Annotated in this window: 48 protein-coding genes and 1 riboswitch (2 of these 49 only partly in view); of the genes, 11 read left to right on the top strand and 37 right to left on the bottom strand. The window is 72.1% G+C overall.

What is annotated here, in order from left to right:
* Positions 1-1186, bottom strand: partial view of an MBL fold metallo-hydrolase gene (locus tag AOQ37_RS13055; RefSeq protein WP_062644393.1) — the 5' portion only. Its footprint begins 41 nt before the window's first position; only the first 1186 of its 1227 coding nucleotides appear in the window; the start codon lies at positions 1184-1186; its stop codon lies off the left edge, out of view.
* A gap of 197 nt (positions 1187-1383) precedes the next feature.
* Here AOQ37_RS13055 and AOQ37_RS13050 point away from each other — a divergent pair, with 197 nt between their 5' ends.
* Positions 1384-2571 carry a glutamate dehydrogenase gene (locus AOQ37_RS13050; RefSeq protein WP_062644391.1) on the top strand — a complete coding sequence of 396 codons (1188 nt, stop codon included), beginning with the start codon at positions 1384-1386 and terminating at the stop codon, positions 2569-2571.
* 58 nt (positions 2572-2629) lie between these two features.
* Positions 2630-3250 carry a TetR/AcrR family transcriptional regulator gene (locus AOQ37_RS13045; protein ID WP_078890144.1) on the top strand — a complete coding sequence of 207 codons (621 nt, stop codon included), beginning with the start codon at positions 2630-2632 and terminating at the stop codon, positions 3248-3250.
* A gap of 375 nt (positions 3251-3625) precedes the next feature.
* Here AOQ37_RS13045 and AOQ37_RS13040 read toward each other — a convergent pair whose 3' ends face one another.
* The 6 genes from AOQ37_RS13040 to AOQ37_RS13015 form a co-directional block, all read right to left on the bottom strand.
* On the bottom strand, positions 3626-4447 hold the full coding sequence (locus AOQ37_RS13040) for an SIMPL domain-containing protein (RefSeq protein ID WP_234436886.1): 822 nt from the start codon (positions 4445-4447) through the stop codon (positions 3626-3628).
* A 76-nt stretch (positions 4448-4523) separates the two neighbouring features.
* Positions 4524-5309, bottom strand: coding sequence for an SGNH/GDSL hydrolase family protein (locus AOQ37_RS13035; protein ID WP_062644387.1), 786 nt, complete (start codon positions 5307-5309; stop codon positions 4524-4526).
* Between the two features lie 126 nt (positions 5310-5435).
* Positions 5436-6143: a DUF6250 domain-containing protein gene (locus AOQ37_RS13030; RefSeq protein WP_062644385.1), complete on the bottom strand. Its 708-nt coding sequence runs from the start codon at positions 6141-6143 to the stop codon at positions 5436-5438.
* Positions 6144-6157: 14 nt separating this feature from the next.
* Positions 6158-8053 carry a rhamnogalacturonan lyase family protein gene (locus AOQ37_RS13025; RefSeq protein ID WP_062644383.1) on the bottom strand — a complete coding sequence of 632 codons (1896 nt, stop codon included), beginning with the start codon at positions 8051-8053 and terminating at the stop codon, positions 6158-6160.
* 313 nt (positions 8054-8366) lie between these two features.
* On the bottom strand, positions 8367-9341 hold the full coding sequence (locus tag AOQ37_RS13020) for a M23 family metallopeptidase (protein WP_062644381.1): 975 nt from the start codon (positions 9339-9341) through the stop codon (positions 8367-8369).
* Between the two features lie 4 nt (positions 9342-9345).
* A riboswitch (cyclic di-AMP (ydaO/yuaA leader) is annotated at positions 9346-9505 on the bottom strand.
* A gap of 304 nt (positions 9506-9809) precedes the next feature.
* On the bottom strand, positions 9810-11885 hold the full coding sequence (locus tag AOQ37_RS13015; protein WP_062644379.1) for an alpha-galactosidase: 2076 nt from the start codon (positions 11883-11885) through the stop codon (positions 9810-9812).
* Between the two features lie 220 nt (positions 11886-12105).
* Between AOQ37_RS13015 and AOQ37_RS13010 the strand changes: the two genes are divergently transcribed.
* Positions 12106-12903: a tyrosine-protein phosphatase gene (locus AOQ37_RS13010; RefSeq protein ID WP_062644378.1), complete on the top strand. Its 798-nt coding sequence runs from the start codon at positions 12106-12108 to the stop codon at positions 12901-12903.
* 35 nt (positions 12904-12938) lie between these two features.
* Here AOQ37_RS13010 and AOQ37_RS13005 read toward each other — a convergent pair whose 3' ends face one another.
* The 20 genes from AOQ37_RS13005 to AOQ37_RS12915 form a co-directional block, all read right to left on the bottom strand.
* Complete coding sequence (locus AOQ37_RS13005; RefSeq protein ID WP_020129477.1) at positions 12939-13061, bottom strand: DUF6126 family protein; 123 nt, start codon at positions 13059-13061, stop codon at positions 12939-12941.
* On the bottom strand, positions 13058-13690 hold the full coding sequence (locus tag AOQ37_RS13000) for a helix-turn-helix domain-containing protein (protein WP_062644376.1): 633 nt from the start codon (positions 13688-13690) through the stop codon (positions 13058-13060). The genes AOQ37_RS13005 and AOQ37_RS13000 overlap by 4 nt, the downstream gene beginning before the upstream one ends.
* Positions 13691-13896: 206 nt before the next feature.
* Positions 13897-15282, bottom strand: a complete 1386-nt coding sequence (locus AOQ37_RS12995) for an aspartate aminotransferase family protein (RefSeq protein WP_062644374.1) — start codon at positions 15280-15282, stop codon at positions 13897-13899.
* Positions 15279-17201, bottom strand: coding sequence for a 1-deoxy-D-xylulose-5-phosphate synthase (dxs, locus tag AOQ37_RS12990; RefSeq protein WP_062644373.1), 1923 nt, complete (start codon positions 17199-17201; stop codon positions 15279-15281). Before dxs ends, AOQ37_RS12995 begins: the two co-directional genes overlap by 4 nt.
* Before the next feature lie 26 nt (positions 17202-17227).
* Positions 17228-18385 carry a flavodoxin-dependent (E)-4-hydroxy-3-methylbut-2-enyl-diphosphate synthase gene (ispG, locus tag AOQ37_RS12985; protein WP_062644371.1) on the bottom strand — a complete coding sequence of 386 codons (1158 nt, stop codon included), beginning with the start codon at positions 18383-18385 and terminating at the stop codon, positions 17228-17230.
* A gap of 4 nt (positions 18386-18389) precedes the next feature.
* Positions 18390-19412 (bottom strand): adenosyl-hopene transferase HpnH, encoded by a 1023-nt coding sequence (gene hpnH / locus AOQ37_RS12980; RefSeq protein ID WP_062644369.1) that lies wholly within the window; start codon positions 19410-19412, stop codon positions 18390-18392.
* Between the two features lie 5 nt (positions 19413-19417).
* Positions 19418-20059 (bottom strand): phosphorylase family protein, encoded by a 642-nt coding sequence (locus AOQ37_RS12975; protein ID WP_062644367.1) that lies wholly within the window; start codon positions 20057-20059, stop codon positions 19418-19420.
* Positions 20059-22080 carry a squalene--hopene cyclase gene (gene shc, locus AOQ37_RS12970; protein WP_062644365.1) on the bottom strand — a complete coding sequence of 674 codons (2022 nt, stop codon included), beginning with the start codon at positions 22078-22080 and terminating at the stop codon, positions 20059-20061. The genes AOQ37_RS12975 and shc overlap by 1 nt, the downstream gene beginning before the upstream one ends.
* A 117-nt stretch (positions 22081-22197) precedes the next feature.
* On the bottom strand, positions 22198-23226 hold the full coding sequence (locus tag AOQ37_RS12965) for a polyprenyl synthetase family protein (protein ID WP_062644363.1): 1029 nt from the start codon (positions 23224-23226) through the stop codon (positions 22198-22200).
* Positions 23227-23336: 110 nt separating this feature from the next.
* Positions 23337-24758 (bottom strand): hydroxysqualene dehydroxylase HpnE, encoded by a 1422-nt coding sequence (gene hpnE, locus AOQ37_RS12960; protein WP_062644361.1) that lies wholly within the window; start codon positions 24756-24758, stop codon positions 23337-23339.
* The gene (locus AOQ37_RS42125) at positions 24755-24907 is read right to left on the bottom strand and encodes a DUF6380 family protein (protein ID WP_374701493.1); all 153 of its coding nucleotides are present in this window, start codon (positions 24905-24907) and stop codon (positions 24755-24757) included. The genes hpnE and AOQ37_RS42125 overlap by 4 nt, the downstream gene beginning before the upstream one ends.
* Positions 24907-25857, bottom strand: coding sequence for a presqualene diphosphate synthase HpnD (gene hpnD / locus AOQ37_RS12955; RefSeq protein ID WP_062644359.1), 951 nt, complete (start codon positions 25855-25857; stop codon positions 24907-24909). Before hpnD ends, AOQ37_RS42125 begins: the two co-directional genes overlap by 1 nt.
* On the bottom strand, positions 25854-26765 hold the full coding sequence (gene hpnC, locus AOQ37_RS12950; protein ID WP_062644357.1) for a squalene synthase HpnC: 912 nt from the start codon (positions 26763-26765) through the stop codon (positions 25854-25856). Before hpnC ends, hpnD begins: the two co-directional genes overlap by 4 nt.
* Positions 26766-27125: 360 nt before the next feature.
* Positions 27126-27917: an ABC transporter ATP-binding protein gene (locus tag AOQ37_RS12945; protein ID WP_062644355.1), complete on the bottom strand. Its 792-nt coding sequence runs from the start codon at positions 27915-27917 to the stop codon at positions 27126-27128.
* Entirely contained in the window at positions 27910-28839 is a 930-nt protein-coding gene (locus tag AOQ37_RS12940; protein ID WP_062644353.1) for an ABC transporter permease, read from the bottom strand. Before AOQ37_RS12940 ends, AOQ37_RS12945 begins: the two co-directional genes overlap by 8 nt.
* A gap of 100 nt (positions 28840-28939) precedes the next feature.
* Positions 28940-29824, bottom strand: coding sequence for a glycosyltransferase family 2 protein (locus AOQ37_RS12935; protein ID WP_062644352.1), 885 nt, complete (start codon positions 29822-29824; stop codon positions 28940-28942).
* Positions 29821-30600 (bottom strand): CDP-alcohol phosphatidyltransferase family protein, encoded by a 780-nt coding sequence (locus AOQ37_RS12930; protein ID WP_078890154.1) that lies wholly within the window; start codon positions 30598-30600, stop codon positions 29821-29823. The genes AOQ37_RS12935 and AOQ37_RS12930 overlap by 4 nt, the downstream gene beginning before the upstream one ends.
* The gene (locus AOQ37_RS12925) at positions 30578-31639 is read right to left on the bottom strand and encodes an iron-containing alcohol dehydrogenase family protein (RefSeq protein WP_062644350.1); all 1062 of its coding nucleotides are present in this window, start codon (positions 31637-31639) and stop codon (positions 30578-30580) included. The genes AOQ37_RS12930 and AOQ37_RS12925 overlap by 23 nt, the downstream gene beginning before the upstream one ends.
* A complete protein-coding gene (locus tag AOQ37_RS12920) occupies positions 31627-32379 on the bottom strand; it encodes a phosphocholine cytidylyltransferase family protein (RefSeq protein WP_062644348.1) in 753 nt (250 codons plus the stop codon). Before AOQ37_RS12920 ends, AOQ37_RS12925 begins: the two co-directional genes overlap by 13 nt.
* A complete protein-coding gene (locus tag AOQ37_RS12915) occupies positions 32376-34220 on the bottom strand; it encodes a DUF5941 domain-containing protein (RefSeq protein WP_062644346.1) in 1845 nt (614 codons plus the stop codon). The genes AOQ37_RS12920 and AOQ37_RS12915 overlap by 4 nt, the downstream gene beginning before the upstream one ends.
* A 711-nt stretch (positions 34221-34931) precedes the next feature.
* Between AOQ37_RS12915 and AOQ37_RS12910 the strand changes: the two genes are divergently transcribed.
* Together AOQ37_RS12910 and idi are read left to right on the top strand one after the other, a co-directional pair.
* On the top strand, positions 34932-35873 hold the full coding sequence (locus AOQ37_RS12910; RefSeq protein WP_062644345.1) for a cation diffusion facilitator family transporter: 942 nt from the start codon (positions 34932-34934) through the stop codon (positions 35871-35873).
* Positions 35874-36104: 231 nt separating this feature from the next.
* Positions 36105-36698: an isopentenyl-diphosphate Delta-isomerase gene (idi, locus tag AOQ37_RS12905; RefSeq protein WP_062644343.1), complete on the top strand. Its 594-nt coding sequence runs from the start codon at positions 36105-36107 to the stop codon at positions 36696-36698.
* A 3-nt stretch (positions 36699-36701) separates the two neighbouring features.
* Here the strand turns inward: idi and AOQ37_RS12900 are convergent, their stop codons facing one another.
* Complete coding sequence (locus AOQ37_RS12900) at positions 36702-37220, bottom strand: ATP-binding protein (protein ID WP_062644532.1); 519 nt, start codon at positions 37218-37220, stop codon at positions 36702-36704.
* A 327-nt stretch (positions 37221-37547) separates the two neighbouring features.
* On the opposite strand from AOQ37_RS12900, the gene AOQ37_RS12895 reads away from it, so the two are divergent.
* Complete coding sequence (locus AOQ37_RS12895) at positions 37548-38297, top strand: enoyl-CoA hydratase/isomerase family protein (protein ID WP_062644341.1); 750 nt, start codon at positions 37548-37550, stop codon at positions 38295-38297.
* Here the strand turns inward: AOQ37_RS12895 and AOQ37_RS12890 are convergent.
* The gene (locus tag AOQ37_RS12890; RefSeq protein ID WP_062644339.1) at positions 38284-38919 is read right to left on the bottom strand and encodes a DJ-1/PfpI family protein; all 636 of its coding nucleotides are present in this window, start codon (positions 38917-38919) and stop codon (positions 38284-38286) included. The genes AOQ37_RS12895 and AOQ37_RS12890 overlap by 14 nt on opposite strands.
* A 73-nt stretch (positions 38920-38992) precedes the next feature.
* Positions 38993-39964, bottom strand: coding sequence for a GlxA family transcriptional regulator (locus AOQ37_RS12885; protein ID WP_062644337.1), 972 nt, complete (start codon positions 39962-39964; stop codon positions 38993-38995).
* Positions 39965-40115: 151 nt separating this feature from the next.
* On the opposite strand from AOQ37_RS12885, the gene AOQ37_RS41800 reads away from it, so the two are divergent.
* A complete protein-coding gene (locus AOQ37_RS41800; protein ID WP_020129452.1) occupies positions 40116-40247 on the top strand; it encodes an LPFR motif small protein in 132 nt (43 codons plus the stop codon).
* An 81-nt stretch (positions 40248-40328) separates the two neighbouring features.
* Positions 40329-42743: a Tex family protein gene (locus AOQ37_RS12880; RefSeq protein WP_062644335.1), complete on the top strand. Its 2415-nt coding sequence runs from the start codon at positions 40329-40331 to the stop codon at positions 42741-42743.
* 124 nt (positions 42744-42867) lie between these two features.
* Here the strand turns inward: AOQ37_RS12880 and AOQ37_RS12875 are convergent, their stop codons facing one another.
* Positions 42868-44508, bottom strand: a complete 1641-nt coding sequence (locus tag AOQ37_RS12875; protein ID WP_062644333.1) for an ABC-F family ATP-binding cassette domain-containing protein — start codon at positions 44506-44508, stop codon at positions 42868-42870.
* Positions 44509-44602: 94 nt separating this feature from the next.
* Here AOQ37_RS12875 and AOQ37_RS12870 point away from each other — a divergent pair, with 94 nt between their 5' ends.
* Positions 44603-45565, top strand: coding sequence for an NAD(P)/FAD-dependent oxidoreductase (locus AOQ37_RS12870; protein WP_062644531.1), 963 nt, complete (start codon positions 44603-44605; stop codon positions 45563-45565).
* A 25-nt stretch (positions 45566-45590) separates the two neighbouring features.
* Here the strand turns inward: AOQ37_RS12870 and AOQ37_RS12865 are convergent, their stop codons facing one another.
* On the bottom strand, positions 45591-47534 hold the full coding sequence (locus AOQ37_RS12865) for a Xaa-Pro dipeptidyl-peptidase (protein ID WP_062644331.1): 1944 nt from the start codon (positions 47532-47534) through the stop codon (positions 45591-45593).
* A 201-nt stretch (positions 47535-47735) separates the two neighbouring features.
* Here AOQ37_RS12865 and AOQ37_RS12860 point away from each other — a divergent pair, with 201 nt between their 5' ends.
* On the top strand, positions 47736-49229 hold the full coding sequence (locus tag AOQ37_RS12860; protein ID WP_062644329.1) for a M1 family metallopeptidase: 1494 nt from the start codon (positions 47736-47738) through the stop codon (positions 49227-49229).
* An 83-nt stretch (positions 49230-49312) separates the two neighbouring features.
* Here AOQ37_RS12860 and AOQ37_RS12855 read toward each other — a convergent pair whose 3' ends face one another.
* The gene (locus tag AOQ37_RS12855) at positions 49313-50263 is read right to left on the bottom strand and encodes an adenosine kinase (protein WP_062644327.1); all 951 of its coding nucleotides are present in this window, start codon (positions 50261-50263) and stop codon (positions 49313-49315) included.
* A 196-nt stretch (positions 50264-50459) separates the two neighbouring features.
* The gene (locus AOQ37_RS12850; protein ID WP_062644325.1) at positions 50460-51935 is read right to left on the bottom strand and encodes an amino acid permease; all 1476 of its coding nucleotides are present in this window, start codon (positions 51933-51935) and stop codon (positions 50460-50462) included.
* Positions 51936-52154: 219 nt separating this feature from the next.
* On the opposite strand from AOQ37_RS12850, the gene AOQ37_RS12845 reads away from it, so the two are divergent.
* Entirely contained in the window at positions 52155-52886 is a 732-nt protein-coding gene (locus tag AOQ37_RS12845) for a MerR family transcriptional regulator (RefSeq protein ID WP_062644529.1), read from the top strand.
* A gap of 12 nt (positions 52887-52898) precedes the next feature.
* Here AOQ37_RS12845 and AOQ37_RS12840 read toward each other — a convergent pair whose 3' ends face one another.
* The 3 genes in view from AOQ37_RS12840 to AOQ37_RS12830 are tightly spaced (at most 41 nt apart) and all read right to left on the bottom strand, a layout consistent with a single transcriptional unit that may run on beyond the window.
* Positions 52899-55094, bottom strand: a complete 2196-nt coding sequence (locus AOQ37_RS12840) for a 3-hydroxyacyl-CoA dehydrogenase NAD-binding domain-containing protein (RefSeq protein ID WP_062644324.1) — start codon at positions 55092-55094, stop codon at positions 52899-52901.
* A 41-nt stretch (positions 55095-55135) separates the two neighbouring features.
* Positions 55136-56350, bottom strand: a complete 1215-nt coding sequence (locus AOQ37_RS12835; RefSeq protein ID WP_062644322.1) for an acetyl-CoA C-acetyltransferase — start codon at positions 56348-56350, stop codon at positions 55136-55138.
* 39 nt (positions 56351-56389) lie between these two features.
* Positions 56390-56647, bottom strand: the 3' end of a protein-coding gene (locus AOQ37_RS12830; protein WP_062644320.1) for a CaiB/BaiF CoA transferase family protein. The gene runs 1035 nt beyond the window's last position; 258 of the gene's 1293 nt are visible here — the last part of the coding sequence; its start codon lies off the right edge, out of view; it ends in the stop codon at positions 56390-56392.

Below are 56647 nucleotides of genomic sequence, written 5' to 3'. Positions count from 1 at the left end.
TCGACGCGAGCGCGGGGACGGGCCACTCGTGGTCGGGCACGTACCCCACACCCCGCCACCACGGCTCGACCGGCAGCACCCCGGCCGGCTCGAACGGCTGCCCCGGAACAGGAAGCGCAACCGCCTGCCCCACCCCATCCGCAGCCGCCTTGGTCCACTCACCGGGCTCGGCCCACGGATGGAACGCCAGGTTGAAGGTCCCCCAGTGGATCGGCAGCAGCACACCGCTAGGCTCGCCTTGCTGCAGGTCAAGGTGCGATTGAACGCCCTGCACAGGGCTCATGTGAATGTCCGGCCACGCACCCGGCACCGGCGTAGAATCCGTGTGGTTCTTGGGCCAGAAGTCGGAGTACGCCCCGATCTGGATCATCGTCGCGTCGAACGGACCGTGCTGCGCGCCGATGTCCTTGAAGCCGTCGAAGTAGCCCGTGTCGCCGCTGTGGTAGATCCGGTGCTCCTCGCCCGCGACCACCCAGGAGGCCCACAGGGTGTGCTGGGTGTTGCGCAGACCGCGGCCGCAGAAGTGCCGGGCGGGGGTGGCGGTCAGGGTGAGTCCGCCGACCTTCGTCGCCTCGTGCCAGTCCAGCTCGCGCAGCCGGTCGGCGGACACGCCCCAGTGTTCGAGGTGGGCGCCGACCCCGAGCGGCACGGCGAACAGGGTGTCGGTGTCCGCGAGCGCCTTGATCGTGGGCAGGTCCAGATGGTCGTAGTGGTCGTGCGAGATGACGACGACGTCGACCGGGCCCAGCGCGGCCAGCGGCAGCGGCACCGGGTGCAGCCGCTTGGGCCCCGCGAAGGCGAACGGCGAGCAGCGCTCGCCCCAGACGGGGTCGAACAGGACCCGCTGTCCGTCGATCTCCGCGAGCACGCTGGAGTGGCCCATCCAGGTCAGCCGCAGCCCGGTGGCCGGCGGCTCGGCGAGGTCGGCGAGGGTGGTGGGGTGCACCGGGACGGCGCCCGAGGGGGCGCGGCGGGGCCGCTGCTCCTTGTCGAAGAAGACCTTGGCGAAGTCGAGCGCGGAGCCCGAAGGGCGGGTCCGCGCCGTGCCGCCGGGGTTCTGGAAGACCCCGTCCTTGAAGTGGGGCGATCTGCGGATGCGCGCCAGGCGCTCACCGCTCGGATCCGCGCCGAAGGCCGCGGGCTGTAGAGCGCGGAGCCCGGAGCTCAGGGAACGGAAACCGGACACGGTACCTCCAGGGAGTCGCTGAGGCATTCCATTATGGTCGCCCGCTCCGACAACGCCCCGGTCACCCCGGTCATTCCTGCGCGTACCCGCGTTCCTCCGCGAACCTGCTTTGACACCGCGTACCCGCGTTCCGATACTGACCCACTGTTCAGTACCCACCGTTTCGGCCGTACCGGTCCGCCGGTCGAGGAGTCCGTATGACCACCCCCTTCCTGTCGCTCACCTGGACCGACCACGTCACCGGGCGGCAGGGCCACCTCGTCGTCGACCGGCTCGTGCGCGGGGTGTGCAGCGGCGGACTGCGGATGCGGGCGGGCTGCACCCTGGAGGAGGTGACCGGACTCGCCCGCGGCATGAGCCTCAAGGAGGCACTGCACTACGACCCCGAGGCGCGCTACGTCCCCCTGGGCGGGGCCAAGGGCGGCATCGACTGCGATCCCCGCGATCCGGAGGCGTACGGGCTGCTGGTGCGCTACCTGCGGGCGGTCCGGCCGTACCTGGAGAGCTGCTGGACCACCGGCGAGGACCTGGGGCTCACCCAGGATCTGGTGGACCGGGCGGCCGCCGAGGCGGGGCTGGTGTCGTCCGTGCAGGCGGTCTACCCGCTGCTGGAGGACGAGGGCACCGCCCGCGAGCGGCTGGCCGCGGCCTTCGCCGTCGAGGTGGACGGCATCGGCCTGGACGAGCTGGTCGGCGGCTGCGGGGTCGCCGAGTCCGTGCTCACCGCCCTGGACCGGGCCGGGGTGCCGCACGCGGGGACGCGGGTCGCCGTGCAGGGGTTCGGCACCATGGGCGGGGCCACCGCGCGCTTCCTCGCGCGCGCGGGGCTGACGGTCGTGGCCGTCGCCGACGTCAAGGGAACGATCGCCCACCCGGCCGGCCTCGACGTGGAGGCGCTGCTCGCCGCGCGGGACGCCCACGGCACCGTGGACCGCGCCGCACTGCGCCCCGGAGACCTGGAACTGCCGGGCGACGCCTGGCTGTCGGTGGCGGCCGAGGTGCTGGTGCCGGCCGCCGTGTCGTACGCCATCGGGGTCGAGGAGCAGGAGCGGATCGGCGCCCGGTGGATCGCCGAGGCCGCCAACATGCCCGTCCTGCCCGAGGCGGAGCGGCTGCTGCACGCGCGCGGGGTGCGCGTCCTGCCGGACGTCGTCGTCAACTCCGGTACGAACGCCTGGTGGTGGTGGACGCTGTTCGGTGACATCGGCGCGGACCCGGCGGAGGCCTTCGCGTACACCCGCCGTTCGATGCGCGCCCTGGTGGAACTGGTGCTGGCCCGCGCCGAGGCGGACGGCACGACGCCCCGGGCCGCCGCGCACGCGATCGCCGAGCAGCGGCTGCCGGTGATCGCCGAACGCTTCGGGCGCTACCGGCCCGCTCCCTGAGCGTCCGCCGCCGCGGACCGGTCCGGCGGCGCCGACGCCGACGGATTAGGGTGACGGCGTGGTGAGGGTCCGGTTGAGTGTGGCCGAGCGGCGCGAGGAGCTGCTGCGGGCGGCCATCGAGCAGATCGAGGCGCGGGGCGTGGCGGCGGTCAGGATCGCCGACGTGGCCGCGTCGCTCGGCGTGAGCAACGCGCTGGTGCTCTACCACTTCTCGACGAAGGAGAGGCTCGTCGCCGACGCGTTCGCCTACGCGGCGGAGGGAGACCTGGCACGGCTGCGCAAGCTGGTCGGCCGCCGTACGACCGCGCTGCGCCGGCTGCGGTCGGCGGTGCGCTGGTACGCGCCCACGGGTCAGGCCAAGGGCTGGCGGCTGTGGATCGAGGGCTGGGCCGTGTCGCTGCGCGAGCCCGCGTTGCGGGAGGTCGCGCGCGATCTCGACCGCAAGTGGAAGGCGGCGCTCGCCGAGGTGATAGCCGAGGGCGTGGCCGCGGGCGAGTTCCGCTGCCCGGACCCGGCCGGCACGGCCCTGCGCCTGACGGCCCTGCTCGACGGACTGGCCGTACAACTGACGTCCTACGCGGGCACGGTGTCCCGGACCCGGGCCCAGGAGTGGGTCGACGAGGCGCTGGCCCGGGAACTCGGACTGGTCCCCGGGACGTCGAGCGCCCAGGAGCGCTGACGGCTCCACCGCCCGGCCGGCTCCCGCACCGACCCGGCACCCGCCGGACCGGTGCCCCCTTCCAGCCGACGCTCGGTACGGCTCGTGCCTCACCCGGCCCGGCCCGTACATCAGCGTCACCGATCGCCGGTCGCCGCCGAGTCGCAGTCGCAATCGCAATCGCTGCGGCTGCGGCTGCGGCTGCGGCTGCGGCTGCGGCTGTCGTACGCATCTCACCGGGCGCGACCCGCACCCCCGCCGGGAGCGGCCCCGAAGTGCTCGGCGGCCGACGACGCCGGGTGCCTCGCCCCCGACCCCACTGGACCACCGCCCGGCTGACCCGCCGGTTCGCCGGCCTGCTGACCCGTCGGCCCGACTGCCCGCTTCGGCGACGCGTCAGTCCAGTTCGTACACCGCCGTCACCGTCGCCGTCGCGCGGATCTCGCCGGGGGCGACCGGCACTCCGCCGAGGCCGGCGCCGGGGGTGTCCGCGGCCGAGGGCGCCGGGCGCGGGGAGCTGGAGGCGTCCTCGCTGAGCGAGACGAGCCGGCCGAGGCGACGGCCGCTGAGGCGGGCGTACTGCTCGGCCTTGGTGCGGGCGTCGGCGTGCGCGGCCTCGCGCGCACCGGACCGCAGCGGGGCGGGGTCGGCGACGTCGAAGGCCACGAAGCCGATCCGCCCGGCGTCACCGGTGGCGTCGGTGACCGCCTGCACGACCGCGCCGACCTTCGCCACCTCCCGCACCTTCACGGAGAACGACTGCGCGGCCTGGTAGCCCGTCAGACGGGCGGTGCCGCCCGTGTGGTCGTAGACGGCGTCGAGGGAGACGCGCTCCGTCCGGATGTCCCGGTCGGCGACGCCCTGGGCGCGGACGGCGGCCAGCAGCGCGGCGGCCGCCTTGTTCTGCGCGTCCAGGGCGGACTGCGAGGTCTTTGCGGAGGTCTCCACACCGGCCCCGACGACCGCGAGGTCGGGCGGTGCGCTCGCGCTGCCCTCCCCGGTCACCGTGACGGTGGCGGGGCTGTCCGGCGCGAGTGGACGGGCCGCCGCCGGGTGGTCGGGCAGCGCGCCGGCCGTGGGCGCGGTGAGTGCGGTGACCCCCAGGGCGAGCAACGAGACGAGGGCCGCGGCGACGGGCGTACGGGGGAAGGGCATACGGGACCGGTCCTCGGAGGTGTCGGGCGGTGCCCGGACGGCGCCGGGCGCGGGTGCGGTCATCCCAGCACCCGGGCCCGGCCCCGCCCGGACACCACTCCCGTACGATCACCTCACTGGTGGAGCGTGCGGACGGGGTTCAGGCCACGGCCGCGATCCGCATCCTGATGTCGTCCGGCGACAGCGTGCCCTTGGCGGTCACATGGTCGCCGGAGGACTGCCCGCGCAGCCTGCGTCCGATCCACGGCACCAGGTACTCGCGCGCCCAGTGGACGTCGTCGCGCCGCACGTCCAGGGTGCCGCGCGGCGGGAGCAGCGGCCACGGCTGCTCCGGGTCGGCCGGTACCTCGAGGCCGAGCACCTGGCCCCCGCGCAGCGCCACGCGCGTGTGCCCCTCCGGGGAGAGGTGGAGCCGGTCGCCGTCCCAGGCCCTGCGGTCCTGGATGGACTTCAGGGACCACAGGTCGAGGACCGGGCAGCCGTAGCGGTCGGCCACGGCACGGACGTGCCCGTTGTAGGTGGCGATCTTGCCGCGCAGATGTTTGAGCACGGGGACGCCACGGGTGTCGAAGCCGGTCGTCACCATGACGGTGCCGGCCGCTGCGCTCAGGGCCGAGATCGCGCGCTCGAAGCGCTCGGCGACCTCGTCCGGGTCGGTACCGGGCCGAAGGATGTCGTTGCCGCCCGCACAGAAGGAGACCAGGTCCGGGGCGAGTTCCACCGCCCTGGGGAGCTGGTCCTCCACGATCTGGTCGAGAAGCTTCCCGCGGACCGCGAGGTTGGTGTAGTCGAAGTCGCCCTCGGGGCGCCGGTCGGCGAGGAGTACCGCGAAGCGGTCCGCCCAGCCGACGAACGCCCCGTCGGGGCCCGGGTCGCCGACGCCCTCGGTGAAGCTGTCCCCCACCGCCACGTACGACCTGATCACTGATCTGTCGTCACTCTTCGAATCGTCTGCCACAGCAGTTCATCATTCACCTTCGAATGTGACCTACGCGATCGTAGGAAGGGGTTGACGGGCGGTGAGATAAGACACCCTTAAAGAGTTTGCCAATCAGGGAATAAGGGACCAGGCACGGAAGTCGTTGATCCGGAAATGGCTCCAGGTGGTGCGGAAGGCGAAGTGCCCGCCGGTGTACGGCTCCGGGTCGCTGTGGTCGAAGACGAGCCGGCCGTTGTTCCACCAGCGGACCGTAGAGCCGTCGGAGACGATACGGACGTGGTTCGGCTCGTTCGCGACCAGCAGCGGCTCGGTGTAGTCGAAGATCAGCGGACGGACGCCCGGCTCGCCGACGTAGCGCCGCAGCCTGGTCGTGGTGTTGGTGTTGGCGCCGTAGCCGACGTAGTACGTCTTGAGGTAGTCGTACTCGGCGAGGGCTCCGCCGCGCGGGGTGGCGAAGAGGTTCTCCGGGGAGCGGACGTCGACGGCGTTCCAGAAGTTGTTGAGGTCGGAGACGCGGTCGTTGACCCCGCCCGCGGAGACGGGCGTGGCGGTGTACTCGATGACGTACGGCCCCTGGAGCGGCCGCTTGAACCAGATCGTGGCCCCGGCGGGCACGTCGACCTCCAGGGTCCCGCGGGAGGCGGTGACCGTCCCGCCCTTCTCCAGTTCGACGGCCCACTGGCGCAGGCCCTGGCGGAAGTCGTCGTGGGCGATCAGGCGGCGGTGGCGGGGCCCGGCGCTCGCGGCGGTCGCGGGGGCGAGGGCGGCCAGCGCGGCGCCGGCGGCGAGGGCTCCGAACGCCCTGCGGGTGGTCGTCATGATGGTCGGCTCCTTCAGTGGGCGGGGGTGGTCAGGTGCGGCTCGGGAACGCGGCGGGTCTCGGTGCCGAGGTAGTAGTCGGTGTACGTGGACTGGAGGTAGCCGCGGACGGTCCAGCCGAGGCGGTACGCGGGGTTCTGGGCGAGCGTGTAGACGCGGGTGCCGGTCGGCACGGTGCTGGTGTAGAGGCGCAGGGCGGTGTGGTCGGCGGTCTCGGCGAGGATCTCCTCGCGCCAGTCGCCGAGGAGGTCGCCGTAGAACGGGGTGGCGTTGCGGGCGCCGGAGACGACGCCGGCCGGGTCGAAGACCGTGGCGCTGCTCTCGGTAGCCGGGTCCCACTTCTCGACACGGGTGAAGTCGAGCAGTTCTGACGCCTTGTCACCGTCCCACCAGATACGGAAGTTGACGCTGGGGGTGGTGGTGGAGACCTTGCCGTCCCGGACGTTGAAGACGCCCGCGCCGGGCCGGGTGACGTCGGCGGTGGAGGTCCAGTACTCGTAGCCGCGGTGATTCGGGTCGATGTCCGCGGCGTTCCCGCGGCCGGTGTCGAGGTCGGCGTCGCTCACCGGGCTCGTCGGGTGCGAGCCGGTCACCAGCCGCTCGCCGGTGTCGGCGTCGTAGTAGTACCAGGGGAAGGCGGACACGATGCCCAGCTCGGACTGCTGGATGGCGAAGCCCTCCAGGCCGGGCCGGTCGGGGTCGAGGTCGGCGATGTCGAAGCGGTCGCCGTGGATGGCCCCGTCGACGACGTAGCGCAGCGTGCCGTCGCTGTTCACGACGTAGTTGCCGTCGGCGATCTCGTCCCTGCCGTCGCCGTCGACGTCGACGGTGCGGATCTGGTGGAAGCTGGTCGCGCCGGTCGTCGGGTCCACGAGGTGCTTCCAACGGCGGGTGAGATCGGTGCCGTCGAAGTCCCAGGTCTGGAACAGGACCCGGAACGAGCCGCGTCTGGCGCCGACCCGGGTGACCAGCTTGGTGACCAGGCTGGGATGCACGCCGTCGAGGTAGGCGACGCCGAAGTGGCCGCCGGAGGGGCCGTCGGCCGTGAGGTCGTCGGGGACGGGTTGCCGGGTCCGTTCGGTACCCCTCGCGCCATCGATCACCGACACGAACTGGTTCGCGGGCGAGTCGGCGGTGACCTGTGCGCCGTCGGCGAAGGTGGTCCCGGCGGCGGTGTGCGCGAGCACCTCGGCGCGGCCGTCGGAGTCGAGGTCGTAGACGGTGACGTTGTCGTCGTTGCGGTAGCCGCCGATCGCCGTGGAACCGCTGATCGCGGCGGGCGCCGGGTCGTTGGCGCCGTTCCCGCCGACCTGGGTGTAGGAGCCGGGGCCGAGATCGACCCGCCACAGCCGCTCGCCGGTGAGCGTGTAGGCCTCCAGCAGGTCGGGCCGGTCCCGGGTCCCGGAGAGCCGGCTGACGACGAGTTCGTAGCGTCCGTCGCCGTCGAGGTCGCCCGGCCAGGCGTGCTGCACGGTGTAGCCGTCGGCGGCGGCCAGCGGGATCTCGGCGTAGCCGTCGGTGAAGCGCAGGGCCGCCGGACTCGGCCTCCGCTCATGCCCGTCGACCACGGCCCGGACGGTGTAGGTCCCCGTGCCCCGGGTGTCGTCCTGGTAGGTCGTCGATCTCCGCACCGGCTCCCGGTTGAGGCGGTGGCCGTTCTTGTAGACGTTGAAGGCGATGGCGTCGCCGTACCGCGCGTATTCGGTGCCGAGCAGCCGCCAGCTGAGGAAGGTCCCCGCGCCGGACGGGGTGGCGACCAGGCCGCGGTCGAGGTTCTCGACGATCCGGCGCGGGGTCTCGGTGGTGTGCCCGGCGGGCACGGGGGTGAACCCGGCCAGCAGGGCCACGGCGGTGACGGCGGCCGCGGTCGCGGCACCCTTGATGACGATGCGTCGGTCGACGCCGGACACAGGACCTCCGGAGAGCGGTAGAAAGCGCTTGCTCGCTGACGGAGATCACTGTGTCCCCACCCTGTCCCGCCTGTCGACGGGGCAGGAAGGGCTGCCACAAGAACGCAATAGAACGATCATGAACGCGCAAAGTCCGACACGGTCCGACGCGACCCGAGGGCACCCCTCCCCCGCCCCGCCGACTTCCGATCGCACATCTCCCCGCCCTGCGGCTTCCGGGCGCCCGCGTGCGGACATGCCGAAGGCCGGACCCGGGGATCGGGGTCCGGCCTTCGGCAGCGTGTCAGGCGAGAGGTCGTCGGGGTCGGTGGGGTCAGCCGACCGAGACGCCGTGTGCGCGGAGGTAGGCGATCGGGTCCACGTCGGAGCCGTAGTCCGGCGTGGTGCGGATCTCGAAGTGCAGGTGCGGGCCGGTCACGTTGCCGGTCGCCCCGGAGAGGCCGACCTGCTGGCCCGCGGTCACGGCCTGGCCGGCCGAGACGGAGAGCTGGGACAGGTGGGCGTACTGGGCGTAGTAGCCGTCGGCGAGCTTGATGACGACCTGGTTGCCGTAGGCGCCGCCCCAGCCCGCGGAGACGACGGTGCCCGCGCCCACGGCCTTGAGGGTCGTGCCGGTCGGGACGACGAAGTCGGTACCCGTGTGGTAGCCGCTGGACCACATGCTGCCGGCCGTGTGGTACGCGGTTCCGACGGTCGCGCCCGCCACCGGCAGCGTGTAACCGCTGGAGGTACCGCTGTCGCTCTCGGCGGCCTGGGTGACCGTCTTCGAGGAGGACGAACCGGACGAAGAGGACGACGAGGACGACGACTTGGACGCCTTCGACTTCGACGCGGAGGACGAAGGGGAAGAAGAGGATGAACCGGACTTCGAGCCGGACGACGAACCGGTGTCGCCGGTCGCGGCCTTCTTGCCGATCGAGAGCTTCAGCCCGGGGTGGATCAGCGACGGATCACTGCCGACGGCCTGCCGGTTGTCCTGGTACAGCTTCCGCCAGCCGCCGCTGACGTTCTGCTCGTCGGCGATCTTCGACAGATAGTCGCCGGAGCGCACGGTGTAGGACGTGGCCGTGGTGGCGGCGGCCGCCTTCCGCGCCACCGGAACGGCCTGCACGGCCTTTTCCGGAGCGGCCTGGGAGGCGGACTGCGCGACGGACTGGCCGGGGGCCGCGTGGGCGCCGGCGGCACCGATGAGCGGAAGGGCGAGCGCTGCGCCACCCGTTCCGGCGACGGCGATGGAACGAGCGAAGCGCTGGGTCTTCGGACGGCGGTGCTTACCCTTCGCGGGCATGGCGAATTCCTCTCCGGCGCCTGCGAGGTGAGCTGTCGGGTGCGGACTGGAGATGCCCGGCCGCGCCGAGGCGCGGCTTTACCCCAAAGCCTGTTCCGGAGACCGGAACAGGCGGTTCTGCCTGTGGGTCCCCCGCTCCTGCCAGATACGGGTGAGTGTGCGGATTCCGGGCGGTGGCAGGATTCGGCGTCCGTCCGGATTGGTGTGGAACGTAAGCGACCAGGACGCACAGGGACAAGCAGAGGTTGCGCTGTTCACACCTTTCTCTTGATCCGCTGTGAGAATCCCCGGTCACACTCCGTGAACCGAAGAGCCCGCGCACCGGCAAGCCCCCTGGAAAAGCATGCGAATTACGTGAACATGACGGGCGACATACGGTCACGGATATGACGCTGCTCACGTGACGGCTTTCCAGGTTCCTTTATTCCAGAGCGAGTTGGAACTAAGGAGCCAATTCGGACAGAAACCTCAGATACGACGCAGTCGGATAACCGTCGCATCAAGGTCACCTCGAAGCCCCAGGCGCAGTCCGTGGTGCAGCAGCACCGCCCCGCGATACACTTCGCCCGTTTCGCGGCATTCGTACGATGCCGCGGGGTCGAGCCCGCGCAGCCGCAGCGCCGGTACGGGCTCACCGAACCGCTGCGCCTGGAGCCAGGCGAGGACGACGCTCTCGTCGCCGCGCACGTACTGGACGGCGCTCGATCCCGCCGCCGGGGGGCGCAGCCGGTAGAGATCGCCCTGCTGCACCAGAGGCCGGATCTCCTTGTAGAGGTCCACCCAACGGCGCGCCTCGGCGAGCTCCTCGTCACTCCACTCGGAGAGGTCTCCGCCGACGCCGAGCACACCGGCCATGGCGCTGACGAACCGGAAGCGCAGCGAGCTGACCCGGCCGTTGAGCTGGGTGTTGGGACTGTCGGTGACCCATGCGGCCATGACCCGGGCGGGATGGATCTGGCTGAAGCCGTGCTGGATGTCCAGCCGGTCGAGCGGATCGGTGTTGTCGGAGGTCCACACCTGGTCGGTGCGGCTGATGATCCCGAGGTCGATGCGACCGCCACCGCCGGAGCAGGACTCGAAGGCGACCTGGGGATGGGCCGCCCGCAGCCGGTCCAGGAGCGCGTACAGGGCCCGGACGTGGTCGACCCAGAGGCGCTGCGGGTAGGGGTCGTCCGGCCAGCCGGCGTCGGTGAAGCAGCGGTTGAAGTCCCACTTCACATAGTCCACGGGCGCGCTGGACAGGAGCCCGTGGAGGTGCTCCCAGAGGTACTCCTGGACGTCCTCGCGGGCGAGGTTCAGTACGAGTTGATTGCGGAACTCCGTCCGCTTTCGTCCTGATTGGAACTGCACCCAGTCGGGGTGGGCGCGGTACAGATCGCTGTCCGGGTTGACCATCTCGGGCTCGACCCAGATGCCGAACTGCATGCCGAGGTCGTGGACCGTGTCGGCCAGGGGCTTCAGGCCGTTCGGGAAGCGATCCGGGTTGGGCCCCCAGTCGCCGAGCCCGGCGTGGTCGCCGGTGCGCGCCCCGAACCAGCCGTCGTCGACGACGAAGAGCTCCACGCCGATCGCCGCGGCCCGCCGGGCGAGCGTGGCCTGCTGCTCCTCGGAGATGTCGAAGTAGGTGGCCTCCCAGGAGTTGAACAGCACCGGCCGGTCCTGTTCGGCGTCCGGGACGACGTAGGCGCGCTGGTAGGCGTGCCAGGTGCGGCTCGCCCCGCCGAAGCCGGCGTCGCTCCACAGGCCGGCGAAGACGGGCGTGGTGAAGGACTCCCCCGCGGCCAGCAGCAGCAGACCGGAGTCGTCGTATCCGGCGCCCCCGGTGATCTGCACGCGCGCGTCGGGGAGTTGGGCGACGGCGATCCGCCAGGAGCCCGACCAGCCGAGGGCGCAGCCGTAGACCTCGCCGCGCTCCTCGGTCGCGTCGGTGTCCAGGGCGACCCACGGCAGGTGCTGGTGCCCGGTGTGGCCGCGGCGGCTGCCGATGACCTTCTCGCCGTAGGTGAGCGGGGACCGGGTGAGCCGGGACTCGGCGGCCCAACGGCCGTGCAGCTGCGACAGCCGCCAGTCGTCCCGCTCGGGCAGGGTCCAGGTCGCGGAGTCGGCGCGGAGCAGCTCCAGCGGCCGCTCGCCCTCGTTGCGCAGGGTCGTCCAGCGCTCGACGACATCGCCCCGCATCCGGTAGTGGAGGGTGACGGCCAGGCCGGCGTCCCGGAAGCGCAGCCGCAGCTCGTCGCCGTCGGCCTCGAAGTCCTGGTAGGACCACTCGGTACCGCGCCGCTCGTCGGTGCGCACGGACAGGGCGGGCCGCACGAAGCGGGGGCCACCCTCGACCGGGTACTCCTCGCGGCCGTCGAGCGGCGACTCGAAGGACGCCCCGCGCTCCGACAGCGGGAGGGCGGCGAGCGCCTCGGCGTCCGCGAGCGCGATGCCCGGGCCCCAGTGCAGGTGGATCAGCTCGTCGGCCTCGGTGAGGTGGAGGGCGTAGCTGCTCGTGGGCCCCGAAAGGATCCAGGTGCGGCCGTTGTCGGCGATCTCGGGCATCAAACCCCCACTAATTCGAACAGGTGCGATCAAGCGCCAACATCATCGAATGCGGTCGGCCCGCCGGGCAACTTTCCGTGGACACTCTTCACCTGGGCAGACGTCCGCGGTACCGCCCTGTGGACAACCCGTTGCCCGGGGAATCCATGTCGTATCGTCGAGGAGATGTCCCGTCGGCCACACGAGCCGCGCCCGCGGGACCGACAGGGAGGCAGGCCCCGTGACGCAGCAGATCCCGTCGACCGAGCCCGAGCTGGCCGGCGTCCGCAACTTCCGGGATGTGGGCGGTCTGCCGACCGCGGACGGCCGACGGGTGCGGCACGGCGTGCTGTTCCGCAGCGGCCATCTCGCGCACGCGACCGACGAGGACGCCGCGTTCCTCTCCGCCCTGGGCCTGCACACGGTCTTCGACTTCCGCAACGCCGCGGACCAGAAGCTGGAGGGCCCGGACGTCGAGCTGCCGGGCGTGCGCAACGTGAACCTGCCGCTGTCGGACCCGGCGGACGGCTCCGAGTTCTGGAAGATGGTCCGCGACGGCGATATCGACCAGCTGCGCGGGATCCTCGGCGACGGCAAGGCAGCCGGCCGCATGATCGCGTCCTACCGCTCGATCATCAGGGAACGGACGGCCGAGCACGCGCAGGTGCTGCACTCCCTCGCCGAGGACAGCGTCCCGGCCCTGATGCACTGCGCGGCGGGCAAGGACCGCGCGGGCCTGTCCATCGCGGTGACACTGCTCGCCCTGGGCGTGGAGCGCGAGGCGATCCTCGCCGACTATCTGGAGTCCAACGCCAAGCACCGCCGCTACCGGGTGCGCCGCAGCGCCGGCTCCGCCGAGGCCTACTCCCCCGAGGTCATGGAGCTGCTCAGCCCCCTCTTCGACGCGCGCGCGGAGTACCTCGCGGCGGCCTTCGAGACCATCGAGGAGACCTGGGGCGGCGTGGACGCCTACCTGGAGCAGGGGCTCGGGCTGTCCCCCGTGACCCGCGAGCGCCTGCGGGACCGGCTGCTCGACTGACACCCCGCCCCGCTGGTGGCGACGGCCAGGGCGCCCTACTGGTTGGCCCCGACCTCGAACAGCAGCCAGAGGAACGCCGCGAAGACGTGTCCCACCGCGATGTAGATGATCAGCCGGATCCAGAGGGTGCGGGGGAACTTCTCCTCGATGTCCTTCATGGCGTCTCTCCGATGTCCGAGGGGGTCGGGCCCAGGCACAGCGTCGCCGTGGGGCTCTGGAGCAGGGTGTGGACGAAGAGCAGGTCGACCCCGTCGTCGTCCCGGGCCGCGATGCGGTGCGGGGTCAGCGAGTCGAAGTGCGCGCTGTCACCGGGCCCGAGCAGCTCGGTGGTGTCCCCGAGGCGCAGCCGCAGACGTCCGCGCAGGACGTGCAGCCACTCCTCCCCGGGATGCACGCGCACCACGTCTCCCTGGGAGCCGTACGGCACATGGACGCGCAGGGCCTGCATCCCGCGCCCGGAGGCGCCCGCCTGCCAGTAGGTCCAGCCGCCCGCGCGGGTCGGCTCCATGTCCGCGGCTCGGACGACGGCGTCCCGGTCGGCGGACGTCTCGCCGAGCAGTTCGGAGACCGTCGTACCGTAGACGCGGGCGAGCGCGAGCAGCATCGGCAGCGAGGGCTGGCGCTGTCCGGTCTCCAGACGGGAGAGGTGGGCGGGCGACAGCCCGGCGGCGCGGGCCGCGGCCTCCAGGGTGAGGGCGGCCCGGCGGCGCAGGGCGCGCAGCTGCGGGGCGACTGCGGGGAGAGCCCTGGCCTCTTCGGCCGGGTCCTCGGACTCGGGCGAGTTCATGGTTCCATTGCACGCCGGAATTGCCTCTGCGGCAAATTTCTTGCCTCAGAGGCAAAAACGCTCGGAAGCCCACGCGACACCGGCCGGACGACCACGCGACACCGCCCGGAAGCCCGCCGACCGTACGCGCCGAAGGCCCGGACGGACGGACGCGGCGCAGACCGGGGCGGCACCGCCGGAGAACCGGACGGCCCGCTCCCGCCCGCTCAGCGGTTGGCCACCGCCTGCTTCACCAGCGTCCTGCCGAAGTCCCACATCAGCCCGCCGCCGCTGTGCGCGTCGTCCATCACGGCGGTGAAGGCGTCGACGAACCGGTCCACCTCCCGCTCACCGATGATCAGCGGCGGGATCAGCTTGATCACCTCGAGGTGATCGCCGGAGACCTGGGTGAGGATCCGGTGCCGCTGGAGCAGCGGTACCACGACCATCTGCGCGAAGAGTCCCTTGCGGGCCGCCTGGAGCATGGCCCAGCGGCCGCGCAGCTTCAGCGACCTGGGCCTGCCGAACTCGATGCCGATCATCAGACCCCGGCCGCGGACGTCGGCCAGCAGCTCGTACTTGTCGACCAGGGCCGCCAGCCGTGACCTGAGCAGATCGCCGGTGGCCCGCGCGTTGGCCACGATCTGCTCGTTCTCCAGCACGGACAGCACCGCGAGCCCGGCCGCCATGGCCTGCGCGTTGGACCCGAAGCTCGCCGAGTGCACCAGCACCCGGTCCATCGACGAGTAGACCTTCTTGAAGATCCAGTCCTTGCCGAGCGTGGCGCCGACCGGCACATAGCCCCCGGACAGCGCCTTGGCCACGCACACCAGGTCCGGCTCCACGCCGTCCTCGTGCTGGTAGGCGTAGAAGTCGCCGGTCCGGCCGAGGCCCGTCTGCACCTCGTCGGCGATCAGCAGCGCCTTGTGCCGGTGCAACAGCTCCTGTGCCCCGCGCAGCCAGCCGGGCGGCGCCTCGTACACCCCCTTGCCCTGGATCGGCTCGACGATCAGGGCGGCGACGTCCTTCTTGCGCAGCTCGGCGGCGAGTGCGTCGAGATCGCCGAGCGGGACCGCGGTGTCGGCCAGCAGGGGCGCGAACCCGTCCCGGAACCCCGACTCGCCGTTCACCGACAGCGAGCCCGTGGTGAGCCCGTGGAAGGCGTGGTCGCAGTACAGGACCCGCGGCCTGCCGGTGGCGTACCGGGCGAACTTCAGCGCCGTCTCCACCGCCTCGGTGCCGCTGTTGCCGAAGAACACCCGGTCCAGGTGCGGGCTGTGGGCGAGCAGCTTCTCGGCCAGCAGCCCGGGCAGCGGCTGGCAGTCGAAGCGGGTCAGGTCGGCGAGCTGGGCGTCGAGGACGTCGTGCAGCGCCCTGCGGACGACGGGGTGGTGCCGGCCCAGGCCCATCACCCCGAACCCGGCGAGCATGTCCAGGTAGTCGTTCCCCTCCGCGTCCCAGAAGTACGCGCCCTCGCCGCGCTCGTAGACCTTGTCGAAGCCGATGGTGTGCAGCATGCGCGGCAGCTGGTGGTTGAGGTATCTGCCGTGCAGCTCGTAGCGCTCGGCTCCGCGCTCGGCGAGGAGGGCGCCGAGGTCGAACTCCGTGGTCATTCAGCTTTCTCCTTGACTGGGCCGGACTGCGCGGAGCCGGCCGACCGGACGTCCCGGGCGGCCAGGCTCGCGCTGATCCGGCCGGCCACCTCGACGGGGGTGAGGCCGATGTCGGCGAGCACCTCGCCGCGCTTGGCGTGCGCGAGGAACTGCTCCGGGATCCCGAACCGCCGTACGGGCACGTCGACCTCGGCGTCGCCCAGGGCCAGCGCCACCGCCGAGCCGACGCCTGCGGCACGGCTGTTGTCCTCGACGACGGCCACCAGCCGGTGCTCGGCGGCGAGGCCGGGCAGGGCCTGATCGACGGGTTTCACCCACCGGGGATCGACGACCGTGCAGGCGACGCCCCTGGCCTCGAGCAGCTCGGCGGCCTGGAGACACACCGGCGCCATGACGCCGACGGCCACCAGCAGCACCTCCGCGCCGTCGGCGCGGTGCAGCACGTCCATGCCGCCCACCCGGCCGACGGCCGGCACCTGCGGTCCGACCGACTCCTTCGGGAAGCGGACCAGGGTCGGCGCGTCGTCCACCGCGACCGCCTCCCGCAGCTGTGCGCGCAGCTGCTCGGCGTCGCGGGGGGCCGCGATGCGCAGTCCGGGGACGACCTGGAGCACGGACATGTCCCACATGCCGTTGTGGGACGCCCCGTCCACGCCGGTGACACCGGCCCGGTCCAGCACGAACGTGACCCCGCAGCGGTGCAGGGCGACGTCCATCAGCAGTTGGTCGAAGGCCCGGTTGAGGAAGGTGGCGTAGACGGCGACGACGGGGTGCAGGCCCCCGGTCGCCATCCCGGCCGCGCTCACGGCCGCGTGCTGCTCGGCGATGCCGACGTCCCACACCCGGTCCGGGAAGCGTTCGGCGAACCGCGCGAGCCCCACCGGATGCAGCATCGCCGCGGTGATCGCCACCACGTCGTCGCGTTCCTCGCCGATCCGCACGATCTCGTCGCCGAAGACGGACGTCCAGGACGGCCCGCCCGCGGGCGTGAGCGGCACGCAGGTGAGGGGGTCCATCGCGCCGACGGTGTGGAAGTGGTCCTCCTCGTGCGCGAGGGCGGGCTCGTAGCCGCGGCCCTTCTCGGTCAGGCAGTGCACCAGGACCGGTCCGTGGAAGCGCTTGGCCCGCCGCAGCGCGGACTCGACGGCCTTGATGTCGTGCCCGTCGATGGGACCGACGTACTTCAGGCCGAGGTCCTCGAACATGCCCTGCGGCGCGAAGGCGTCCTTGAAGCCCTTCTTCGCCCCGTGCAGCGACTCGTAGACCGTGTGGCCGACCACCGGGGTGCGCAGCAGTACGTCCTTCCCCCAGGCCAGCACCTTCTCGTAGCCGTCGGTCGTGCGCAGGGTGGCCAGGTGGTTGGCGAGCCCGCCGATGGTCGGCGCGTACGAGCGCTCGTTGTCGTTGACGACGATGATCAGCGGCCGGTCCTTGGCGGCCGCGATGTTGTTCAGCGCCTCCCAGGCCATGCCGCCGGTGAGCGCGCCGTCGCCGATGACGGCGACCACATGGCCCTTCTCGCCCTGCACCTGACGGGCCTTGGCGAGGCCGTCGGCCCAGCCGAGGGCGGTGGAGGCGTGGCTGTTCTCGATGATGTCGTGCTCGGACTCCTCGCGGGAGGGGTAACCGGACAGGCCGCCCTTGCCGCGCAGTTTGGAGAAGTCCTGACGGCCGGTCAGAAGCTTGTGCACATAGCTCTGGTGGCCGGTGTCCCACAGGACGCGGTCGACCGGCGACTCGAAGACCCGGTGGAGCGCGACGGTCAGTTCGACCACGCCCAGGTTGGGTCCCAGGTGTCCGCCGGTCCTGGCGACCGCGTGCACCAGGAACTCCCTGATCTCTTCGGACAGTTCACCGAGTTCCGCCTCGGACAGCGCCTTCAGGTCGCGTGGTTGCCGGATGTTCTCCAGGATCGTCACGTCGGGCCCCCTTCGGTCCGTGCTGTTCAGCTCACGGTGACGGCCGGCTCCCCCGCCGCGACGCCGTCCTGTTCCATCTGCTCGGCGATCTTCATCGCCTCCTCGATGAGGGTCTCCACGATCTTCGACTCGGGGACGGTCTTGATGACCTCGCCCTTCACGAAGATCTGCCCCTTGCCGTTGCCGGAGGCGACCCCCAGATCCGCCTCCCGCGCCTCGCCGGGGCCGTTGACCACACATCCCATGACGGCCACGCGCAACGGGACCTCCATGCCCGTGAGGCCCGCCGTGACCTCTTCGGCCAGCTTGTACACGTCGACCTGGGCGCGGCCGCAGGACGGGCAGGAGACGATCTCCAGTCGCCGCTGCCGGAGGTTCAGCGACTCCAGGATCTGGATGCCGACCTTCACCTCCTCGGCGGGCGGCGCGCTCAGCGACACCCTGATCGTGTCGCCGATGCCCTGGGAGAGCAGGGCGCCGAAGGCGACCGCCGACTTGATCGTGCCCTGGAACGCCGGGCCCGCCTCGGTGACACCGAGGTGCAGCGGGTAGTCGCTCTGCGCGGCGAGCTGCCGGTACGCCTCGATCATGACCACCGGGTCGTTGTGCTTGACCGAGATCTTGATGTCCCGGAAGCCGTGCTCCTCGAAGAGGGAGGCCTCCCACAGCGCGGACTCGACGAGCGCCTCGGGGGTCGCCCTGCCGTACTTCTGGAGCAGACGGCGGTCCAGCGAGCCGGCGTTGACGCCGATACGGATCGGCGTGCCGTGCTCCTTCGCCGCCGCGGCGATCTCCTTGACCTTGTCGTCGAACTGCTTGATGTTGCCCGGGTTCACCCGGACCGCCGCGCAGCCCGCCTCGATGGCGGCGAACACGTACTTCGGCTGGAAGTGGATGTCGGCGATCACCGGGATCTGCGACTTGCGGGCGATCGTCGCCAGTGCGTCCGCGTCGTCCTGGGTGGGGCAGGCCACCCGCACGATCTGGCAGCCGGAGGCGGTCAGCTCCGCGATCTGCTGGAGGGTGGCGCCGATGTCGGAGGTACGCGTGGTCGTCATCGACTGCACCGACACCGGGGCCCCGCCCCCGACCGCCACCGGTCCGACCTGGATCAGCCGCGACTCGCGTCGCGACGCCACCGGCCGGACCGGCATCCCGGGAACGCCCAGGGAGACGGCGGTCATGCCGTCACGCCCGGTTTCCGTTGACGGTCTCGCGCATGGCGCGCAGGGACTCCTTCAGCGAACCCATCGTGGCGAGGACGGCGGTCGGCTCGTAGCCGCAGTGCGCCATGCAGTTGGCGCAGCGCGGGTCCTTGCCCCGGCCGTACTTGTCCCAGTCCGTCTCCTCGATCAGCTCGCGGTACGTCGGCACGTACCCGTCGCTCATCAGGTAGCAGGGCCGCTGCCAGCCGAAGAGCGAGTAGTTGGGGATCGCCCACGCCGTGCACGGGAAGTCGGCCTTGCCCTCGAGGAAGTCGAGGAACAGGGGTGAGTGGTTGAGCCGCCAGCGGCGCCGGTTGCCGCCCGAGAAGGCCTTCTTGAACAGCTCGCGGGTCTGCTCCACGCCGAGGAAGTGCTCCTGGTCGGGAGCCTTCTCGTAGGCGTAGGCAGGCGAGATCATCATCTCGTCGACCTTGAGGTCGTCGTTGAGGTAGTTGAGCACCTCGATGACGGTCTGCGGGGTGTCGGTGTTGAAGAAGGTCGAGTTGGTGGTCACCCGGAAGCCGCGCCGCTTGGCCTCCTTGATGGCCGCCACGGCCTCGTCGAACACACCCTCCTTGGCCACCGACTCGTCGTGCCGCTCCCGCAGTCCGTCGATGTGCACGGCGAAGGCGAAGTAGGGAGAGGGGGTGAACTTCTCCAGCTTCTTGCGCAGCAGCATGGCGTTGGTGCAGAGGAAGACGTACTTCCTCTTGGCCACCAACTGCCGCACGATCTCATCGATCTGAGGGTGCATCAGGGGCTCTCCGCCCGCGATGGACACCATCGGCGCACCGGACTCCAGCACCGCGCCCACGGCCTGGGCGACCGGCATGCGCTGCTTGAGCACTCCCGCCGGATGCTGGATCTTGCCGCAGCCCTCGCACTTGAGGTTGCAGGCGAAGAGGGGTTCCAGCTCGACGATGAGCGGGAACTTGTCCCGCTTGCGGAGCTTCTGTTCGGCCAGGTATGTAGCGACCTTGATGGACTGGCGCAGCGGCATGGCCATGTGGCTCACCTCCGGGGGAGCAGAACATTACGGTGCCATTCGAAAAAAGCAGGCAGGACCGAGCGAAGAACGCGGAAAGCCGATATTCCACCGCGCACCGTGCCGATCCGGACGAGTTCATGTTCAGGAGCGTCCACGACCACCCGGACGGCCGCAACCGGGCGCGGCTCGGTGCGCACGGCGCTCAGCAGCGTCGCCGCCGACTCCATGTCGAGGGCGATCGCGCCGGTCGCCAGCAGGTCGGCCCGCTCGTGACCGCGAACGACGTGATCGGAGCCGGTGAGCGGACCGGTGTGGACGGTGCGCCCGGGCAGGGTGCGGGCGAGTTCCTTGACGAGCAGTTCGGTGCCGACGCAGGGGACACTGCCGCGCGGATCGCGGGTCTCCTCGGCGACGACCAGATCACCGGGGTGCATCCCGGGTGCGAGACCGGCACAGAAGCCGGTGGCCAGTACGGCCGCCCCGGCGAAAACCGGGTCGGCGAGAACGCGGGTGACGGAGCGCTCCGCCGCCCTGGGTCCCATGCCCGTCCGCAGGACGGTGACCGGCCCGTCGGCTCCGCCGCGGTCGCCCATGCGCAGGGCGAGGTGCTCGATGCCGAGGGCGCAGGCGATCAGCAGCGGGGACGGGACGGGCTGTGTGCTCATCAGCCCCCCTTGGCCTCGGTGGAAGCCGCGTGCGTGGCGGGCTGCTGGCCGAACGGCTCTCCGTGGACGTACCGGCCGAGCGCGGTCAGCGGGAAGACCTGCCGGTAGAGGTGGTAGTTGATCGAGAAGTCCCAGGGGAAGCCGGTGCCGGTGAAGTAGGGCTCGTCCCAGGAGCCGTCCTCCCGCTGGGTCCGGGCCAGCCAGGTGACGCCCCGCTCGACGGCCTCGGAGCCCCTCTCCCCGGCCGCCAGCAGCGCCATCAGCGCCCAGGCCGTCTGGGAGGCCGTCGAGGCGCCCCGGCCGCTCCAGCGGGTGGCGTCCTGATAGGAGCGCAGGTCCTCGCCCCAGCCGCCGTCGTCGTTCTGCACCCGCTCCAGCCAGGCGACCGCCCGTCGGATCGCGGGGTGCTGCGCGGGCATGCCCGCCGCGGTGAGCGCGGGCACCACCGACCCGGTGCCGTAGACGTAGTTGACGCCCCAGCGTCCGAACCACGAGCCGTCCGGCTCCTGTTCGGCCAGCAGCCACTCGATGCCGCGCCGGGTGCGCGGGTCGTGCGAGAGCCCTTCGATCGCCAGCATCTCGACCACGTGCGCGGTGACGTCGGCGGACGGCGGGTCGATGACCTCGCCGAAGTCGCAGAAGGGCATCCGGTTGGGGAACGGGCTGGTGTTGTCGACGTCGAAGGCTCCCCAGCCTCCGTTCTTCGACTGCATCCCGAGGTTCCAGCGCACCCCGCGCGCGATGGCCCGGTCCATCCGCTCCGGGTCGTGGTGCTTGACCCGGCGCAGCGCGAGGACGACCTCGGCGGTGTCGTCGATGTCCGGGTAGTTGTCGTTGTGGAACTCGAACGCCCAGCCACCCGGCGGGAGTTGGGGTCTGCTCACCGACCAGTCGCCCGGCCGGACGACCTGCTCGCCGAGCATCCAGTCAGCGGCCTTGACCAGTTGCGGGTGGTCGGCGGGCAGTCCCGCGTCGGCCAGCGCGATGGTCGCCAGACAGGTGTCCCACACCGGTGACTGACAGGCCTCGATCATCCGCGCGCCGTCCTCGCGCCACACGGCGTAGCGATCCAGCGACTCCAGACCCGCCCGCATCACCGGGTGCCGGAGGTCGTAGCCGAGCAGGTGCAGGGCGATCATCGAGTACACGGCCGGCGGCTGGATGCCGCCCCAGGCGCCGTCGTTCTCCTGCCGTTCGACGATCCAGCGGGCGGCGGAGTTCAGGGCCGCCCCGCGCAGCCGGCGCACCGCGACCGACCGGTAGCCGCGCACCACCTTGTCGAGCCGCTGGAAGAGCCCGTCCCAGGTGTTCACCGGGGCGAGCGGCCTGGCCGGGTTGGGGTCGGCGGGGTCGGTGTGCAGCTCGTCGAGCGGGAACGGCGCCGGGCGCACCGGGCGCTTCGCCGACACGACGGTGAGCGGCACGATCGTCTGCCGGGCCCAGCAGCCGAAGTTGTAGATGCTCAGCGGGAACCACTTGGGGAAGAACAGGAGCTCCGGCGGGAGTTCGGGCAGGTCCTCCCACTTCCACCAGCCGAAGAGGGCCAGCCAGATCCGGGTGAAGACCCGGGCGGCGGCGATGCCCCCCTGCTCGCGGATCCACTCGGAGGCCCGGCGCATGTGGGGTGCCTCGGGAGCGTCGCCAGCCAGCCGCAGCGCGACGTACGCCTCGACGGTGGCGGAGAGGTCGGGCGGTCCGCCGTAGAAGGTGGCCCAGGTGCCGTCCTCGCGCTGCTCGCCGCGGACGAAGAGCGCGGCGGCCCGGGTCGTGGCTTCGTCCCGGATGCCGAGGAACTGACGGAGCAGCAGGTCCTCGGCGTCCATGGTGACGTTGGTCTCGAGGTCGCCCTTCCACCAGCCCTCGGCGTCCTGCTGGGCGAGCAGGTGGTCGATGGCGCGTTGCACGGCGCTCGCGGCGGCTTCTTGTACCCCGGCCGCCACGGGGATGGTGATGTCGGTTTCGCTGGCCGCGGCAGCGCGGGGCGGCAGGGCCCCGGTGCTTCCGTCGGTCGTCGCTGTCATGGCTTCCCCTTCGTGCAGTGTGCATGGCGTTGCGTCTGCTGTGGGTCCGCCGTCGGCCGGTGCTCTCTCCTCGCACACCGGCCGGCGACTACGCGAGGGCTATTCGACCGATAGGGATCATCTCTTTCGTACGACGACGAAGTCGGCGAGCGCCGTGAAGCTCTCCCGCACCTGTTCGGGCATGTCCACGGCGTTCAGGGCCTCCAGGGCGACGGCGTGCTGGCGGCGGGCCTCCCCGGCGGTCCAGTCACGGCCGCCGGCCTCCTCGATCAGGGCGGCGCGGGCCGCGAACTCCCCCTCGGAGAAGGTGTCGAAGTCGCTGCTCTTGGCGTCGGCGGCGAGGATCTCCCCGAGCCGCTCGGAGGCGGACCCGTCCGCCGCGAGCGCCGCCACCACGGGCAGGGACTTCTTGCGCTGGCGCAGGTCGCTCCAGGTCTGCTTGCCGGTGGCCTCCGGGTCGCCCCAGATGCCCAGCAGGTCGTCCACGGCCTGGAAGGCGAGGCCGAGGTGGTAGCCGTACTTCTCCAGGGCGTCGGCGGTGTGCCGGTCCGCCCCGCCGAGCACGGCGCCGATGGAACTGGCGCAGGCCAGCAGCGCACCGGTCTTGTTGCCCTCCATCTCCAGGCACTCCTCGACGCTGACCCGGTCGCGGTGCTCGTAGGAGATGTCCTGGGCCTGGCCGTCGATGAGGGCCCGGGTGGCCACGGTCATGCGGTGGGTCGCGCGGGCCGCCTCGGCCGTGCCGAGTTCGAGGAGGATCTCACCCGCGAGGGCGAACAGGGCGTCGCCGACCAGGATGGCCTGGGCGGGGCCGTGCACCTTCCAGACGGTGTCGCGGTGCCTGCGCTGCTCGTCGCCGTCCATCAGGTCGTCGTGCAGGAGCGAGAAGTTGTGGACCAGTTCGACGGCGACCGCGCCGGGGACGCCGACCTCGGGAGCGGCGCCGGTGACCTCGGCGGAGAGCACCGCGAGGGCGGGACGCACGGCCTTGCCGCCGTCGCCGTCGGTCGGGTTGCCCTGGGCGTCGATCCAGCCGAAGTGGTAGGCGGCGACCGTGTCCATGGGCGGTGCCAGACGGTCGACGGCCGCCCGCAGCACCGGTGTGGCCAGGGTGCGGCCGCGCTCCAGGAGCGCGGTCACGTCCACCGCGGTCCTCCGAGCGGCCGGCGTGGCCGGGGGCACAGTGGGCACTGTTTCTCCTCTTGTTGCGGTGCCGGAGAGGGTGCGGGGGTGTGCCGAGCCGTGCTGATCGAGCATCAGGCCGCCTCCTCGAACTCGAAGAGGTGGCGGGGGCGGGGCCGGCCCAGGGCGCTCAGCGCGGCGTCCGCCGCGCTCACGCCGCTGCGGACCGCACTCTCCATGGTCGCGGGCCACCCTGTGGCGGTCCACGCTCCGGCCAGGTACAGGCCGGGGGCTTTGGTACGGGCGCCGGGCCGAAGGCGCCCGACGCCGGGGGCGGGGGCGAACGTCGCCGTGCGCTCCCGGGTCACGAAGAAGTCCCGTACCCCGGCGCCGCGCGTGCCGGGCAGCAGCCGCTGGAGTTCGGGCAGATAGCGCTCGCGCAGCGCGGCGACGGGTGCGTCGATCTCGTCGTGGGCCGCGGACTGGGACAGGGCGAGGTACTGGCCGTCGCGCAGTCCGGAGGCGGCGGTGCGGTCGAAGACCCACTGCACGGGCGTGCCCAGCGCCGCGAGGAAGGGGGTGTCGAGCACCTTGCGGTCGTAGACCACGTGCACGTTGAGGATGGGGGCGGTGCCGATCTCCAGCAGCCGCTCGGCGTGGTCCAGCGCTCCGTCCGGGAGCAGGTCGTACGCCTCGCGCTGGGGTACGGCGAGGACGACCGTGTCCGCGCGGAGCGTCTCGCCGGGAACCTGGACGCTCCACGTCCCGTTGCCGTCCGGACGGAGGGAGGTGACGCGGGTGCGGACCTCGGTGCGCACGCCCGCGGAGTCGAGCGCCTTGCGGGCGAGCCGGTCGTGCAGGTCGCCCAGCGGGACGTGCGCCCAGCCGATGTCGGCGGCGCCCGGCTCGGACAGCAGACCGGTCTTGAACACCATCGCGGCGAGTCCGAGCGAACAGTCGCCCGCGACCGCGTTGAGGGTGGCGACGCCCACCAGGTCCCAGAGGGCCTCGACGGCGCGTGCCGACTGGCCGTGCGCGGTCAGCCAGCTGCCGAAGTCCTGTGCGTCCAGCCGTGGATCGGCGAGGTCGAGCCCCTTGAGGGCGAGCGCGGCACGGCCGACCCCGGCGCGCTCGGCGAGCGAGAGATGCGGATACGTGGCGAGGCTGCGCCCCAGGTGCAGGGGGACGGGCAGCGGGTCGCGCCGCAGTCTGCCGAGCCGTCGTCCCTCGGGCCTGGCCACGTCGACGACGGGCACGTCGAGACGTTCCTGCAACGGCGCCAGCGCGCTGCCCTCGATGCGCTCGAGGAACCAGCGGTAGGCGGTGCAGCAGCGCAGGTAGACGTGCTGTCCGTTGTCCACGGTCAGTTCGCCGCGCCGGAAGGAGAAGGCGAGGCCGCCGAGCCGGGGCCGGCCCTCGAGCAGGGTGACGCGCACGCCCGCGTCGGCGAGCGCGAGCGCGCTGGTCACCCCGGCGAGTCCTCCCCCGACGACGACGGCGGTACGCCCTGAGAGGCCGGACGCTTCCGAGGCGTCCGCGAGTTGCTCGTCGTTCATCCTGCGCCCTCCCGTGCGGACCGGCCATGGTGTGTGAACTCTGCACCGCTGGCCGTCGCAGTCAGGGACGCCGCGCCGCACCGGAGGGTTGCGTGCCGCTTTTCGCCGGTGGAATCACCTTGGCCCACTTTGTCACCGGTCGCCTCCATCAGGGGTGCCTCCTGACGGTCCGTCGCGACACATGGCGGGCGTCCAGACCCGACAGCCCGCGTACGGCCACATAGGCCTTCTCACGGCCGGGCAGCGAGACCCGGCCGCGCAGCACGGCCTCGGGGTCGCGCTCGATGCGGTCGAGGAGGCGGCGGTAGATGCCCGCCATGGCGGCGACACAGGCCCCGCTGCGCCGGTCGAGCAGGGGAAGCAGGCGGTAGCCCTCGGCGAAGAGGGCGCGGGCCCGCCGCACCTCGAAGTGCACGAGGCCCGCGAAGTCGGAGCCCTCAGGCGGCTTCGGCCCGTCGAACCCGGCCGAGCAGCCGAACTTCGCGAGGTCGTCGGCGGGCAGATAGGTGCGGCCGCCCTCGGCGTCCTCGCGGATGTCTCTGAGGATGTTCGTGAGCTGGAGCGCGAGCCCGAGCGTGTCGGCGTACTCGGGCGCGCGCTCGGCGCCGCGCGCCCCCGGTTCGGTGCCGAACACGCCGAGCGAGAGCCGCCCGATGGCGCCCGCCACACAGCGGCAGTAGACCTTCAGGTCGTCCCAGGTCTCGTAGGCCTCGCCGCGCACGTCCATCAGCACGCCGTCGATCAGCTCGTCCAGGCCGCGCAGCGGGATGGGGAAGACCCGTGCCGTGTGCGCCAGGGCGACCGCGACGGGGTCGGTGTCGTCCTCCTCGACCTCGCCCGCGCGCACCCGGGCCAGCAGCGCCCGGGTCTCCTCGAGCCTGGCGGTCTTGACCTCGTCCTCCAGCACGCCGTCGCCGATGTCGTCGACGCGGCGCGAGAAGGCGTACAGCGCCGACATCGCACGGCGCTTGGACGTGGGCAGCAGCCGGATGCCGTACGCGAAGTTGCGCGCCTGCTGTCCGGTGACGGTCTCGCAGTAGCCGTAGGCGGCGAGTACCGGCGCGGACACCTGCGGTGACGACTCCACGGCCCGGATCACCCCTCTCCTCGCAGGGTCACGCCCACCTCGCGCAGCAGCCGGAGCCTGCCGGGCTTGGGCGGGCCGGGAAGGACGTCGTACTCGGCGGCGGCGATCGCCTTGATCGCCGCCCTTCCCCCCGCCACGAAACCCGCGAGCAGCAGCCTCAGCCTGCCGTGAACGCTACCCACCAGGGGGGCGCCTTCATTCAGCAGATCGCGGGCGCGTTCCGCCTCGTACGCGACCAGCGCGCGCACCGACGCGCCCGCGGTGCTCATGGCCAGATCCGATTCCTTGACGTGAAAGCGCTTCATGTCCGCCGCGGGCAGGTAGACCCGGTCGCGGCCGAGGTCCTCGGCCACGTCCTGGAGGTGCTCGACGATCTGGAGGGCGGTGCAGATCGCGTCGGAGCGGCGGATCCGTTCGGGGGTGGCGGCGCCGGTGACGGCGAGGACGAGCCGGCCCACCGGATTGGCGGACAGCTCGCAGTAGGCGAGCAGGTCGTCGTAGGTCTCGTAGCGGGTGACGAGCTGGTCCTGGCGGTTGGCGGCGATCAGGCCGAGGAAGGGCTCCGGGCCGAGCGAGCGGCGGCGCACGGTCGGTTGGAGCCGGCGCAGCAGGGGGTGCCGGGGCGGGCCGTCGGAGCCGTCGAAGACGCGGCGCAGGTCCGCCTCGAAGGCGTCCAGCAAGGTGAGGCGGTCCTCGGCGGCGGTGGCCGACACGCCGAGCAGCCGGGCGTCCTCGCCGCCGGGGGCGAGGTCGCCGTCACCGATGTCGTCGACGAGCCGGGCGAAGCCGTACACGGCCATCAGGTCGTCGCGCCAGGCCCTGGGCAGGAAGAAGGGGGCCACCGGAAAGTTCTCGTCCGCGGCCTTGTCGAGGGTGCCGCGCTCCGGGTCGCCCGTGCGCGGCGCTGCGGACGCCGTCATCGCCGGCCGCCCGGGGCCGGGACGGCACGGCCTGCGTCGGTCTGGGGAGTTTCCGTAGCCATCGCCGTCACATCTCCCGTTCTACACTGCTGACCCAATACACACTATTTCGGACACGCCGCCCAGCCGCCCGCCCAGCGACCCCGGCGGCGGGCACCGTGCGTTTTCGCCCCACTTGGCGCGATTCGGGGGCCGGTCCAGCTTACGTTGTACAACGCGACACGGTTCGCGGGGGTGTCCGGGACATCACAACAACACACCGATTGGCGTCAAGATTCCTGGGCTGAGCCGGAGTTGACGTTTCCTTTGCAGACGCAGGGCCCCGCCGGACAGTTCCGGCGGGGCCCTGGCCGAATCTCGCTACTTGCCCGAGAACTTCTCGTACTCCCGCATGACCTCTTCGGTCGGGCCGTCCAGCCGCAGTTCGCCGCGTTCCAGCCACAGCACGCGGTCGCAGGTGTCCCTGATCGACTTGTTGCTGTGGCTCACCAGGAACACCGTGCCGGCGTGCTCGCGCAGCTCCCGGATGCGCTCCTCGGAGCGCCCCCGGAACTTCGCGTCACCGGTGGCCAGGGCCTCGTCGATCATCAGGACGTCGTGGTCCTTGGCGGCGGCGATGGAGAACCGCAGCCGGGCCTGCATACCGGAGGAGTAGGTGCGCATCGGCAGGGTGATGAAGTCGCCCTTCTCGTTGATGCCGGAGAAGTCGACGATCTCCTGGTAGCGCTCCTTGATCTGCTCGCGGGACATGCCCATCGCGAGCCCGCCGAGGGTGACGTTGCGCTCGCCGGTGAGGTCGTTCATCAGGGCCGCGTTGACGCCGAGCAGCGAGGGCTGGCCGTCGGTGTAGACCTTGCCGCTCTCCGGCGGCAGCAGACCCGCGATGGCGCGCAGCAGCGTGGACTTGCCGGAGCCGTTGGAGCCGATCAGGCCGACGGCCTCGCCGCGGTGCGCGACGAAGGAGACACCGCGCACGGCGTGCACCTTGCGCACCCCGCGTTCCTCGCCCGCGCCGCGGCCGCGCTTGACGATGCGGCTGAGCGCCGCGGTGGCGCTGCCCTTGCCGGACTTGGCGCCGTTGACGCGGTAGACGATGTGGACCTCGTCGGCGATGACGGTCGGGATCCGTTGTCCCGGAAGCGGCTCAACCACGGCCGTACCTCTCCTCCGCCTGCCAGAAGTACACGAAGCCGCCGAGCGCGACGAGCGCGGCCCAGCCGCCGGCGACCGCCCAGACGTGCGCCGGCAGGTTCTCGGCGCCGTACTCCTCGATGAGCGCGAAGCGCATCAGGTCCATGTAGATGGCGGCCGGGTTCCACTGGAGGATGTTGGCCACCCACTGCGGCTTGTCCGCGAGGAAGACGGGGATGGAGAACATCACGCCGGAGGCGTACATCCACGTCCGCATCACGAACGGCATCAGCTGCGCCAGGTCCGGGGTCTTCGCGCCGGCCCGGGCGAAGATCAGCGCCAGGCCGGAGTTGAAGCAGAACTGGAGGACGAGCACCGGGACGATCAGCGCCCAGGAGGCGTCCGGGTAGCTGCCGAAGCCGATCACGACCAGGAACAGCACCAGCATCGAGTACAGCAGTTGCTGGAGCTGCTGGAGGGCGAACGAGATCGGCAGCGAGGCGCGCGGGAAGTGCAGGGCGCGCACCAGGCCGAGGTTGCCCGAGATCGCCCGTACGCCGGTCATCACCGAGCTCTGCGTGAAGGTGAACACGAAGACGCCCGTGACGAGGAAGGGGATGTACACCTCCTTAGACATCCCCCGGCCGGCGTCGAGCAGCAGGCCGAAGATCATGAAGTACACGGCCGCGTTCAGCAGCGGCGTGGCCACCTGCCACAGCTGGCCGAGCTTGGCCTGGCTGTACTGGGAGGCCAGTTTCGCCCGGGAGAACGCCATGATGAAGTGCCGGCGCCCCCAGAGCTGCCGGACGTACTCCCGCAGCGCAGGCCGGGCGCCGCTCACGGCCAGCCCGTACTTGGCGGCCAGCTGTGCCGCCGTGAGTCCCTCGTCGGGCGACGGAGGCGCGGTCACCACGACTCCGACGTCATGCGTTGTCTCACTCACAGGTAGGAAACTTTCGTCTTCGGGATGCGCAGCCTTGACGAGGCCGGCATGAGCCGGGGGGCCCGCGGTACGGCCCGGGGTGCCCTCAGGGACGAGCTTGTCAGATCACCGGGGGCCGGCCCAGTCGGGTCAGCCGCCACACCGTACGCCACTTCATGGGCCTACGAGGTCCGCACGGGGTGCTCCAGCCTTCCCGGAAACCGCCGAACCACGCCTTCAGCGCGGACCCCGAGGGGCGGCGCGCCAGGGTGAGCAGCAGCCAGACCCCGAGATAGACGGGGACCAGCGGAGCGGGAAGGTTGCGCCGGGCCAGCCAGACCCGGTTGCGGGCGACCATGCGGTGGTACACCGCGTGCCGCGAGGGCGCGGTCGTCGGGTGGTACAGCACCATGTCGGACCGGTAGTCGATCATCCAGCCCGCGTCGAGGGCCCGCCATGCCAGGTCGGTCTCCTCGTGGGCGTAGAAGAACTCGTCGGGGAGTCCGCCCACCTCCGCGAAGACCTGGGTGCGCACGGCGTTGGCGCCCCCGAGGAACGTGGTGACCCGGGAGGAGCGCATCGGGTCGGAGGCGCGCAGCCGCGGTACGTGGCGGCGCTGGGTGACACCGGTCTGCGGGTCGGCGATCCGGAAGCTGACGATGCCCAGCTTCGGGTCGGCGTCGAAGGCCCGACGGCACAGCTCGGCCGTGTCGTGGTGGGCCAGCAGGCCGTCGTCGTCCAGGAACAGCAGGATGTCGACGTCCCGGCCGCTGGGGCCGAAGGCCTCGATGCCGACGTTGCGGCCGCCGGGGATGCCGAGGTTCTCGGGCAGCTCGATCGTCCGCACGCCGTCAGGGACGTCCGGGACGGGCGAGCCGTTGCCGACCACGACCACCTCGACCCGGTCGCCGTCCTGCTTGGCGATCGAGTCCAGCAGGGCCCTCAGCTCGTCGGGGCGGTTGCCCATGGTGATGACGACCGCGCCGACCTTCTGGGGCGCGCTCACTTCAGCCTGCTCGACGCGAGGATGGACACCAGGTGCAGCAGGGTCTGGAGCAGCGCGATGCCGGCCAGCACGGCCACGCCGAGCCGGGAGAAGAACAGGTCGCCGCGCACCTGGTCGGCGACCGCCAGGACCAGGATCAGCAGGGACGCCTCGATGCCGAGGATCAGCCGGTGGAACTGGAGCGCCGAGGCGGCGCGGCGGGCGAGCGCCATCCCGGAGGAGCGCGGTTCGGACGCCGACTCCTTGACCGGCGGCAGACCGCCCTGGTGCCGGGCGACGCCGACCAGGTCGGTCTCGGCCTTGATCAGGATCGCGCCGAGCGCGGCCAGCGTGCCGAGGAAGGCCCAGAGCCAGTCGATCCGGCCGGCGCCCCACGGGTCGGCGGCGCGCAGGCCGAAGCCGACCAGGACGGCGGCGTCGGTGAGATACGCCCCGACCCGGTCCAGATAGACCCCGCCGAGCGAGTACTGCTTCTTCCAGCGGGCGATCTCGCCGTCCACGCAGTCCAGCAGCAGGTACATCTGGACGCACACCACGCCGAGCACGGCGCCCGTGATCCCCGGCACCAGCAGGGCCGGGGCGGCGAGCACGCCGAAGACGGTCATCAGGTACGTGAGCTGGTTGGGTGTGACCCTGGTGTTGACCAGGTAGCGGTCGACCCGCAGGGACACCTCACGCATGTAGAGGCGCCCCATCCAGTGCTCACCGCTGCGCCGGTCCTTCACCCCCGGAGGGTGGACGACCGGTCTGAGTTCAGCTACCGATGGCCTTGACATAGTCGGCGTAGATGTCCTTGATCTGTTCGGTCTTGAGGTCGAGGTGTTCGAGGATCGTGTAACGGCCGGGACGGGTCTCGGGAGCGAACTCCACGGCACGGACGAACTCGTCCACCGTGAAGCCGATCTCCTGCGGCAGCACCGGAAGTCCGTGCCGGCGCAGCACCTGGGCCATGTAGGCCGACTCCTCGTGCGCTCCGCGCAGGTACATCGCGAAGGCCGCGCCGAGTCCGCACTGCTCGCCGTGGGCGGCCGCGCGCTTGGGGAAGAGCAGGTCGAAGGCGTGGTTGATCTCGTGGCAGGCGCCGGAGGACGGGCGGGAGTCGCCCGACACCGACATCGCGATGCCGCTCAGCACCAGCGCCTCGGCCAGCACCTGGAGGAAGTCGGTGTCCCCGATGCCGCCGGGGTGGCGCAGCACCGCCTCGCCGGCCTGGCGGGCGATCGCGGCGGCGAGGCCGTCGATCTTCTCGCCCTTGATCCGGTGGGCGAGCTCCCAGTCCGCGATGGCCGAGATGTTGGAGACGGCGTCACCGATGCCGGCCCGCACGAAGCGGACCGGGGCCTCGCGGATGACGTCCAGATCGATCACGACGGCGATCGGGGTCGGCACCCCGTAGGAGCCGCGGCCCGCGTCGTTGTCGAGGGTGGCGACCGGGGAGCACAGGCCGTCGTGCGCGAGGTTCGTCGGTACGGCGACGAGCGGGAGGCCCACGCGTGCCGCGGCGAACTTGGCGCAGTCGATGATCTTGCCGCCGCCCAGGCCGACGACCGCGTCGAAGTGGCCGGCCCTTATGTCGGTGGCCAGCCGCACGGCGTCGTCGAGGGTCCCGCCGCCGACCTCGTACCAGGTGGCGCCGGGCAGGGCGGGGGTGAGGCGCTCGCGCAGCCGGGCGCCCGAGCCGCCGCTGACGGCGATCGCGAGCTTGCCCGAGTGCGAGATGCGCTCGTCGGCGAGGACCCCGACCAGGTCGTCGAGGGCACCCGGGCGGATGTCCACGACGACCGGTGAGGGGATCAGCCGGGTCAGTACTGGCACGCGATCTCCCGTCCACGGGCGAGATCGTCGTGATTGTCGATCTCGACCCACTTGACGTCACCGATCGGCGCCACGTCGATGCGGAAGCCCCGGTTCACCAGTTCCTGGTACCCGTGCTCGTAGAACTGCTGCGGGTCGGTCTCCCACACGGCCTTGAGCGCGTCGGCCAGCTCGGGGGCGGCGTCGCCCTCGATGAGGGTGACGCCGATGTACTCACCGGTGGCCTCGGCCGGGTCCATCAGCTTGGTGATCTTCGTCATGCCCTTGCCGGGGTCGACGACGACCTTCATCTCCTCGTCCGCGAGGGACTTCACGGTGTCGAGCGCGAGGATGATCTTCTTGCCCTCGCCGCGGGCGGCGAGCAGCGTCCGCTCGACGGAGACCGGGTGGACGGTGTCGCCGTTGGCGAGGATCACGCCGTCCTTGAGGGCGTCACGGCCGCACCACAGCGAGTAGGCGTTGTTCCACTCCTCGGCCTTGTCGTTGTCGATGAGGGTGAGCTCGAGGCCGTACTTCGCCTCCAGCGCCGCCTTGCGCTCGTACACGGCCTCCTTGCGGTAGCCGACGATGACCGCGACCTCGGTCAGACCGATCTCGGCGAAGTTGCCGAGCGTCAGGTCCAGGACCGTGGGCTCGCCCTCTATGCCCGCGGGCCCCACCGGCACCAGCGCCTTGGGCAGGCTGTCGGTGTAGGGGCGCAGACGCCGTCCGGCGCCGGCCGCCAGCACGAGGCCGATCATGCGGGTTCTCCTTCATCGTGTACGGACGGGGCGCCTGCCCGGTGGGCGGCGACCCAGAAGCGGATGCTCTCGACGAGCACCACCGCGGCGACGACCACGGCGAGGACCGTGAGCGCGACCGTGAACTGCGAAGCGGTGAGCAGCACGGCGAGCACGGCGACGAGCAGCGTGCGCCCGTCCTGCCCCCCGATGGCGCGCACCAGCCAGGCCGGCGGCGATCCGGCGTTGCCGCGGATGCGGTACACCGTGTCGTAGTGATGGTAGGCGACGGCGGCCACCAGCCCGAAAGCCGCCGGAAGCGCTCCGTTCACATCGGCCCGGGCCGCGAGGACGAGGATCGCGCAGTACTCGCCGGCCCGGAAGAGCGGCGGGACCAGCCAGTCGAGGGTGCCCTTGAGCGGGGCGGAGACGGCGTCCGCGGACGCCAGGACGTACACGACGGCGGCCACCAGGAGCGAGAAGCCGGGGCCGTCGATCCAGGCCGCGAGCACCAGCAGGACGACGCCGACGGCGGCGCTGAAGGGGGCCGGGATGCGGATGCCGGCCGGGAGCCTGCGGGCCAGCAGTTCGGCGAGCGGGCCGCTGTCCGCGAGGTCCGCCAGTGCCTGCGCCGCCCGGTCGGTCCGCCTGGCCTTGCGGGTCAGCGAGCGCAGGACCCGGCCCGCCGTGGTGTAGGTGGCCGCGAACGCGCAGCCGATGAGCAGCGCGTAGAAGGTGATGCGGGGGGTGGTGGCAGCGGTGAGAACGGCGATCATGGCCCATCGTTCGCCGATGGGCAGGACTATCATCCGCCGCACCCAGACCGTCCAGCCGACGCTGTCGAGCTTGTCGGAGAGGGCGGCGGTGGGGCTGGTGTTGGCGGTGGCGTCGTGGTTGGCCTCGTTGAAGGAGAAGTCCACGACGTGCCGGCAGGTCTGGAGGACCATCGCGCCCAGCGCGAGGGCCCACACGTCGTCGCCGCCCCGGGCCGCGCCGAGTGCGAGGCCCGCGTAGTAGGCGTACTCCTTGGCCCGGTCGAAGGTGGCGTCGAGCCAGGCGCCGAGCGTGGAGTACTGAAGGGAGTAGCGGGCGAGCTGGCCGTCGGTGCAGTCCAGGACGAAGGACGCGATCAGCAGGACGCCGGCCGCGACGAACCCGCCCCGGGTGCCGGTGGCCGCGCAGGCCGCCGCGATCAGCGCGGTGATCAGCGAGGCGGTGGTGACCTGGTTCGGGGTGAGGCCGCGGCGGGCGCACCAGCGGGCGATGTAGCGCGAGTACGGGCTGACGCAGTACGTGGTGAAGAAGCCGTCACGGGCCTTCACGGCCGACTTCAGACGGACGGCCTCGTCGTCGACGGCGGCGACGGCCTGTCGTGCCTCGTTGCGGGCCTGCGGGTCGGCGGGGACCTCCGCGACCAGACTGCCCAGCTCGGGGCGGTGCACCTCGACGCCGTCGGCGTCCAGGGCGGCGACGACCCGGTCGGCGAGGCCGTCGACGCTGTCGACGTCCACGCCCGACTTCACCCGGGCGTTGGCGCTGCCGTGCCCGGTGCCGGAGCCCGCCGAGTTCTCCCGGGCCATCGCGCGGGTCAGGGCCTGGCGGCCGGCCGGCTGCGCGGTCACCGCGCCCGGAATCGCGCCGAGCGGGAAGCGGGGGTCGGTGAGGCCGAGCCGGAGCGCGTGCTCGTGACCCACGAAGCGGGCGTCCACGACGGCGACGCGCTGGTCACCGGGGACGGCGGCGAGGAGGGCCTCGGTGTCACCGGCGTCGGAGGCGGTCCGGACGTCGAAGCCGAGGGACCGCAGATCGCCCTCGATCGACGATCCGGGGACCGGCGAGCCGGTGAGGATGGCGGTCGACAACCGAACTCACTCCCTGGGTCCGGCGCGTTCACGCCGGTCATGTACACGGTGGAGGCGCCCCTTGGCCGCACCGGCGACTTCACCGGTGGCCGCGCCAGGCGGGCGGCATGTCGGCAGAGGCTATCGGATGCCGGGAACGCCGTGTTCACCGCCCGTTCAGGCACGATCGACGCGGTCCGGCAGCACGGCCCGAGCCCGGCTTGAACCGGCCTTTGCCGAGATCATCATCGGTGATCGGCGGCCCGGGCGACAAACCGCGCCCCCAGGAGCCGACATCCGGGACATTGCCCACCGCGCCGGGTCGCGCCCGGCGGTCGGCATGCTTCGACATGGGGTGACATGCGCAGGAGTGGCCGGTACGGGCCGGTTCGGCATGGGCCCGACAGCACGGCGGCACGGGGTCGCACGGGGTTTCCGTGGACGTGGTGTGCTCATCGGTGTCGAGGCCGGCTGCCCGGGCCGCGGGCCGCCCGTTCGGCGCCGGGAGCCACGCCGGACGACGGGTGCCGACAGGGGACCGATAGGGGACGGCAGACGGGGGGCCATTGACCTGAGACGGGGGCGGCCATTGACCTGCGCTTCGTTTCCGCAGGTCAGGGCACATGACAACGGTGTTCAGTGCCGCGTTGCCGGATACCCCCCACCCGTAGTTCACTGTGATCGCGGGGCAGAACGCCAGGGCCCACGACGGACCACAGAAGGGCTGCTTCCATGGGGGCTGGGCACGACCACGGTCATACGCACACGCATGTGCCGACCACGGGTACGGCCGCGGCGGCGTACCGGGGCAGACTGCGCGTCGCCCTGTCGATCACGCTCGCCGTCATGGTCGTCGAGATCGTCGGCGGACTGCTCGCGGACTCCCTGGCGCTGATCGCGGACTCCGCGCACATGGCGACGGACGCGCTGGGTCTGGGCATGGCGCTGCTCGCCATCCACTTCGCGAACCGGCCGCCGAGTCAGACCCGCACCTTCGGGCTGGCCCGCGCCGAGATCCTGGCCGCCCTCGCCAACTGTCTGCTGCTGCTCGGGGTGGGCGGCTACGTCCTGTACGAGGCGGTCCAGCGGTTCTTCACCCCCGCCGCCACCGAGGGCGGGCTGATGATCTGGTTCGGCGCGTTCGGCCTGGTCGCGAACATGGTCTCGATGTCGCTGCTGATCCGTGGCCAGTCCGAGAGCCTGAACGTGCGCGGGGCGTTCCTGGAGGTGGCGGCGGACGCCCTGGGTTCGGTGGCCGTACTGATCTCGGCGGTGGTGATCCTGACCACCGGCTGGCAGGCCGCCGACCCGGTCGCCTCCCTAGCCATCGGTCTGATGATCGTGCCGCGCACCCTGAAACTCCTGCGCGAGACGCTCGACGTACTGCTGGAGTCGGCTCCCAAGGACGTCGACATGGCGGAGGTGCGCTCACACATCCTCGCCCTCGACGGGGTGGAGGACGTCCACGATCTGCACGCGTGGACCATCACCTCCGGGATGCCGGTGCTGTCGGCGCACGTGGTGGTGCGCTCGGACGCGCTGAGCGCGATCGGCCACGAGAAGATGCTGCACGAGCTCCAGGGCTGCCTGGGCGACCACTTCGACGTGGAGCACTGCACCTTCCAGCTGGAGCCGAGCGGGCACGCGGAGCACGAGGCGCGGCTCTGCCACTGAGCGGGCGCCGACCGGGCCGCACGGCGTGATCCGCGCCCCTGGTCCGCGCCCCTGGTCCGCGCCCCCGATCCGCACAGACGTTCCGGACGGTTCCCCGGAGTCGGCGCCGGGCAAGATCACCTACCGGGCCCCCTTGCCGCGTGCGGGACATGCGCGCTTTCGCGTGAAGTGCCGGGAGTGCCGGACGCGTACGGCAGACTGGGGACGCGAGGACCGATGCTAAGGATGGGTATGCCGATCACACCTGCCACCGCGACACACACGTCGTCGAACGGCACCGCGGACGCGATCTTGCTGGAGCTGGTCGACGAGAACGGCGTCACGATCGGCACCGCGGAGAAGCTGGCCGCCCATCAGCCGCCGGGACAGCTGCACCGCGCCTTCTCCGTGTTCCTCTTCGACGAGCGGGGCCGGCTGCTGCTCCAGCAGCGGGCGCTCGGCAAGTACCACTCCCCCGGCGTGTGGTCCAACACCTGCTGCGGTCACCCCTACCCCGGGGAGGCGCCGTTCGCGGCGGCCGCGCGGCGCACCTTCGAGGAGCTGGGGGTCTCCCCGACCCTGCTCGCCGAGGCGGGCACCGTCCGCTACAACCACCCGGACCCGGAGTCGGGCCTGGTGGAACAGGAGTACAACCACCTCTTCGTCGGGCTGGTGCAGTCCCCGCCGCGGCCGGACCCGGAGGAGGTCGGCGACACGGCCTTCGTGACACCCGCCGAGCTGGCCGAGCGGCACGCCGGGGGCACCTTCTCCTCCTGGTTCATGACCGTGCTGGACGCGGCGCGCCCCGCGGTCAGGGAGCTGACGGGGCCGTCGGCCGGCTGGTGACCCTCAGGGCACCCGCGCGGGCTTGAGCGGCAGGGCGGCCCAGATCACCTTGCCGCCGCCCGCCGTGTGCTCGACGTCGCAGACCCCGCCCGCCTCCCGGGTGATCTCCCGTACCAGCAACAGCCCCCGGCCGCCCGTACGGCCGTGGTCGGCCTCCAGGGCGGTCGGGCGGTAGGGATGGTTGTCCTCCACCGACACCCGCACCCACTCGGCCCCGACCGCCACCTCCACGGCGAGCACCGGCGACAGCACCGCCGCGTGCCGGACGGCGTTGGTGACCAGCTCGGAGACGATCAGCAGGAGGCCCTGGGCCAGGTCGTCGGAGACCGGCACCCCCTGGCGGTACAGCAGGTCCCGCACGGCGTGCCGCGCCTGCGGGACGGAGGCGTCCACGGCGGACGCGGTGAAGCGCCAGACCCCTTCGTAGGGCAGCGGCCGGGGCACGGCTTCCCCGGCGGCTTCGGAGAGTTCGCCCGGGGCCCCCGTCGGGCGCGGGTCGGGCCCCCGCCCTTGATCGTCCATCGTCCGGTCGCCACCCTCGCGCTCGATTGTCACCACACGTGAAGTGTTGGTACCGAGGCACTCCCCTCCGGATGACTGAACAGAAGTCAGCAGTTATCGAACGTTTCCGACCGGCCCCGGACGAGGAAGTCGACCGCGGGACCGTTTCCGTTCCCTCCGCGCCGACTTCGCGCACTCTTCGGGTTGTACGGGTTCGGCGGCCCGTTCCTCCCCATCGACGGTCCTCGCTCCCCTTCGGAGCGCTTCGCCTCCCTTTGTCACCGGTGTCGCGCCTCTCACACCTGCGGCGCCGATCATGCGGACGGGCCGGTGGTTAGCATCCGGAGCATGGAGCCCGATCTGCTGTACGGCGTCACCGACGAGGTCGCCACCGTCGTCCTGCACCACCCGGCCAAGCGCAACGCCATGACGGCCGCGATGTGGGCGGCGCTGCCCCCGTTGCTCGACACGCTGGCCGCCGACCCGGCGGTGCGGGTGCTGGTGCTGACCGGCGCGGGCGGCACCTTCTGCGCGGGGGCCGACATCTCCACGCTCCGGAGATCGCCGGAGGAGGCGCAGGAGCTGGCGGTGCGGGCCGAGGAGGCCCTGGCGGCGTTCCCGAAGCCGACGCTGGCCGCGATCCGCGGGCACTGCGTCGGGGGTGGCGCCCAGCTCGCCGCGGCATGCGACCTGCGGTTCGCCGAGGAGGGCGCGCAGTTCGGGGTGACGCCGGCCAGGCTCGGCATCGTCTATCCGTCCTCCGCCACCCGGCGCCTGGTCTCCCTGGTGGGTCCGGCCACCGCCAAGTACCTCTTGTTCTCCGGCGAGTTGATCGACACCGAGCGGGCGCTGCGCACGGGGCTCGTCGACGAGGTGCTGCCCGTCGACGGACTCGACGAGCGGGTCGCGGAGTTCACCCGGGTGCTGGTCTCCCGCTCCCGGCTGACCCAGGCCGCCGCGAAGGAGTTCGCGAACGGCCGCACGGACCGGGACGCCCACTGGAGCGCTCAGGCGCGCGGCAGCGGCGACACCGCGGAGGGCGTCGCCGCGTTCCTGGAGCGCAGGGAGCCGCGCTTCACCTGGACTACGTCAGGATGAACCGGCTGCGGGCCCGCAGCTTCTCCACCAGGTGGGCCGGCGCCTTGTGCGGGGCGCCCGCGTCGTAGGGCGGTCGCGGGTCGTACTCCGTGGCCAGCTGGACGGCCCGGGCATGGTCGTCGCCCGCGATCCGGCCGAGCAGGGCGAGTCCCATGTCGATGCCGGAGGAGACGCCGGCCGCGGTGACGTACTTGCCGTCGAAGACGACGCGTTCGCCGGTCGGCTCGGCCCCGAACGCCTCGAGCTGCTGGAGGGCCAGCCAGTGCGAGGTGGCCCGGCGGCCTTCGAGGAGGCCCGCGGCGGCCAGCAGCAGGGATCCGGAGCACACCGAGGTCGTCCAGGTGCTGGTGGCGTCGGCGGCCCGGAGCCAGTCGAGCAGGGGCTCGTGGTCCATCAGCGCGCTCTGGCCGGGCCCTCCGGAGACGATCACGACGTCGGGCGCGGGGACCTCGGACAGCGCCCGGTCGGCGGTGACGGCCAGGAAGCCGGTCTCGGTACGGACGGGCCCCCTCTCCTCGGCCACGAAGACGGTCTCCGCGCCCGGGGCACGGGAGAGCATCTCGTAGGGGCCCACGGCGTCGAGGGCGGTGAAACGGTCGTAGACGACGACGGCGATCTGCATGGGGTCCTCTCACTGGACTCACGGGGCTTCGATGCGCGGTGTTTCGGTGGACGGGGTTCCGGTGGACGGGGTTTCAGTGGGCGGGCGCGGGGCGGAACCGTCGGCGGTACTCCCCCGGGGGCGTGCCGAGCGCCTTGACGAAGGCGCGCCGCATGGCCTCGGGGGTGCCGTAGCCGCTCGCGCGGGAGACCTCCTCGACACCGTCCGCCGTGTCCTCCAGCAGGCGGCGGGCGTGCTCCAGCCGGACCCGGTCGACATAGCGGCCCGGTGTCACGCCGGTCTCCTCGCGGAAGGCGCGGGCGAAGTGCCGCGGGGAGAGCAGGGCGCGGGCGGCGAGCGACTCGACGCTCAGGTCGGCGGCGGGATGCTCGGTGATCCACTGCTGGACCTCCCGCAGGGGTGCCCGCTCGGCCGTCTGGGCGGCCAGCTGCACGCTGAACTGGGCCTGGTTCCCGGGCCGGCGCAGGAAGACCACCAGGTGGCGGGCGATCGTCAGCGCCGCGTCGCGGCCGAGGTCCTCCTCGACCAGCGCGAGGGCCAGGTCGATGCCGGAGGTGACGCCTGCCGAGGTGTGGACGTGCCCGTCCCGGACGAAGATCGGGTCGGGGTCGACCTCCACGGCCGGGTGGTCGCGGGCGAGCCGGTCGCAGTACGCCCAGTGGGTCGTCGCCCGGCGGCCGTCGAGCAGACCCGCGGCGGCGAGCAGGGTCGCGCCGGTGCAGACCGAGACGAGGCGCTCCGCGCGCGGGGCGTTGACGCGCAGCCAGTCCGTGAGCGGCGCGGTGTCCGCGCCGCGGGTGCCCCGGCCGCCGGGGACGAGCAGGGTGTGCGGGTCGCCCGCGCGCGTGAGGGCCTCGTCCGGTACCAGGGTCAGCCCGCTGGAGGTGCGCACGGGAGCGCCGTCCAGGGATGCCGTGCGGATCCGGTAGGTGCCCGGGGTGTGCAGTTCGGCACCCGCGAAGACCTCCAGGGGGCCGGTCACGTCGAGGCTCTGGACTCCGTCGAAGAGCACGATGAGGACGGTGGGAACGGTGCGCTGCGCCATGGGGACGATTGTTCGCGGGCGGTTCGCGGGGCGGCAATGACGGGTTCCCCACCTTTCCGGCCATGATCCGTCGGCATGATCCGGCGATCCCGAGGTACCAGGAACATCCCGGCCGGAGCGGCCGGGGGACGAGGGACGAAAGGGGAATCTCGTGTTCCGTGCGATCGCAGACGTGCTGCGGCAGATCGGTGGCGCCGTCGCCACCGTGGTGACGCTGCCTTTCCGGGCGCTGGCCCGGCTCTTCGGCGGGGCGTCGGGGTCCACCAGGAGCCGCAGGGCCTGACGGCCGCGCCCTGATCCCCGGGTGTCGGTGTCACCTGCCACAATTGCCGCGCAACCTCAGTGGAGAAGGCGGTACGGGATCGTGACGACACCCGGGTCCATCGAATCAGGGTCCATCGAAGGCAGGATCGCCGAGGAACTCGGCGTACGGCAGCGGCAGGTGAAGGCCGCCGTGGAGCTGCTCGACGGCGGCTCGACGGTGCCTTTCATCGCCCGCTACCGCAAGGAAGCGACCGAGATGCTCGACGACGCGCAGCTGCGCACGATCGAGGAGCGGTTGCGCTACCTGCGGGAGCTGGAGGAGCGGCGGACGGCGATCCTGGAGTCGGTGGGCGAGCAGGGCAAGCTCACCGACGCGCTGCGCGCGCAGATCCTCGGCGCCGAGACCAAGGCACGGCTGGAGGACATCTACCTGCCGTTCAAGCCCAAGCGGCGCACCAAGGCGCAGATCGCGCGCGAGGCGGGCCTCGAGCCGCTCGCCGAGGGGCTGCTCGGCGACCCGACGGTCGATCCGCTCGCGGCGGCCGCCGCGTTCGTCGACGCCGACAAGGGCGTCGCCGATCCGCAGGCCGCGCTGGACGGCGCGCGGGCGATCCTCACCGAGCGGTTCTCGGAGGACGCCGATCTGATCGGGGAGCTGCGCGAGCGCATGTGGAAGCGCGGGCGGCTGGCCGCCAAGGTGCGCGAGGGCAAGGAGGAGGCGGGCGCGAAGTTCGCCGACTACTTCGACTTCGCCGAGCCGTTCACGGCCCTGCCCTCGCACCGCGTGCTGGCGATGCTGCGCGGCGAGAAGGAGGAGGTCCTCGACCTCGTCCTGGAGCCGGAGGAGCCCTCGGAGCAGCCCGGCCCCTCGTCGTACGAGGGGATCGTGGCGAGCCGCTTCGGCATCGCCGACCGCGGCCGCCCGGGCGACAAGTGGCTGACGGACACGGTCCGCTGGGCCTGGCGCACCCGGCTCCTGGTGCACCTCGGCATCGACCTGCGGCTGCGGCTGCGGACGGCCGCCGAGGACGAGGCGGTCGACGTCTTCGCCGCCAACCTCCGTGACCTGCTGCTCGCCGCCCCGGCCGGCACGCGCGCGACGCTGGGCCTGGACCCCGGCTTCCGTACGGGCGTGAAGGTCGCCGTGGTGGACGCGACCGGCAAGGTCGTCGCCACGGACGTGATCCACCCGCACGTCCCGGCGAACAGGTGGGACGAGGCGATCGCCAAGCTCGCGCGGCTCTCGAAGGAGCACGCGGTCGACCTGATCGCCATCGGCAACGGCACGGCGTCCCGGGAGACCGACAAGCTCGCCGGTGAACTCATCACCAAGCACCCGGAGTTGAAGCTCACCAAGGTGATGGTGTCCGAGGCGGGCGCCTCCGTGTACTCGGCCTCCGCCTTCGCCTCCCAGGAGCTGCCCGACATGGACGTGTCGCTGCGCGGCGCCGTGTCGATCGCCCGCCGGCTCCAGGACCCGCTCGCCGAGCTGGTGAAGATCGACCCCAAGTCGATCGGCGTCGGCCAGTACCAGCACGACCTGTCCGAGGTGAAGCTGTCGCGTTCGCTGGACGCGGTGGTGGAGGACTGTGTGAACGGCGTGGGCGTGGACGTCAACACGGCCTCGGCGCGGCTCCTGTCCCGGGTGTCGGGCATCTCCACCGGACTCGCCGAGAACATCGTGGCGCACCGGGATGCCAACGGGCCCTTCACCTCCCGTTCCGAGCTGAAGAAGGTGGCCCGGCTCGGCCCGAAGGCGTACGAGCAGTGCGCGGGCTTCCTGCGCATCCGCGGCGGCAGCGACCCGCTGGACTCCTCCAGCGTGCACCCGGAGGCGTACCCGGTGGTGCGGCGCATGGTGAAGAGCTCCGGCCAGGAGGTGGCGTCCCTCATCGGCAACACGGGCGTGCTGCGCTCGCTGCGGCCGACGGACTTCGTGGACGAGACGTTCGGTCTGCCGACCGTCACGGACATCCTCAGGGAGCTGGAGAAGCCCGGGCGTGACCCGCGGCCCGCCTTCAGGACGGCCACCTTCAAGGAGGGGGTGGAGAAGATCTCCGACCTGTCCTCCGGGATGGTCCTGGAGGGTGTCGTGACGAACGTGGCGGCCTTCGGGGCGTTCATCGACGTCGGCGTCCACCAGGACGGCCTGGCGCATGTGTCCGCCCTGTCGAAGACGTTCGTCAAGGACCCCAGGGACGTCGTCAAGCCCGGTGACATCGTCAAGGTGAAGGTCCTCGACGTCGACATCCCGCGCAAGCGGATCTCGCTGACGCTCCGGCTGGACGACGAGGCGGCCCCGCAGGGCGGTCAGGGCCCGTCCTCCGGCGGAGGCCGGCCCCAGCGCGGCGGCGGGCGTCCGCCGCAGCAGCGGCAGCAGGGCGGGCAGCGCGGCGGAGGCTCCGGCGGGGGCGGAGGCGGCGGTTCGCGCCAGACTCCCCCGCCGGGAAACAGCGCCATGGCCGACGCACTGCGCCGGGCGGGCCTCGTCGACCCCAAGAAGGGCCGGCGCTGACGGCGGCACACTCCACCGGGGCCCGGCGCTGCCGGGCCCCGGCAGCGCCGTCCGTGGGTACGTCCGGACGGCGCTGCCGGGCCGGCGAGCAGACAGGGCGAGGCGGGAGCGACCGGGGGCCGGTCTAGCGCTCGGTCACCTTGCCCGCGGCGACCTCCAGGCGGCGCGTGACATGGACCGCGTCCAGCATGCGCCGGTCGTGGGTGACCAGGAGCAGCGTGCCCTCGTAGGCGTCGAGGGCCGCTTCCAGCTGCTCGATCGCCGGGAGGTCCAGGTGGTTCGTCGGCTCGTCGAGGACGAGGAGGTTGACGCCCCGCCCCTGGAGCAGCGCGAGGGCGGCGCGGGTGCGTTCGCCGGGTGACAGGCTCGCCGCCGCACGCGTCACATGGTCCGACTTCAGGCCGAACTTGGCCAGCAGGGTGCGTACGTCGGCCGGTTCGGTGTCGGGCACGGCCGCGCGGAACGCGTCCAGCAGGGACTCGGATCCGTGGAACAGCTGCCGGGCCTGGTCGACCTCGCCGACCAGGACGCCCGAGCCGAGGGTGGCCTGTCCGGCGTCCAGCGGGACCCGCCCGAGCAGCGCGCCGAGCAGGGTCGACTTGCCCGCGCCGTTCGCGCCGGTCACCGCGACCCGGTCGGCCCAGTCGATCTGGAGGGTCACCGGCCCGAAGGTGAAGCCGCCCCGCCGTACCTCGGCCTCGCGCAGGGTGGCGACCACGGCGCCGGAGCGCGGCGCGGACGCGATCTCCATGCGCAGCTCCCACTCCTTGCGCGGCTCCTCGACGGTCTCCAGGCGCTCGATCATGCGCTGGGTCTGCCGGGCCTTCGCGGCCTGCTTCTCGCTGGCCTCGCTGCGGAACTTGCGGCCGATCTTGTCGTTGTCGTTGCCCGCCTTGCGGCGCGCGTTCTTCACGCCCTTGTCCATCCAGGAGCGCTGGGTCTGCGCGCGGTCCTGGAGGGCCGCCTTCTTGTCGGCGTACTCCTCGAAGTCCTCGCGGGCGTGCCGACGGGCCACGTCCCGCTCCTCCAGGTAGGCGTCGTAGCCGCCGCCGTAGAGGTTGATCTGCTGCTGGGCGAGGTCGAGTTCGAGGACCTTGGTGACCGTGCGGGTGAGGAACTCGCGGTCGTGGCTGACGACGACGGTCCCGGCGCGCAGACCCTTCACGAAGCGTTCCAGGCGCTCCAGACCGTCGAGGTCGAGGTCGTTGGTCGGCTCGTCGAGGAGGAAGACGTCGTAGCGGGACAGGAGCAGGGAGGCGAGGCCCGCGCGGGCGGCCTGCCCGCCGGACAGGGAGGTCATCGGCTGGTCGAGGCCGACTCCGAGGCCGAGCGAGTCGGTGACGTCCTCGGCGCGCTCGTCGAGGTCGGCGCCGCCGAGGTCGAGCCAGCGCTCCAGGCTCGTCGCGTAGGCGTCGTCGGCGCCGGGCGCCCCGTCGACCAGGGCCTGGGTGGCCTCGTCCATGGTGCGCTGCGCCTCGGCGACGCCGGTGCGGCGGGCGAGGAACTCCCGCACGCTCTCGCCGGGACGGCGCTCGGGTTCCTGGGGCAGATGGCCGACGGTCGCGGTCGGCGGGGAGAGCCTGCGTTCGCCCTGCTCGGGCGGGGTGAGCCCGGCGAGCAGCTGGAGCAGGGTGGACTTGCCCGCGCCGTTGGCACCGACCAGCCCGATCACGTCACCGGGGGCGACGACGAGGTCGAGCCCGGAGAAGAGGGAGCGGTCGCCGTGGCCGGCGGCGAGGTTCTTGGCGACGAGGGTGGCAGTCATCAGGTCGTAGATCCTAGTGGGCGTCCGCGGGTGCGCTCGCGCCGGTTCCCCCGCGATCTCGCCGTACGGCGACGCGGTCCGTTACCGTCCGGGCGTGGACACGCGACGAAACGGCGATGTGATCGTGGTCGGCGGCGGGGTCATCGGGCTGGCGACGGCCGTCGTGCTCGCCGAGCGCGGCCTGCGCGTCCGGGTCTGGACCCGCGATCCGGTCGAGCGGACGACGTCCGCGGTGGCCGGCGCCCTGTGGTGGCCGTACCACATCGAGCCGATCGCGTCGGCGCGGGCGTGGGCGCTGCGCTCGCTGGAGATCTACGAGGAGCTCGCCGGGCGGCCCGGGGAGACGGGCGTGCGCCTGGTCGAGGGGATACTCGGCGAGACGGACCTGGACGAGGTCGAGGGCTGGGCGGCCGACCGGCTGGCCGGGCTGCGCCGGACGACGGCGCGCGAGTACGGCGTGGGCACCGGTGTCCGGGCCCGGCTGCCGCTGATCGACATGTCGGCCTATCTGCCCTGGCTCCGCCGGCGGCTGCTGCGGGCGGGCGGCACGGTCGAGGAGCGCACGGTGACCGACCTGGCGCAGGCCGAGGCGCCGGTGGTGGTCAACTGCACGGGGCTGGACGCCGGACGGCTGGCGGCGGACCCCTCGGTGCGGCCCGTTCGGGGTCAGCTCGTCGTCGTGGAGAACCCCGGCGTCGACACCTGGCTCGTCTCCACCGGCCCGGACGGCGAGATCGCCTACCTGTTCCCGCACGGCGGACGGCTGCTGCTGGGCGGTACGGCGCAGGACGACGTGTGGTCGCTGGAGCCGGATCCGAAGGTGGCCGAGGCGATCGTGCGGCGCTGCGCGGCCCTGCGGCCGGAGGTCGCCGGGGCCCGGATCCTGGAGCACCGGGTCGGGCTGCGGCCCGTCCGGGCGGCGGTCCGGCTGGAGCGGGCGGAGCTGCCGGACGGACGGACCGTGGTGCACCACTACGGGCACGGCGGGGCGGGCGTGACGGTGGCCTGGGGCTGTGCGGAGGAGGCGGCCGGACTGGTGCTCCCGGCCGCCTCCTGACCCGGCGGCTGTGTACGCGCCCCGGTTACGGGATCCGGTGGGCGCGGTACGGGGTTCCCGCACCGTCCGGGGACCGGGTGCCCGGGCCGACCACCGCCGATCCCGACGTGGCACGGGCGAAGGCGTCCGCGCCGCCGACGAACGGGACCCGGGCCGAGGTCCGGGACAGGTCCAGGGTGACGGTGGGGGTGTCGGCCGGCGGGTCGATGAGGTCCCGGTCGGTGCCGGCGACGATCAGTGCGAGCCGGTGACCGGCCGGGACGACATGGTCGGTGGCCGCCAGGTCGAGGGTGAGGGTGTACGCCCGGCCCGGGGTGAGCGGGACGCCCTTGCCGGGGTCGGCGTAGGTGCCGAGGTCGGCCCAGCCCCGGCTGACGACCGTCCGGCCGACGTCCACGGTCCGCGCCGCCGTCTCCTTGAAGCAGGCGCTGTCGCCCGTCGTGCTAGCACCCCAGCAGGTGCGGTCGGTGAGGGTGGTGACGCCCTCGCCGCTCGCCGCGTAGTCGCGGATGGTGTCGGGGCCGACGTCGACGAGGACGGCGCTCAGATGGGCCGTCGCGGTGGTGGGCGTGGCGGTGACGGTGACCTGGGAGGAGCCGGACAGGCGCAGGTCACGGGTGAGGGCACCGGTGACGAATCCGGCCTTGGCGGAGGAAGGGGTGTCGATCTGCTCGGCCCACTCGGTCTCGCTCAGCCGTGGGTCGTCGGTGAAGGTGGCGGTACCCGTGCCCCTGCGCAGGCCGAGGGTGCCGACGCCGGGCTCGTCACCGGTGGAGGGGCGCAGGGTGGCGGTGCGGGTGCCGTGCGGCGGCCAGACGGCGGAGGTGGCCCACTGGTCGGGGTGGCGTTCGATGTCGGCCATCGGCTCGCGGTCGATGCCGTTGTCGTAGCCGAGGAGTTCGTGGTCGAACCAGCGGTGCAGGGTGTCCACCCAGGCGGCGCGGCGGAAGTCGAAGGGGTCGACGTGGCCGGTCTGGGAGAGCCAGATCTTGCGCTCGACGCCGTTCTTCGCGAGGGCGTCCCACCACGGGCCGAGGTGCTTGGTGCGGACGTTGAGGTCCTGGAGGCCGTGGACGAGGAAGACGCTCGCCCTGACCTTGCGCGCGTCCGCGACGTAGTCGCGCTCGCTCCACAGCGACGTCAGGTCGCCGGTGCGCGGGGCCTCGTCGACGAGTCGCCGCTGGACGGCGGCGCACCTGGCGCGCGCCTCGGGGCTGTCGACGTAGTCGGAGAGCCAGTCGGGTCCGGAGTCGTAGAGAGGGGCGCCCTGGGCGAAGTAGTAGTCGTACCAGGAGGAGATGGCGGCGATCGGGACGATGGTTTCCAGGCCCTTCACGCCGGTGGCGGCGACGCCGTTGGCTATGGTGCCGTCCCAGCTCTTGCCGATCATGCCGGTTCTGCCGTTGGTCCAGTCCGCCTGGGCGGTCGTGGTGCCGGTGCGGGTGGTGTACGCCCTCGCGCGGCCGTTCAGCCAGTCGACGACGGCCTTGGCGGACCGGATGTCGGAGGGTCCGCCGACGTCGACGCAGCCGTCGGAGCGGTTGGTGCCGGCGAGGTCGACGCCGACGAAGGCATAGCCGCGGGGCACGAAGTAGTTGTCGTAGAACAGCGGCATCTGCACGACGTTCCCGGCGGCGTCGTACGTCTTGCGCTGGCTCTCGTTGCCGCGGCCGCAGCAGGAGTAGTAGGGGCTGGCGTCCATGATGACGGGCACCCTGCGGCCCTGTGCGGCGGGCTCGCGGGGGCGGACGATGTCGACGGCGACGCGGTCCGTCCTGCCGTCGCTGTCGCCGTCGAGTCCGGTGTCCACCCAGACGGACTCGCGGACGGCGTTCTCGTAGGAGTACACGGGCCGGCTCTCGCGCGGGGCGCCGTGGGCCGCGGTCGGGGTGAGGAAGGCGGCCACCAGGAGGGTGATGGCGGCGGTCGCGAGCGGTCTCCAGATCGTGAAGCGCATGCGTGTCGACATGCGCGGGACGGTACCCGCGTCAACTCCCGTACAGAAGAGGGCAGCTGTGGGTCCGCTGTGGCCGGAACACGCCCCTGTGCACGGTCGGACCGTGACGGCCGAATGGCGATCGTGTGACAGGGGTGGCGGTGGGCAGGCCCTGGGACACAGGGAGTCAATAGGCTCCGAACCGACCACGTGACTCTACGACTTGGAGCTTTCGTGCACCGCAGAATCATCGCTCCGGGCGCACTCGCCGCCGCGTCCGTACTGCTGGCGATCCCGGCATCGGCCGCTAGCGCCTCCCCCGGCGCCCCGGGCATCGGCGACCCCTACTACCCGGCGTACGGCAACGGCGGATACGACGTCTCCCACTACGACCTGCGGCTGAAGTACCAGCCGGCGACGGACGAGTTGGAGGGCACGGCGACGATCCTGGCGAGGACCACGCAGGAGCTGTCCCGGTTCGACCTGGACTTCCTGCTCGACGTGAGCGAGGTACGGGTCAACGGCGCGGTGGCGGCGTTCACTACCTCGGGCGAGCACGAGCTGGAGATCACGCCGAAGACGCCGCTGGCGAAGGGCGCGGCGGTCACGGTCGTGGTGCGGTACCGCGGTGTCCCTTCCTCGGAGAAGGCCTACGGCTTCACCAGTTGGCACCGCACGGCGGACGGCGGGGTGGGCGCCAACGAGCCCGAGGCGGCCTGGTGGTGGTTCCCCAGCAACGACCACCCGCTCGACAAGGCCACGTACGACGTGTCGGTACTGGTGCCCGACGGCACGCAGGCCATCTCCAACGGGACTCTCCAGTCGACGAGTTCACGACTGGGCTGGACCCGCTACAACTGGCGTTCCAGCAAGCCCCAGGCCACCTATCTGGCCACCCTCGCCGTCGGGAAGTTCGACATCGCGACCGGGACGACCGAGAGCGGCATCCCGGTCGTGAACGCCTGGAGCAAGGATCTGGGCGACAACGCCGGTGCCGCGAGGGCGAGCGTCGAGCGGACCGGGGAGATCGCCGACTGGCTCAGCGGGTACTTCGGGCCGTACCCCTTCGACGCGCTCGGCGGGTACGTGCCGAACACGAACACGGGTTACGCGCTGGAGACGCAGACCCGGCCCTTCTACAGCCCCCGGCAGTTCGCGAACGGCTCCAACGTCTCCGTGGTGGTGCACGAGCTGGCGCACCAGTGGTACGGCGACTTCGTGTCCGTGGCCGGATGGAAGGACATCTGGCTCAACGAGGGTTTCGCCCGGTACGCGCAGTGGCTGTGGTCCGAGCACGAGGGCGAGGGGACCGCGCAGGAGCTCGCGGACTACACGTACGCCTCGCACCCGGCCGACGACGCGTTCTGGACGGTGCGGCCCGGTGACCCCGGTGCGGAGAACCAGTTCGACATCGCCGTCTACGACCGGGGCGCGCTGGCGGTGCAGGCGCTGCGCAACGAGATCGGCGACGAGGCCTTCTTCGCCGTCCTGAAGGGCTGGCCGAAGCAGCACGCGTACGGCAACGCGAGCATCGCCGACTTCCGGGAGTACGCCGAGCGGATCTCCGGGAAGGAACTGGGCTCCCTGTTCGACACCTGGCTGTTCCAGCCGGCCAAGCCGGCCGCGCCCGCGGCGCGGACGGCCGCGATCGCGAAGGCGTCGGCCGCTCCCGCGCAGCCGAAGTCCTGGAGGAGCATCGCGGCGACGAACGACGTGCACCGGCACTGAGGTGCGTCGGCGCCGGACCGGCGCCGAAGCCCGGTCGGTCGCCCGGGGCACGGGCAGGCGGCCGGCTCCGGCGCGGGCCGGTGCTACCGCCCGGTGGGCGCCGCCCCGGCCAGGAGCGCGTCGCGCGACAGGGCGGCGCTCTCCGTGGCCGGCACCGTGCAGGCGTACGCCCCGGCCAGCGCGCCGTACTCGGCGCACCGCAGCGGCGGCTCCCCGGCGAGACGGCCGAAGAGGAAGGCCGACGCGAAGGCGTCCCCCGCGCCGTTGGAGTCGACGACCGGGCCGGGCGGGGCGGCGGCCGGGACGTGGGTCAGCTCGCCGTCGGTGAGCAGGTACGCGCCCTTGGCGCCGGCCGTGGCGACGACCACCTCGGCCCGGCCCCGCTCGGCGATGCGCCGCATGGTGGTCTCCGGGTCGGTCAGGGCGGTCACGGAGACGAAGACGACGTCCGCCGCGTAGGCGAAGGCCTCGTGGTAGGGGTTCTCGCCGTCCCAGTTGTGCAGGTCCGTGGAGAGGACGGCCCCCGCCTCGCGCAGTACGGGCAGGGCCTCGGCACCCGGGTGGGTGATGGACACGTGCGTGTGACGGCTCGCGGCGGCCAGGGTCCGCAGGGTGTCCTCGGGGAAGCGGTCGTCCGGGCGCCCGCGGCTGTTGTCGTACAGCGACAGCCGCCGCCCGTCCGGGCCGACCAGGTTGACCGCCCGCTTGGTCCCGGCGGGCTGCGGCAGCGCGGTGAGGGCGATGCCCTTGTCCCGGTGCAGGGCGCGGACCAGGTCCCCCTCGGGGTCGTCGCCCAGGAAGTCCAGGTGGTGGGTGCGCAGTCCGAGGGCGGCGAGGCCCAGGGCGACGAAGTCCCCGGTCTGTCCGGCGCGGGGGCGGATCCCGCTGTCGATCATGTAGCTGTCGGCGTACGGGAGCGGCAGCTCCGGTACGTACACGATGGTGTCCACGCCCGCGCCGCCCAGGACCAGGACGTCGATGCCGTCGGTCTGCCCGGCCCGCTCGGTGTTCGTGTTCTCGATGTCGGCACGCATCCGCGCTGCCCCTCCCCGTGGTCGTGCACCGTGACCGCGACACCCCGCCCGGCCGCGCGGTGACGAGCGGTTCGACCCGGACCGACCGGCCCCGGCCGGACCGCAGCCTATCCGGGGCACGGCGCCCCGCGGGCCGTGCGGGCCCCGTCTCGCCCCTCGGGCACTTGGGACCCGCCCCTCCGCCCTTTGCCCCGTCCTACTCCGCGGGCCCGGACAGGTCGGTCGGTTCGGCGTCCACCGTCCTGGACACCCTGCTGCGGACCGCGTACCAGCCGCCGACCAGGGCGGCCGCGATCACCGGGATCAGCAGGAGGGTCTTGCGGCCGACCTCCGGGTCGTTGCCCATCAGGCCGAGGACGGCGACCAGGAAGACGATCGTGACGATCTCCGTGACCGGGCTGCCGGGGAGCCGGAAGGCGGGACGGGTGACCAGGCCCGCCTTGGCGCGGCGGACGAAGACCAGGTGACAGATCATGATGATCACCCAGGTGCTGATGATGCCCAGGGAGGCGATGTTCAGCACGATCTCGAACGCCTGGCTGGGCATGAGGAAGTTCAGCCCGACACCGAGCACACAGACCCCGCAGGTCAGCAGGATGCCGCCGTAGGGGACCTGGCTGCGGTTCATCCGGGCGGTGAACTTCGGGGCCGAGCCCGCCGTGGCCATGGAGCGCAGGATGCGGCCGGTGGAGTACAGACCGGAGTTCAGGGAGGACATGGCGGCCGTGAGGACCACCAGGTTCATCACGTCACCGGCGCCCGGGACGCCGATCTTCGACAGGACGGTCACGAAGGGGCTCTCGTCGGCCGAGTAGGCCGCGCCGGGCAGCAGCAGCGCCAGCAGGACGACGGAGCCCACGTAGAAGAGACCGACGCGCCACATGATCGAGTTCACCGCGCGCGGGACGACCTTCTCCGGCTCGGAGGTCTCGCCCGCGGCGACGCCGACCAGCTCCAGCGCGGCGTACGCGAAGATCACGCCCTGCATGACGAGGACGACGGGCATCATGCCGTGCGGGAGGAGACCGCCGTGGTCCGTGATCACGCCCGGGCCGGGCGTCTCGCCGCCCACCGGGTGGCGGGTCGCGAGGAGGAAGATGCCGACGCACATGAAGGCCACCAGGGTGGCGACCTTGACGATCGAGAACCAGAACTCCATCTCGCCGAAGATCTTCACCGAGATCAGGTTCACGGCCAGCACGACCGCCAGGGCGATGAGCGCGAGCACCCATTGGGGGATGCTCGTGAACGCGCTCCAGTAGTGCGTGTACAGCGCGATCGCGGTGATGTCGGCGATGCCGGTCGTCGACCAGTTCAGGAAGTACATCCACCCGGCGGCATAGGCGCCCTTCTCGCCGAGGAACTCGCGCGCGTAGGACACGAAGGAGCCGGAGGAGGGCCGGTAGAGGACCAGCTCGCCGAGGGCGCGGACCACGAAGAAGGCGAAGACGCCGCACACGAGGTAGGCGAGCGCGAGGGCCGGGCCGGCGTTGTGCAGGCGTCCTCCGGCGCCCAGGAAGAGGCCGGTGCCGATGGCGCCGCCGATGGCGATCATGTTGACGTGGCGGTGCTTGAGGTCCTTGCTGTAGCCGGCGTCGCCCGCGTCCGCGGGTGTCGCGGCCGCCTGGGGGTGGGCGGCGACTTCGGCCGTGCGCACGCTGTCCTTGCTCACGGGTGGTTCCACTCTCTGGTGCGCCCGGGCGGGGTGGGCCCGGGTGTCCGTACGGTCGTGGCCCGCGGCTCCCGGGTAGGGGCACAGACCAGGGCAGCACCTTCCCAGGGGCACCGACGATCATGCGGTGGTCCATGTCACAGCGCGTCGCTTCTCACACGGTGCCCACCAGGGGACGACCGGTTTCACAGCAGTGGTGTGACAGCGATACTGCTGCACATGACGATCGAGACCGAGGAGCCGGCCCTCACGGTCGACGAGCTGGCCGCCCGCGCGGGGGTCACGGTACGGACGGTGCGCTTCTACGGCACCAAGGGACTGCTGCCCCCGCCGGTCATCGGTCCGCGCCGGGTGGGGCACTACGGCCCCGGGCACCTGGCGCGTCTGGCGCTGATCGAGGAGCTGCGCCGGCAGGGGCTGACGCTGGCGGCGATCGAACGCTATCTGGAGCGGCTGCCCCCCGGGCTCGACGCCCACGACCTCGCCGTGCACCGCGCCGTGGTGGCCTCGTGGGCGCCCGACGCCGTGGAGACCGTGCCGCGCGAGGAGCTCCAGCGGCGCGCCGGGCGGGCGCTCGGCGCACAGGACGTGGACCGGCTCGCCGCGATGGGCGTGCTGGAGGCCGACGCCGACGCCCCGGCCGGCACGGACGCGTACCGGGTCGACGCGGGACTGCTGCGGCTGGGTGTGCGGCTCCTCGACGTGCCGCTGTCGCCGGAGGCGATCATCGCCGCGCGGACGGTCCTCCTGGACCACGCGCGCGCCGCGGCCCACGAGCTGTCGCGGCTGCTGCGCGAGGAGATGACGGAGCGGGACGCGCGGGCCGTGCGGTCGCTGTCGGCGCACATGCAGCCCCTGGTCGTGCAGGCGCTCCTGACGGCCTTCCAGCGGTCCCTGACGGAGGAGCTGCGGGAGTGGCTCGGGGAGCCGTCGGCGGACGGCTCCCCGTGACGGTCCTTCGGCTCAGCGCCCGTCCGTGAAGGTCTCCCCCCGCTCCGCCTTCGCCACCAGCAGCGCGGGCGGGGTGAACCGGTCGCCGTAGCGCTCGGCGAGCTCACGCGCGCGGGCCACGAACGCGGGGAGCCCGGTGCCCTGCCCGGGGCCCCCCTCGTAGCCGTTGATGTACTGGAGGACGCCGCCGGTCCAGCCGGGGAAGCCGATGCCGAAGAGGGAGCCGATGTTGGCGTCCGCGACGGACGTCAGCACCCCCTCCTCGAGGAGCTTGACGGTGTCGAGGGCCTCGGCGAAGAGCATGCGCTCCTGCATGTCCCGGAAGGGGATCCGGGCGTCCGCGCGCGTGAAGTGCTCGCGCAGGCCCGGCCACAGCCCGGCCCGCCTGCCGTCCTCGCCGTACTCGTAGAAACCGGCTCCGCCGCTGCGGCCGGGGCGGCCGAACTCGTCGACCATGCGGTCGATGACGGCTTCGGCGGGGTGGCCGGGCCAGACGCCGCCCGCCTCCTCCACGGCCCGTCGCGACTCGTTGCGGATCTTGCGCGGGAGGGTGAGCGTGAGTTCGTCCATGAGGGACAGGACCTTGGCCGGGTAGCCCGCCTGGGCGGCCGCCTGCTCCACGGAGGCGGGCTCGATGCCCTCGCCGACCATGGCGACGCCCTCGTTGATGAAGTGACCGATCACCCGGGAGGTGAAGAAGCCGCGCGAGTCGTTGACGACGATCGGCGTCTTCTGGATCTGCCGGACCAGGTCGAAGGCGCGCGCGAGGGCCTCGTCGCCGGTGCGCTCGCCCTTGATGATCTCGACGAGCGGCATCTTGTCGACGGGCGAGAAGAAGTGCAGCCCGATGAAGTCGTCCTGGCGCTCGACGCCTTCGGCCAGGGCGGTGATCGGCAGGGTGGAGGTGTTGGAGCACAGCAGCGCGTCGGGGGCGACGATCTGCTCGATCTCCTGGAACACCTTGTGCTTGAGGGAGGTGTCCTCGAAGACGGCCTCGATCACCGCGTCACAGCCGGTCAGGTCCTGCGGGTCGGCGGTGGGCGTGATGCGGGCGAGCAGCGCGTCCGCCTTCTCCTGGGTCGTACGGCCCCGCGAGACGGCCTTGGCGCACAGCTTCTCGGAGTAGGCCCTGCCCTTGAGGGCGGCCTCCAGGGAGACGTCCTTGAGGACGACGTCGATGCCCGCGCGGGCGCACGAGTAGGCGATGCCCGCGCCCATCATCCCGGCGCCCAGGACGGCCACCTTGCGGACCTGGCGGGGGGCGATGCCCTGGGGACGGCTGACGCCGGAGTTGACGGCCTGGAGGTCGAAGAAGAACGCCTGGATCATGTTCTTCGACGTCTGTCCCGCGGCCAGTTCGACGAAGTAGCGGGCCTCGATGACCTGCGCGGTCTCGAAGTCGACCTGGGCGCCCTCGACGGCCGCGGCGAGGATGTTGCGCGGCGCCGGGTAGGGGGCGCCGTTGGTCTCCTTGCGCAGGCTGGCGGGGAAGGCGGGCAGGTTGGCGGCGAATCGGGGGTTCGACGGGGTGCCGCCGGGGATGCGGTAGCCCGGCCGGTCCCAGGGCTGCTGCGACTCGGGGTTCGCGTCGATGAAGGCGCGGGCCTTGGCGAGCAGGTCCTCGGGCGTGTCGGCGACCTCGTCGACCAGGCCGTTCTCCAGGGCTCGCCGCGGGCTGTACTGGGTGCCCTTGAGGAGGACCTTGAGGAGGGCGTCGGCGATCCCCAGCAGCCGCACCGTGCGCACGACACCGCCGCCGCCGGGCAGCAGGCCGAGGGTGACCTCGGGGCAGCCGATCTTCGAGCCGGGCGCGTCCAGGGCGACGCGGTGGTGGCAGGCGAGGGCGAGTTCGTAGCCGCCGCCGAGGGCCGCGCCGTTCAGGGCGGCGACGACCGGCTTGCCGAGGGTCTCGATGCGGCGGAGGTGGCGCTTGATCTCCAGTCCGCCGTCCAGCAGTTCCTGGGCCGTCCCGGGAGTGACGCGGATGAGGTCGCGCAGGTCGCCACCGGCGAAGAAGGTCTTCTTCGCCGAGGTGAGGATGATGCCCCGGATGGAGTCCTTCTCGGCCTCCAGGCGGTCGGTGACCGCGGCGAGGGAGGCGCGGAAGGCCGCGTTCATGGTGTTCGCGGACTGGTCGGGGTCGTCGAGGACGAGGGTGACGAGGCCGGTGCGGTCCTGTTCCCAGCGGATGGTGGTGCTCTGTGTCATGACGGGGTCTCCGTAGAAGTCTGTGGGTTCCGCTGGGGTGGTCAGACGCGCTCGACGACGGTGGCGATGCCCATGCCGCCGCCGACGCAGAGGGTGGCGAGGCCGTAGCGCTTGTCCTGGCGCTCCAGTTCGTCGACGAGCGAGCCGAGGATCATCGCGCCGGTGGCGCCGAGCGGGTGGCCGAGGGCGATGGCGCCGCCGTTGACGTTGACCTTGTCCAGGGACAGGCCCATGTCCTTGACGAACCGCAGGACGACGGCCGCGAACGCTTCGTTGATCTCGACGAGGTCGATGTCGTCGATGGTCAGGCCGGCCTTGGCGAGGGCCTTGCGGGTGGCGGGCGCGGGGCCGGTGAGCATGATCGTCGGCTCGGAGCCGGAGACCGCCGCGGCGACGATCCGCGCGCGGGGGGTGAGGCCGTACCGTTCGCCGACCTCCTTGGAGCCGATCGCGACCAGGGAGGCGCCGTCGACGATGCCGGAGGAGTTGCCCGCGTGGTGGACGTGGTCGATCTTCTCCACCCAGTGGTACTTCTGGAGCGCCACCGCGTCGAAGCCGCCCAGCTCGCCGATGTCGGCGAAGGACGGCTTCAGCTTGCCGAGCGAGTCGGCGGTGGTGCCGGGGCGCGGGTGTTCGTCGTGGTCGAGGACGACGAGACCGCTGCGGTCCTTCACCGGCACCACGGAACGGTCGAAGCGGCCCTCCTTCCAGGCCGTCGCCGCCCGCTCCTGCGACAGGGCCGCGTACTCGTCGACATCGCGGCGGGAGAAGCCCTCGACGGTGGCGATGAGGTCGGCGCCGATGCCCTGCGGCACGAAGTCGACCGACAGGTTGGTCATGGGGTCGTTGAACCAGGCGCCGCCGTCCGAGGCCATCGGCACCCGGGACATCGACTCCACCCCGCCCGCCAGGACGAGGTCCTCCCAGCCCGAGCGGACCTTCATCGCGGCCAGGTTGACGGCTTCGAGGCCGGAGGCGCAGAAGCGGTTCTCCTGCACGCCCGCCACGGTGTCCGGCAGGCCGGCCGCGATCGCGGCGATGCGCGCGATGTCGGAGCCCTGGTCGCCCACGGGGCCGACGACACCGAGCACGATGTCGTCGATGGCGGCCGGGTCGAGGCCGGGGAAGCGGCTGCGCAGCTCGTGGATGAGGCCGACGACGAGATCGATGGGCTTCGTGCCGTGCAGGCCGCCGTTGGCCTTGCCCCGCCCGCGCGGGGTGCGGATCGCGTCGTACACGTACGCTTCGGTGCTCACTGATAAGCCTTTCGGGAGGGTGGGCCGTTCGGGGCGGGGTCAGTCGCCCTGGTGCGGGAGGTCCGTCACGGGGGTCGTCGCGTCGGGCACCGCGCCGTTCGTGGCGGCGGTGCCCGCGGTGACCGATTCGGTGGGGTGCGCGTCCGCGTCCGCCTTCGCGTCCGCGGAGATGTCCGCCGGGGGCCCGGCGGGCGTCTGCGCGCGGTCCGCCGCCAGCTCCGGTACGTCCCAGTCGCGGGCCACCTCGCGCGTGTCGGCGCCGGGTCGCGCGGGGCCGGTGCGGACGGCCGTGGGGGT

It is taken from the genome of Streptomyces maremycinicus, from assembly GCF_001184025.1.
GTDB lineage: Bacteria > Actinomycetota > Actinomycetes > Streptomycetales > Streptomycetaceae > Streptomyces > Streptomyces maremycinicus.
The sequence above is the reverse complement of the archived record's forward strand: the minus strand, read 5'-3'. Positions and strand labels throughout refer to the sequence as shown.

What these genes read in the sequence shown, in the direction of transcription:
- AOQ37_RS12865 (WP_062644331.1), bottom strand. Translation starts at nt 47,534, where the DNA reads ATGTCGACACGCATGCGCTTCACGATCTGGAGACCGCTCGCGACCGCC.
- ispG (WP_062644371.1), bottom strand. Translation starts at nt 18,385, where the DNA reads ATGACCGCCGTCTCCCTGGGCGTTCCCGGGATGCCGGTCCGGCCGGTG.
- AOQ37_RS13020 (WP_062644381.1), bottom strand. Translation starts at nt 9,341, where the DNA reads ATGCCCGCGAAGGGTAAGCACCGCCGTCCGAAGACCCAGCGCTTCGCT.
- hpnC (WP_062644357.1), bottom strand. Translation starts at nt 26,765, where the DNA reads ATGACGGCGTCCGCAGCGCCGCGCACGGGCGACCCGGAGCGCGGCACC.
- AOQ37_RS13015 (WP_062644379.1), bottom strand. Translation starts at nt 11,885, where the DNA reads ATGCCCGAGATCGCCGACAACGGCCGCACCTGGATCCTTTCGGGGCCC.
- AOQ37_RS13040 (WP_234436886.1), bottom strand. Translation starts at nt 4,447, where the DNA reads ATGACCGCACCCGCGCCCGGCGCCGTCCGGGCACCGCCCGACACCTCC.
- hpnH (WP_062644369.1), bottom strand. Translation starts at nt 19,412, where the DNA reads ATGGCCATGCCGCTGCGCCAGTCCATCAAGGTCGCTACATACCTGGCC.
- AOQ37_RS12995 (WP_062644374.1), bottom strand. Translation starts at nt 15,282, where the DNA reads ATGACCACGGAGTTCGACCTCGGCGCCCTCCTCGCCGAGCGCGGAGCC.
- AOQ37_RS12890 (WP_062644339.1), bottom strand. Translation starts at nt 38,919, where the DNA reads ATGCAGATCGCCGTCGTCGTCTACGACCGTTTCACCGCCCTCGACGCC.
- AOQ37_RS12895 (WP_062644341.1), top strand. Translation starts at nt 37,548, where the DNA reads ATGGAGCCCGATCTGCTGTACGGCGTCACCGACGAGGTCGCCACCGTC.
- AOQ37_RS12840 (WP_062644324.1), bottom strand. Translation starts at nt 55,094, where the DNA reads ATGACACAGAGCACCACCATCCGCTGGGAACAGGACCGCACCGGCCTC.
- AOQ37_RS13000 (WP_062644376.1), bottom strand. Translation starts at nt 13,690, where the DNA reads ATGAACTCGCCCGAGTCCGAGGACCCGGCCGAAGAGGCCAGGGCTCTC.
- AOQ37_RS42125 (WP_374701493.1), bottom strand. Translation starts at nt 24,907, where the DNA reads ATGGAGGCGACCGGTGACAAAGTGGGCCAAGGTGATTCCACCGGCGAA.
- AOQ37_RS12845 (WP_062644529.1), top strand. Translation starts at nt 52,155, where the DNA reads ATGACGATCGAGACCGAGGAGCCGGCCCTCACGGTCGACGAGCTGGCC.
- hpnE (WP_062644361.1), bottom strand. Translation starts at nt 24,758, where the DNA reads ATGAACGACGAGCAACTCGCGGACGCCTCGGAAGCGTCCGGCCTCTCA.
- AOQ37_RS12910 (WP_062644345.1), top strand. Translation starts at nt 34,932, where the DNA reads ATGGGGGCTGGGCACGACCACGGTCATACGCACACGCATGTGCCGACC.
- AOQ37_RS12875 (WP_062644333.1), bottom strand. Translation starts at nt 44,508, where the DNA reads ATGACTGCCACCCTCGTCGCCAAGAACCTCGCCGCCGGCCACGGCGAC.
- AOQ37_RS12900 (WP_062644532.1), bottom strand. Translation starts at nt 37,220, where the DNA reads ATGGACGATCAAGGGCGGGGGCCCGACCCGCGCCCGACGGGGGCCCCG.
- shc (WP_062644365.1), bottom strand. Translation starts at nt 22,080, where the DNA reads ATGACAGCGACGACCGACGGAAGCACCGGGGCCCTGCCGCCCCGCGCT.
- AOQ37_RS13030 (WP_062644385.1), bottom strand. Translation starts at nt 6,143, where the DNA reads ATGACGACCACCCGCAGGGCGTTCGGAGCCCTCGCCGCCGGCGCCGCG.
- idi (WP_062644343.1), top strand. Translation starts at nt 36,105, where the DNA reads ATGCCGATCACACCTGCCACCGCGACACACACGTCGTCGAACGGCACC.
- AOQ37_RS12930 (WP_078890154.1), bottom strand. Translation starts at nt 30,600, where the DNA reads ATGTCAAGGCCATCGGTAGCTGAACTCAGACCGGTCGTCCACCCTCCG.
- AOQ37_RS12885 (WP_062644337.1), bottom strand. Translation starts at nt 39,964, where the DNA reads ATGGCGCAGCGCACCGTTCCCACCGTCCTCATCGTGCTCTTCGACGGA.
- AOQ37_RS12855 (WP_062644327.1), bottom strand. Translation starts at nt 50,263, where the DNA reads ATGCGTGCCGACATCGAGAACACGAACACCGAGCGGGCCGGGCAGACC.
- AOQ37_RS12920 (WP_062644348.1), bottom strand. Translation starts at nt 32,379, where the DNA reads ATGATCGGCCTCGTGCTGGCGGCCGGCGCCGGACGGCGTCTGCGCCCC.
- AOQ37_RS13050 (WP_062644391.1), top strand. Translation starts at nt 1,384, where the DNA reads ATGACCACCCCCTTCCTGTCGCTCACCTGGACCGACCACGTCACCGGG.
- AOQ37_RS12975 (WP_062644367.1), bottom strand. Translation starts at nt 20,059, where the DNA reads ATGAGCACACAGCCCGTCCCGTCCCCGCTGCTGATCGCCTGCGCCCTC.
- AOQ37_RS13005 (WP_020129477.1), bottom strand. Translation starts at nt 13,061, where the DNA reads ATGAAGGACATCGAGGAGAAGTTCCCCCGCACCCTCTGGATCCGGCTG.